Source organism: Rhodobacter capsulatus, from assembly GCF_005144475.1.
Classification (GTDB): Bacteria; Pseudomonadota; Alphaproteobacteria; order Rhodobacterales; family Rhodobacteraceae; genus Rhodobacter; species Rhodobacter capsulatus_C.
Genome location: NZ_SWJZ01000027.1, coordinates 1 through 50,201 on the forward strand (window position 1 = coordinate 1; position 50,201 = coordinate 50,201).

The window sequence follows — 50,201 nt, forward strand, 5'->3', positions numbered from 1 at the left end:
CCCCCCGCCCGGATCAAGGCCTCACAGCTCGCCGTCGCGGCGCCGGTCCTCCTGCATCTCGAACCACATCGCGTTCAGAACCCCGAACATCACCGCCACCGGCAGACCCAGAAGCCAGGCGAAATACCACATGTTGTGTCCCCCTCAGTAGGCGTTCGGATTGCGGGCGATGTCGTCGGGGCGCACCTTGCCCCAGAGCACCTTGTAGACCCAGGACGTGTAGGCCAGGATGATCGGCAAAAAGATCACCGTCGAGACCAGCATGATGAACAGCGTCATCTGCGAGGACGAGCTGTCCCAGACCGTCAGCGAGGCCGAGGGATTGAGCGACGAGGGCAGGATGAAGGGGAACATGCTCAGCCCCACCGTCGAGATCACGCCGAAGATGCCGACCATCGAGGCCGTCACCGCCCAGCCGCTCCAGAGCCGCATCAGCACCACCGCCCCGCCAAGGCCCAGCACCGCCAGCGCGGGCGCAATCGCGATCCAGGGCCGGGTCTGATAGGCGTCGATCCACGAGCCGCCGCGCACCACCTCGGACAGAAGCGGGTTCGACGGGCCGAAATGATCGGGCTCGGTCACGAACTGATAGGCCGGGATGCCGAAAGCCAGCCAGACCCCCGCCAGGGCGAAGGTGACGATGGTCAAGACCCCCGCCCAGCTGCCGATCCGCCGCGCCCGCGCCTGCACCGCCCCCTCGGTCTTCAGCACCAGCCAGGCCGCGCCATGGGCGATGTGCATCGCCAGCGACACCACGCCGACAAAAAGCGCAAAGGGGTTCAACAGGCCCAGAAGTTTCGAGAGAGGATTGCCCGGGTAGATCGGCAGCAGCGTGTCATCGAGCGTGAAAGGCACGCCCTGCAGCACATTGCCCACCGCGACGCCGAAGATCAGCGCGGGCACCGCGCCGCCGACCACCAGCGCCCAGTCCCAGCGCGTGCGCCAGACATGGCTTTCGCGCTTGTTGCGATACTTGAACCCCACGGGTCGCAGGATCAGCGCCGCCAGAACCAGGAACATCGCCAGATAGAAGCCCGAGAAACTGACCGCATAAAGCGGCGGCCAGGCGGCAAAGATCGCCCCGCCGCCAAGGATCAGCCAGACCTGGTTGCCCTCCCAGACCGGGCCGATGGTGTTGATGACGACCCGCCGCTCGGCGTCGGACTTCGCGACGAAGGGGTTCAGCGCCGCCACCCCCATGTCGAAGCCATCCGTCGCGGCAAGCCCGATCAGAAGCACGCCCAGAAGCACCCACCAGATCACGCGCAGGATTTCATAGCTCAAAAGTTCATGCAGGATCATGGTCTTACTCCGCAGGATTGGCAACGGGACGACGCTTGGCGGCCCAGGCTTCGACCACCTCGATGTCATGCGTCGGCCCCTTGCGGATCGCCGCCAGCATCAGCTTGATCTCGATCACCAGAAGCACGGTGTAAAGCGTCACGAAGCCCGCCAGCGTCAGCACCACATCCCAGATCGACAGGTTCGACACCGAGAGCGCGGTGGGCAGCAAGCCATCCACCGTCCAGGGCTGACGGCCGAATTCGGCGACGAACCAGCCGGTTTCGGCGGCAATCCACGGCACCGGGATCGCGAAAACCGCGGTGCGCAAGACCCAGGTCGGGAAACGCCCGCCGCGGAAGTTCGAGGTGAAGAACATGTAGCCGATCAAGGCCAGCATGAAGAACCCGGACGCCACCATGATCCGGAAGCTCCAGAACAGCGGCGCCACCTGCGGCACCGTCTTCCACGCCGCTTCGCTGATCTGCGCATCGGTGGCCAGTTTCGGATCCTCGACCACCGTCGTCAGCAGCATCGCATAGCCGAGATCGGCCGAATGCGCCTCGAAGGTCGCCTTGACCTCGGGGGACACATTGCCCTTCGCGGCGCGGATCTGCAGCAGCGCGTCATAGGCGATCACACCCGAACGGATCCGCCCCTCGGCCTGCGCCACCAGCTCCTTGATGCCGGGCATTTCGGTGGTCAAGGACCGCGTGCCGATCAGCCCCATCACATAGGGGATCTGGATCGCATATTTCGTCTCGCGCGCCTCCTGATCGGGGATGCCGAACAGGTTGAACGAGGCCGGGGCCTCTTCCGTCTCCCACATCCCCTCGATCGCGGCCAGTTTCATGCGCTGGTTGTGCGTGGCTTCATAGCCCGACTCGTCGCCCAGCACGATCACCGACAAGCTCGCCGCCAGACCGAAGGCCGAGGCGACGGCGATCGAACGCCGCGCCAGCTCGATGTGACGGCCGCGCAGCAGATACCAGGCCGAGACGCCGATCACGAAGATCGAGGCGGTCACATAGCCCGCCGAGACGGTATGGACGAATTTCGCCTGCGCCACCGGGTTGAACAGCACGGCGAAGAAATCGACCAGCTCCATCCGCATCGTCATCGGGTTGAAGACGGCGCCCACCGGGTTCTGCATCCAGCCGTTCGCGATCAGGATCCACAGCGCCGAAAAGTTCGAGCCGATGGCGACGCCCCAGGCCACGAACATATGCGCCCGCGCCGTCAGCTTTTCCCAGCCGAAGAACCAGATCCCGACCAGCGTGGCTTCCAGAAAGAACGCCATCAGCCCTTCGATGGCGAGCGGCGCGCCGAAGATGTCGCCGACGTAATGGCTGTAATAGGCCCAGTTCATCCCGAACTGGAATTCCATCGTGATCCCGGTCGAGACGCCCAGCACGAAGTTGATCCCGAACAGGGTACCCCAGAATTTCGTCATCTGCCGCCAGATCGGGCGGCCGGTCATCACATAGACCGTCTCCATCGTGGCGACGAGGATCGACAGACCCAGTGTCAGCGGCACGAACAGGAAGTGATACATCGCTGTCGAGGCAAATTGCAGCCGTGACAGCTCGACTAATCCGAACTCCATCGTTCTCTCCAAGGTGGTTCGCCCCGCAGCGTCCCTTGCGGGGATGTTGGTTCAGCTATGGCCAAACCCGGCGCCGACCACCCCTGCGCGGCCTGTCGCAGAGGGACAAATTGTCACAGCAACATCCCGACACGGCGGCAGACCGGGGTCTCGGTCGGCGCCACCTTGGCAGCCGAACACTTGCAGTTCAATGAATATGTTTACTTCGGATGCGGAATTTCCGGCTCAGCGCCGGGTGATCCGCATCACCAGCTCCTCGCGCAAAAGGCCCTCGTCCTCGCCGCTGTCGCGGGCAAGGCGCTTGAGCCCGAAATGCACCCGGGCGATGTCCTGATAATAGCTGGTGAAAGCATAGTTCACCGCCGCCCCCGCCACCGCGCCCAGAACCGGCACCGCCTGGGTGGCCAGCTTCTGCCCCAGAACCGCGGCCAGCCGCGGCGCCACCTTGGCGATCAGGCTGTTCAGCCCCGGCCCGGTGATCGTCAGCCGCGCCGCCAGAAAGCCCATGTCGGCGCCGTCATCGCGCGCCAAGGGCCCCGCGGCGGCGAAGACGCGCAGACATTCGAGCCGCACCTCCTCGCTGTCGGGGTCGAAACCATGTTCGGCGGCAATGCCCTGAATCGCGCGCAACAGCATCGTCACGGTAAAGGGCAGTTCGGCCAGCGCCCCGGGCAGACCGCCGACGCCGCCCGCCGCCCCCATCGCCGTCGTCAGCGCGGTGTTGATCCAGTCGGGCCGGTCCGCCACCACCTCGCGCGAGCGGGTGGCGACGTCGAAAGCGGTTTGCAGCGCCCGTTCGGTGGCGCCTTCCAGCCGGTCGCGGACCGGGGCGGCCAGCTTGCCCAGAAGCGTCTCGGCGCCGGTGCCAACCAGCGTGATCACCTGCATCATCGGCCCCGAGGCGGCGCGGTGCCGCCGCGCCAACAGGTCGAGTTCCGCCGTCAGGCGCTTGTCGGTGACCGGATACAGGATTTCAGGTTGCATGGCTCCCCCTTGGCTTGCCCGAATATGGGAAGGCCGGGCGGGGCGCGAAAGATCAGGGCAGGAACTTTTCCACCGGGCCGCGCACGCCCGCCCAGGCGCCGGGGATCAGCTCCAGCGCCAGAACCCGGTCGGGGTTGGTCGGCGGCGGCATCTCCACCCCCGCGATCTTTTCAAAACCGAAGCGATTGTAATAAGGCGCATCGCCCACCAGCAGCACCCGTTCCCAGCCCAGACGCCGCGCCTCGGCCAGGCTTTCATGCATCAAAAGACCGCCCAGCCCCTCGCCCTGCCGCGTCGGGTGCACGGCGACCGGCCCCAGAAGCAGCACGCGCTGCCCGCCGACCCTGACCGGCCAGTAGCGGATCACCGCCGCCAGAACGCCATCTTCGCGCAGCACAAGACACAGGGGGGCGACCTTTTCGACGCCATCGCGCAGCCGGTAAGACGAGAGCGCAGTGCGGCCCGGGGCGAAGCACAGGTCATAAAGTGCCTCGACCTCCCACCAGTCGGCTTCGGTCTCTTCCTCGAGCTGATACATGCCCCGACCCTTTGCGATTCGCCCTCGAAACGCGCCTAACACGCGGTTATGTCAGGTTCAAATCAAAGGAGCCGCGCATGTTCTACCGCCCCGACAAGGGTCACGACCTGCCCCATGATCCGTTCCACGCCATCGTCGCGCCGCGCCCCATCGGCTGGATCTCGACGCGCGGCCAGATGGGGGACAATCTGGCGCCCTATTCGTTCTTCACCGCCGTTTCGGCCAGCCCCGCGCAGGTGGTCTTCGCCTCGACCGCGACGAAGCCCGACCGTGGCGATACGAAAGATACGGTGACGCAGATCCGCGAAAGCGGGGTGTTTTGCGTGAACCTTGTCACCTCGGCACTGGCGGCGCAGATGAACGCGACCTCGGCGATGCTGGCGGCGGGCGAGGATGAATTTCTGGCGGCCGGGCTGGAAAAGGCCGGGTGCGAGATGATCGATTGTGCGCGCGTGGCGGCGGCGCCTGCGGCGCTCGAATGCCGTCTGGTGCAGATCGTGCCGCTGCTGGGGCAAAGCAACTTTCTGGTGCATGGCGCGGTGGTCGGCGTGCATATCCGCCCCGATTGCCTGCGGGATGGCCGTTACCTGCCGCCCGACCGGCTGAGCCGTCTGGGCTACATGGATTACGCGACGGTGACCGAGACCTTCGAGATGGCGCGGCCCTGAGGCGTCGGTCTGGCCGAGGCCATCGCCGAGGCCCCGCGGAACAGCGGTCCCGTGACCGCCGGGGCGCCAAAGCGTCCCGGCCAGCGCCCGCCCCGCCCATGGCGGGCGCTTCTCGCCCGCCGGGGCTGGGCGCTGGCCTCTGTTCCGCTTGGGGCAGACGGTCTTGGCACGACCCGGGCGCAACGGGCGGGGAAAGGCGATGCCTTTCCTGTTCCGCCCGAACCGACCGTCGGCCGGATCAGCCCCCCGCCATCCGTCGCTTGCCCGTTTCGATCGCCTGCTCGAACAGCGCCATGTAGCGCGGCGCGACCTGATCGAGATGATAGGCCCGGCCGCGCTCTGCCGCCGCCGCGCCCAGCCGCGCGCGCAGGGCCGGATCGGTCGCCAGCCGCTCGATCGCGGCAATCCATTGATCATCCTCGCCGTTCTCGCCCACCGGCAGAAGCACGCCGTTCACCCCGTCCTCGATCATCTCGGGGGCAAAGGTGGCGTTCGAGGCGATGACCGGCTTGCCGCGGGCCAGGATCTCCATCAGCCCCCAGTTCCCCACCCCGAAGCGCAGCGGGTAAAGGAACAGATCGACCTGCGCCAAAGCCTCGACGAAAGTGTCATAGGGCAGCTTGCCCGGGAACAGGATGCGCTCGCCCCCGGCCGGATAGGTCCGCACCAGATATTCGGCGAAACTCGCCCCCTTGCGGAAATTGCGGTCGATCCATTGCTGTTCGTAGCCGTAGGTGGTGGCCTTGGGATCGCCGATCGCGGCGAAGCGGATGCCCAGCCGATCCGCCGTGCCCTCGCGCACCAGCCGGTCGACCAGCCGCACGAAGATGTCGAAGCCTTTGCAGTTCGACAGATCGCGGGCGGAAAAGCCGATGGTGAAGGGGCCCGGCGGCGCGGGCGGCAGCGGCTTGATCTCGAAGCCCTCGAACTGCACCGCGACGCGGGGCTGCAATTCGAGCGGCAGCAGGCTGCGCGCATGCGCCGAGGGCATGATCGTCAGATCGGATTTCAGGATCTGGTGAAAGCTCAGCATCTCCATGTTGCGGTCGGCCAGCCGCTGGCTTTGGTCGGGCGGATAGCGCCTGTCCCAGCCATGCGCGGCATAGCTTGGAAACTCGACATAGGAGGCGATGGCGGCGTCGATCTCGTCGAAAAGAAAGAGCGGCGCCCCCCACATGCCATGGGCGAAGACCAGATCGATGCGGGTCTTGCGGCGCAGCTCGGTCAGCGCCGCAAGCACGCCGCGCGAAATCCGCGCCGAGCGTTCCGTCTTGTCGGAATAGTAATAGCCCTGCGGGCCGGTGATCTGGCCTTCGGGGGCAAAGGGCAGAAGCCGTTTGTATTTTTCGCCATGGGTCCGCAGATGACCCCTGGAGGTCAGATACCAGGTTTCGGCCAGACCGGCCGTGTGCAGATATTCGGCAAGGCCGTTGAACTGGCCCGGGGTGACGGCGGAAACAAAGACGATCACGGGTTTCATGGCCGCAGGTTAGGCGCGCGGAAATGCCCGTGCAAGCGGGGCTCTGCCCCGCACCCCGGGATATTTCGGGCAAGATGAAAGCTCAGCGTTTGAGCCGCCTTGCCCCCGCCAGCAGCGTGTAGACCCCCGAGGCGACGACGAGCGCCGCGCCCGCCAGCGTCGCACCATCAAGGCTTTCGCCGAAGACAAGAATGCCGAGGCCCAGCGCGAAGATCAGCCTAGTGTAGCGGAAGGGGGTGACGACGGCGACCTCGCCCGTCCGCATCGCCTTGGTCAACGCCCAATAGGCGGTGACGCCGAACAGGACCGCGCCAAGCACCGGCAACAGGTTTGCGGGGGCGGGCAGCACCGCGCCGCCGGTGACGGCAAGGATGATCGCGCCCGCCGGAATGAGCGCGGCAAAACCGTAAAGCCCAAGCTGGAAATTCGTCAGCACCTTCGGCGCGGCGCGGGTGGCCAGATCGCGTCCGGCAAAGCCCAGCAGGCCAAGCACGGTCCAGAGCGCCGCCGGGACGAAACCGTCCAGCCCCGGCCGCAAGATCACCAGCACACCGAGAAAGCCGATCCCCACCGCCGCCCAGCGCGCCGCCCCCACCCGTTCGCGAAAAATCAGCGCCGCCCCCGCGACGACGACAAGCGGCGTCGCCTGCAAGATCGCCGAGGCGTTCGACAGGGGCGTCAGCGCGATGCCGAGCGTGTAGCCCAGCCGCCCGGTGATCTCGAACCCGGCCTTGATGCCCATCAGCCGACTGGCCACCGCCGGATGCCAGAGGCTTTGCCCCGAAGCCAGCGCCAGCGCCGCAAAGCAGATCATGCCGCCCAGCCCGAACAGCATCAGCACCTCGCCCACCGGAAGTCCCCGTGCCGCCTGTTTGACGAACATGTCTTCCAGCGCGAAGAGCGCCATGGCCAGCGTCATCAGCCCCGCGCCGCGGAGGTTCTCGGCGCCCAGTTCGCTGCGGTGATCCATGCTCTCTCCCTGCCCCTGAAGTGTAAATATGACGCGGAGCGCCGGAGTTCTATGGTCTTTTCCGATCCGCCCCGCCCGCCTAAGCTGCGCGCGGCCGCGAAGGGCCAGGGCGAGGACTTTGGAATGACTGCAGACCGGATGATCGGGGTGATGGGGGGCTCGGGTGTCTATGACATCGACGGGCTCGAAGATGCGACATGGCAGCCGGTGGAGACCCCCTTTGGCGCGCCCTCGGACGAGATCCTGACCGGGCGACTGAATGGCGTGCGGATGGCGTTTCTGCCGCGGCACGGGCGGGGGCACCGCTTCACCCCCTCGACGGTGAATTACCGCGCCAATATCGCGGCGATGAAGATGATGGGCGTGACCGATCTGGTCGCCGTTTCGGCCGTCGGCTCGCTGAAGGAAGCCTATGCGCCCGGCGATTTCGTCATCGTCGATCAATATATCGACCGCACCTTTGCCCGGGTGAAGAGCTTTTTCGAGACCGGGCTGGTGGGCCATGTCTCGGTCGCGCATCCGGTCTGCGCGCGCCTCTCGGCCCATTGCGCCGAGGCCGCGCGGGCGACCGGCGTGACGGTGCACAAGGGCGGCACCTATGTCGCGATGGAGGGGCCGCAGTTCTCGACGCTGGCCGAAAGCCGCCTGTACCGCAGCTGGGGCGCCGATGTGATCGGCATGACCGGCATGCCCGAGGCGAAATTGGCGCGCGAGGCCGAGCTGTGCTATGCCTGCGTCGCGATGGTGACCGATTACGATTGCTGGCATCCGGACCATGACGCCGTCGATGTGGCGCAGGTGGTGGCGACGGCGATCGCCAATGCCGGCAAGGCGCGGTCGCTGGTCGCCGCCCTGCCCGCGCTGCTCAAGGGCCCGGCTGCGCCTTGCGAAAAAGGCTGCACCCATGTGCTCGATGGCGCGATCATGACCGCCCCTGCCAAACGCGACCCCGAAGTGATTGCCCGACTGATGCCCGTGATGGGCCGCGTCCTGAAAGGCTGACCGATGAAGACCGTCAAGGATTACATCCGCTCCATCGCCGATTTCCCGCATGAAGGGATCATGTTCCGCGATGTCACCACGCTCTTCGCCGATCCGCGCGGCTTCCGCATGGCGATCGACCAGCTTCTGCACCCCTGGGCGGGCGAGCAGATCGACAAGGTCGTGGGGCTCGAGGCGCGCGGCTTCATTCTGGGCGGCGCCATCGCGCACCAGCTTTCGAAGGGCTTCGTGCCGATCCGGAAAAAGGGCAAGCTGCCCGGGCAGACGATTTCGCAATCCTACAAGCTCGAATATGGCGAAGCGATCATGGAGCTGCATGACGACGCGATCCAGCCGGGCGAGAAGGTGCTGATCGTCGATGACCTGCTGGCCACCGGCGGCACCTGCGAGGCGGCGATCAAGCTGGTCGAGCGTCTGGGCGGCGAGATCGTCGGCTGTTCCTTCATCGTCGATCTGCCGGAACTGGGGGGGCGCAACCTGCTGCGCGATCTGGGCATGCAGGTGCATGTGCTGTGCGAATTCGACGGCGCGTAACGCGTCGCGACATCCCCCCGGGGCGCCCTTCGGGGCGCCTTTTCTTTTGGCCGGATCCCCCCCCAGGGGCAGAAGACCACTCCACGCGGTCAACGCGGTTAACCTTTTGACAACCCGAATCGCGCTACTCAGAGCGGGCCTGATGGTTCGGCTGCTTGCAAACACGTGAACCAAAAGTGCAGCGCCCTGCCACCCCCGGCGGGGCGCACCCCTTTCGGGGCCCGCTCAGTTGGCCACGGGCAGGATCACCCCGGGGTTGAGGATGCCGCGCGGATCCAGCGCCGTCTTGATCGCCCGCATCATCGCCATCTTCGCCGGGGCCGCGCTGCGCGCCAATTCGCCCACCTTCAGCCGCCCGATCCCGTGTTCGGCCGAGATCGAGCCGTCAAACCGCTCGACCACCAGCCGATGCACCGTGGCCATCACCTCGGAGCGGATCGGCTCGTAGTCCTCGCGCCGCCGCCCCTCGACGGGGAAGACGTTGAAATGCAGGTTGCCGTCGCCGACATGCCCGAAACAGTTGAGACGGAAATCGCCCATCCCGCGCAGACGCTCGGTCGCGGCGGTGATGAAGGCGGGAATGTCGGCCACCGGCACGGCGATGTCATGGCTGGAAATCGCGCCGATGCGGCGATTGGCCAGCGGGATCGATTCGCGCATCTGCCATAGTGCCGCCGCCTGCGCCCCCGATTGCGCCACGACCGCTTCCGTCACCAGATCGCCCGCGGCTTCGTAAAGATCGGCGAAAGCCGCTTCGACGTCCATCCCGGCGGGCAGACCGAGTTCGATCAGCACCGACCAGTCGGGATCGGCGGCAAAGGGCAGCGCGACCTCGGGGCCGACCGCGCGCAAAAACGCCAACCCCTGCCCGGAAATCAGTTCAAATGCGGAAACACAGCCCGCAAACCGCGCCTGCGCCAAGCCCAAAAGCGCCACCGCCGCCGCGGGCGAGGGCACCGCCAGCAGCGCCACCCCCTCGACCGCGGGGGGTTCGTGCAGCCGCAGGCTGGCCGCGGTGATGATCCCCAAAGACCCTTCCGAGCCGATCAGCAGATCACGCAGGTCATAACCGGTGTTGTCCTTGGCGAGCCGCTTCAGCCCGTGCCAGATCGTGCCATCGGCCAGCACGACCTCCAGCCCCAGACACAAAGCCCGCGCCGAGCCATAGCGCAACACGTTCACGCCGCCCGCATTCGTCGCCAGACAGCCGCCGATCTGCGCCGAGCCTTGCGAGGCCAGCGTCAGCGGAAAGCGCTTGCCCGCCGCCGCGGCCGCGTCCTGCACCGCCTGCAGCGTCGCCCCCGCCTCGATCACCAGCGCCTGGCCATCGACCTGTCGCACCGCCCGCATCCGCTCCAGGCTCAGAGCCACCGGCACCGGCCCCTCAGACGCCACCTGCCCGCCGACCAGCCCGGTGCCGCCGCCAAAGGGCACGACCCCTACCCGCTCGGCATGACAAAAGGCCAGAAGCGCCGAGACCTGCGCCACCGTTTCCGGCCGCGCCAGAACGCCCGCCTGCCCCCGCCAGCGCCCGCGCGGCTCTTCCAGATAGCGCGGCTCGGCCGCCCCCAGCCACAGCCCCGGCACCGCCACGGCCAGTCGTTTCACAAAAGCAGCATCCGCCGGGTTCAGCACGGCTTTCCCCTTTATCTTGCCTAAAATATCCTCCGGGGGTCCGGGGGTGGAAAACCCCCGGCTTCCTCAGCCGATATCGGTGCGCCCGCGCCGATCCGGGCGCAGGTTGGCGTAAAGCACATGGTTGCGCCAGCGCCCGTTGATCTGCAGATAGGCCTGCGCCACGCCCTCGTATTTGAAGCCGGATTTCTCCAGCACCCCGCGCGAGGCGGCGTTTTCCGGCAGGCAGGCGGCCTCGATCCGGCTCAGATCCATCGGCCCGAAGGCGTGATCGACCACCGCCGCGATCGCCTCGCGCATGAAGCCCTCCCGGGCATGGCGCGCGCCCACCCAATAGCCCAAAGTCCCCGCCTGCGCCGGGCCGCGGCGGATGTTGTCCAGCGTGATCGCGCCCAGCACCCGGCCCGACATCCGCTCGATCAGGAAGAACGGCAGCGCCGTGCCCGCCGCCTCGGCCCGGGCCGCCCAATAGACCCGGTTGGCAAAGGCCTTGCGGCCCAGATGCTCGGGCGACCACGAGGGTTCCCAGGGCGTCAGGAAATCGCGGCTTTCGGCACGCAGCGTGGCCCAGTCGCGGTAGTCGGAATGCAGGGGCAGACGGAGCGTCAGCCGCTCGGTCTCGACCTGGGGTTTCCGACGCCGCAGGAACATCAGGCCGCCAGCCTCCGCCGCATCCCGTCCAGATCGGGCGCCGTCTCGGCGGGCCCGTAAAGCGCCAGCGCCGTGCGGTCCTGCGCGATCATCCGCCCCGCATAGGAGCGCACCGCCTCGACCGTCACGCCGTCGATCAGCGTGGAGACTTCATCCAGACCCGGCACCCGGCCCCAGATCGCCAGATTGCGCGCCATCCGCTCGGCCCGGCTTGAGGGGCTTTCCAGCCCCATCAGCATCCCCGCCTTCATCTGCGCCCGGGCCCGGGCCACCTCGGCCTCGGTCATGTCCTCGGCGGCACGTTTCAGCTCGTCGATGGTCAGACCGCACAGATCCGCCACTTCCTCGCCCGAGGTGCCGGCATAGATCGTGATCATCCCGGTGTCGTCATAGGCCCCCGCCTGCGCGAAGATCGAATAGCACAAGCCGCGTTCTTCGCGGATCTTCTGGAACAGGCGCGAGGACATGCCCCCGCCCAGCGCCGTCGCATAGACCTGCGCGGTGTAAAGATCGGCATCGCGGTAGCAGGGCCCCTCGAAGGCGAGCGCGAAATGCACCTGCTCGAGGTCTTTCAGCTCCCGCCGTTCGTTGCCCGACCAGCGCGCCAGCTGCACCGCGGGCGCCCCCACCGGGCGCAGATGACCGAAAAGCGTCTCGGCCTGTTTCACGATCGCGGCGTGATCGACGGCACCCGCGGCCGAGAGGATCATCTGATCCGGCCCGTAATGCTCGCCCACGAAACGTTCGAAATCGGCGCGGCCGAAGCGCTCGATGTTGGCCGAGGGGCCAAGGATCGTGCGCCCCATCGCCTGATCGGGATAGGCGGCCTCCTGCAGCCAGTCGAAGATGATGTCGTCGGGCGTGTCGAGCGCCTGACCGATTTCCTGCAAGATCACATGGCGCTCGACCTCGATCTCGCGCGGATCGAAGACGGAATTCAGCACGATGTCGGAAATCACATCCAGCGCCAGACCGACATCGGCCTTGAGCACGCGGGCGTAATAGGCCGTCGCCTCGCGCGAGGTATAGGCGTTGATATAGCCGCCCACATCCTCGATCGCCTCGGCGATCTGCAACGCGCTGCGGGTCTTGGTGCCCTTGAAGGCCATGTGTTCCAGAAAATGCGCGATGCCGTTCTGTTCCAGCCGTTCATGGCGGCCGCCCGCCAGAACCCAGACGCCGACCGAGGCCGAGGCAAGGCCCGGCATGCGCTCGGTGACGATGCGCAGACCGTTCGGCAGCGTGGTCAGTTCGATCATGCGCGGGGCTCCTCGAGGGTCTTGGCCTTGCGGATCAGCGCTTCCAGCGCGGCCAGATCATTGGGCACCCGCGTCACCCGCTCGGTCCGTTCGAACAGATCCGCCATGCGCGGCGGCAGCGGCGGGCGGATGCCGGTGGCGGCCTCGACCGCATCGGGGAATTTCGCCGGATGCGCGGTGGCCAGCGTCACCATCGGCACCTCGGGGCGGGCATGGGCATGACCGACGCGGACACCGACCGCCGAATGCGGACACAGAAGCTCGCCCGAACGCGTCCGTTCCTCGGTGATCGTCTGCGCGGTCTCGGCCTCGGACACGCGGCCCGAGGCATAGGTCTCGCGCAGCGCTTCCAGCGCCCCTTGGCTGACGGTGAAACCGCCCTTGGTCTTCAGTTCCTCCATCAGCTGCGCGACGGCGGCGCCGTCCTTGCCATAGGCCCAGAACAAGGCGCGCTCGAAGTTCGAGGAAATCTGAATGTCCATCGACGGGCTGATCGAGGGTTTCACCCCGTCCATCCGGTATTCGCCCGTGCTCAGGCAGCGGTGCAGGATGTCGTTTTGATTCGTCGCGATCACCAGCTGCTCGATCGGCAGGCCCATGTCCCGCGCGATGAAGCCCGCGAAAATGTCGCCGAAATTGCCGGTCGGCACGGTGAAGCTGATCTTGCGGTCGGGCGCCCCAAGGCTGACCGCGGCGGTGAAATAATAGACCACCTGCGCCAGCACCCGCGCCCAGTTGATCGAGTTCACGCCCGCCAGGCCCACCTCGTCGCGGAAGGCGAAGTCGTTGAACATGTCCTTGAGCCGGTTCTGGCAATCGTCGAAGGTGCCCGAAAGGGCGAGGGCATGCACGTTGCTTTCGGGCGGCGTCGTCATCTGACGGCGCTGCACCTCCGACACCCGGCCATGCGGGAACAGGATGAAGACATCGACGTTTTCCAGCCCCTTGAAGGCCTCGATCGCCGCCGAGCCGGTGTCGCCGCTGGTCGCACCGACGATGGTGATGCGCTTGCCCGCTTTCGCCAAAGCGATCTGGAACAGCTGGCCGATGATCTGCATGGCGAAATCCTTGAACGCCAGCGTCGGGCCGTGGAACAGCTCCAGCAGGAAATGCCCCGGGGCGAGCTGCACCAGCGGCGCGCGGGCGACATGGCCGAAGCCCGCATAGGCTTTCGCGATGGCGCCTTTCAGTTCCTCCGGGGTGAAGGTGTCGCCCACGAAGGGCGCCATCACGCGGTAGGCCACCTCCTCGTAGCTTTGCCCCGCCAGTGCGGCGATCTCGGCCTTGCTCAGGCTCGGCACCGTTTCGGGGACGTAAAGTCCGCCGTCACGGGCAAGCCCGGTCAGCATGGCTTCGGCAAAGCTCAGGACCGGGGCCTGCCCCCGGGTGGAGATATAACGCATCATTCGCCCTTCGATTTCGATGCTGCGTGATACGCGAGAACGAAAACCTTGTCAGCCCCAAGCATGCAAGGCTTTGGCGCCACCCTCGCTTTTGCGCGATCACCTTTCCTTTCCCCCGGTGCGCCTATATCTGCAAGGGATCACCAAAGGAGCCGCAGATGAACCAGGACCGCTTCGCCCCGTTTGAGACGCAGATCGACGAGGGGCAGGCGCTGGCGATCCTGCGCGCGGCGACGGCGGGGGCCGATGACGGCGAGCTGTTCCTGGAACGGATGCGTTCGGAAAGTCTGGTCTTCGACGATGGCCGGGTGAAGACCGCGTCTTATGATGCGTCCGAAGGCTTCGGGCTGCGCGCCGTGCGCGGCGAGGTGACGGGCTATGCCCATGCGACCGAGATTTCGGAAGCGGCGCTGAAACGGGCGGCAGAAACCGCGCGGCTCGCCGTGGGCGATGGCGGCGGGGTGATGGCGCCGCCGCCCGCGCGCACCAACCGGCATCTTTACGCCGCCGCCGATCCGATGGCCGATGCGGCTTTCGGCGCGAAGATCGAGATCCTGCGCGAGATCGACGCCTTCACCCGCGATCTCGACCCGCGCGTGGTGCAGGTGACGGCGACGGTGGCGGCCAGCCTGCAGGAGGTGTTCATCCTGCGCCCCGAAGGCGGGATCCTGTCCGACATCCGGCCGATGGCGCGGGTGAATGTGTCGGTGATCGTCGAGGAAAACGGCCGTCGCGAAAGCGGCACGAATGGCGGCGGCGGCCGGATCGGTCTGGCGGGGCTGATCGCGCCCGGCCATTGGCAGCCCATCGCGCGCGAGGCCCTGCGGATCGCGCTGGTCAACCTTGCCGCCGAACCGGCGCCTGCGGGGGCGTTCGATGTCGTGCTCGGCCCGGGCTGGCCCGGGGTGATGCTGCATGAAGCCGTGGGCCATGGCCTTGAGGGCGATTTCAACCGCAAGAAATCCTCGGCCTTTTCGGGACGCATCGGCCAGCAGGTCGCGGCGAAGGGGGTGACGGTGCTCGATGACGGCACGCTCCCCGACCGGCGCGGCTCGATCAGCATCGATGACGAGGGCACGCCTTCGAACCGCACCGTGCTGATCGAGGACGGGATTCTGGTCGGCTACATGCAGGACCGGCAGAACGCCCGGCTGATGGGCGTCGCGCCCACCGGCAATGGCCGCCGCGAGGGGCACGCGCATCCGCCGATGCCGCGGATGACGAACACTTACATGCTGGCGGGCGAAACGGACCCCGCCGCGATCGTCGCCGATCTGAAGGACGGCATCTATGCGGTCGGCTTCGGCGGCGGGCAGGTCGACATCACCAACGGCAAGTTCGTCTTCAACTGCACCGAGGCGTACCGGGTGAAGAACGGCGTTATCGGCGCGGCGTTGCGCGGAGCGACGCTGATCGGTGACGGTCCGGCCGCGATGAAGCAGATCCGCGCCATCGGCTCGGACATGGCGCTTGATCCCGGCATCGGCAATTGCGGCAAGGCCGGGCAATGGGTGCCGGTGGGCGTGGGGCAACCGACGCTCTTGATTGGCGGGCTGACCGTAGGCGGCTCGGCCGCCTGATTCGCCGCCGCCCGGCCCTTCCTGCGCGCTGATGCACCGAAATCAGGGGCGAACCCGGAGCCATTGCGCAATTTAGACATGTTATTTGAAAATTTTCATCAACTTTGAGTTGAATTGCTGCCTTGGTAACTGTTTGTTAAGATTAATGGGGCAATTTGATCTTGCGACGAGGCGGAGGGACGGATGAAAACAAGTTTGTTTTCTTACCCCACCCCCTTCACCCCACCCACCACGGAAGAAGACGAGCTCTCGTTTCTCCGTCTCGCTCGCTCCCGTCGTGTCGGGGCCACGACCTTCCACCGATTGCTGAAAGACCATGGCAGCGCCGCCGCCGCGCTGGACGCGCTTCCGGGCATCGCCCGGGCCGCCGGATCGTCCGATTACACCCCCTGCCCGCCCGGCGTGGCCGAGGCCGAACGCGCCGCGGGCCGCCGTGCCGGGGCGCGGCTGCTGCTGCCCGGTCATGCGGGCTATCCCGCCGATCTGCTGGATTTTTCCGATGCGCCGCCAGTGCTTTGGGCGCTGGGCCGGGTCGATCTGCTGGATCGCCCGCGGGTGGCGGTCATCGGCGCCCGCAATGCCTCGTCGCTGGGGCAACGCATGGCGCGCAAACTGGCCGAAGAGATGGGCCGGGCGGGATTCGCCGTTGTCTCGGGTCTGGCGCGTGGCATCGATGCCGCGGCGCATGAAGCCGCCCTGCCCAGCGGCACGATCGCGGTGATGGCGGGGGGCATCGACGTGATCTATCCGCCCGAGAATCGCGATCTGGCCGGGCGCATCGCCACCGCGGGGCTGCTTCTGGCCGAGCTGCCCCCCGGCACCGAACCGCAGGCGCGGCATTTTCCGCAGCGCAACCGGATCATCGCGGCGCTGGCCCGCGCGACGCTGGTGGTCGAGGCCGCCGCGCGCTCGGGCAGCCTTTTGACGGCGCGGATGGCGCTCGATTACGGGCGCGAGGTGATGGCGGTGCCCGGTCATCCGATGGATGCCCGCGCCGCGGGCTGCAACATGCTGATCCGCGACGGCGCGGTGCTGATCCGTGGCGCCGAGGACGTGCTGGAGGCGCTGGGCCTTGCCGCCGCGCCGCCCCCGAAGCCCGCGGAACCGGCCCCCGCCCCGCCCGTCCCGAAAGCCGCCGCGACGGGGCTGCGCGCAAGGCTTTTGGCGCTGCTCGGCCCGACGCCCACGCCCGAAGATGCGGTGATCCGCGATCTGGGCATCGACGCCGCCAGCCTGTCACGCGAACTGCTCGGCCTTGAAATCGAGGGCGAAATCACCCGTCATCCGGGCGGGCTGCTCAGCCGCGGCTGATCCCGGGCGCGGGCTTACTGGCCGCCACAAGCCTCGGGGATCACATCGCGAAATTCCGCGCAGATCGGTTCCCAGGAATACCAGACATCGGTGGCGCCGACCGCATGATGCACCGCCACCCATTGCCGCCCGGATTTCACCCAAAGCGCCTCGACGTGATCGCCCCCCTCGGCCAGCTCCGGGTCAAGCTCCTCGCGCAGCACCATCGGCGTCCGCGCCATGTCGATCCGCCCGCCGCCCGGGCGCTGCGGCACCAGCGTGGCGAAGGCGTGATCGCCCTTCACCCGCATCTCGGTCACCACGAATTCGATGGGCGCGCCCAGCTGCCACTCCACCATCGGGCGCAGCGCATCGAGCAGATCCCCCCGCAGTTGCGAGCCCCGCTGCGGCGTCTGCCAGTCGCCCGCCACCGCGGCCCCCGCCCAAAAAACCAACCCCAGAACGGCAATTCCCCGCATCTTTCCCCCTTTCGGCCCGCGCAGGCTGCGACGGAAGCCGGATTGACATTTGCCCCAAACCCCCCGCATGGTCCGCCGCTGAACCGGTTTGCGAGAGTGATCGAGAGGAAGTCATGGCCGTCGTCGTTGTCGAATCCCCCGCCAAGGCCAAGACGATCAACAAGTATCTCGGCTCCGACTATACCGTGCTGGCCTCGTTCGGTCACGTCCGCGACCTGCCCGCGAAAGATGGATCCGTCGATCCCGACGCCGATTTCGAGATGAAATGGGAAGTCGCGGCGGACAGCAAGAAACATATCCGCGCCATCACCGAAGCCTTGGCGAATGACGACGAACTGATCCTGGCCACCGACCCCGATCGCGAGGGCGAGGCGATTTCGTGGCACCTGCAGCAGGCGCTCGCCTCGAAGCTGAAAAAGAAAAAGGTCAGCCGCGTCACTTTCAACGCGATCACCAAATCGGCGATCACCGAGGCGATGAAAGCCCCGCGCGAGGTCGATCAGGCGCTCGTCGATGCTTATCTCGCCCGTCGGGCGCTGGATTATCTGGTGGGGTTCAACCTGTCCCCCGTTCTGTGGCGCAAGCTGCCGGGCGCGAAATCCGCCGGTCGGGTGCAGTCGGTCTGCCTGCGGCTGATCGTCGAGCGCGAGATGGAGATCGAGGCGTTCCGCGCCCGCGAATACTGGACGGTGACGGCAGAGCTGACCACGCCGCGCGGCCAGACCTTCACCGCGCGGCTGACCGTTCTGGGGGCCAAGAAGCTCGACAAGTTCGACCTGACGACCGCGACCGATGCGGAACTGGCGGTGCAGGCCGTCACCTCGCGCGATCTGGTGGTGAAATCGGTCGAGGCGAAACCGGCTTCGCGCAACCCCTATCCGCCCTTCATGACCTCGACCCTGCAGCAGGAGGCCTCGCGCAAGTTCGGCATGGGCGCCAAGGCCTGCATGTCGGCGGCGCAACGGCTTTATGAGGCCGGTCACATCACCTACATGCGGACCGACGGGATCGACATGGCCCCCGAGGCGGTGATGGCCGCGCGCGACGAGATCAAGCGCCGCTTTGGCGACAAATACGTGCCCTCCTCGCCGCGGATGTATAAAAACAAGGCGAAGAACGCGCAGGAAGCGCATGAATGCATTCGCCCCACCGACATGGGCCAGAGCCCCGACAAGCTGAAGCTCGCCGATGATCAGGGCAAGCTTTACGACCTGATCTGGAAGCGCACCTTGGCCAGCCAGATGTCGGCCGCGGTGATGGAACGGACCACGGTCGATGTCGGGTCGCAGGACGATCAGGTCGAGCTGCGCGCCACCGGGCAAGTGGTGACCTTTGACGGCTTCCTGAAGATCTACGATCAGGGCCGCGACGATGACGAGGGCGACGATGGCGCCCGGCTGCCGCAGATCATGGCGGGCGAGCCCGCGCAGAAAGGGGCGATCACCCCCGAGCAGCATTTCACCCAGCCGCCGCCGCGCTACACCGAGGCGACGCTGGTGAAGCGGATGGAGGAGCTCGGCATCGGGCGGCCCTCCACCTATGCCTCGATCCTGACGACGATCGTCGATCGCGGCTATGTGCGCAAGGACAAGAACCGGCTGATCCCCGAAGACACCGGGCGGCTGGTGACGGCCTTCCTGTCGAACTACTTCCGCCGCTATGTCGAATATGATTTCACCGCCGATCTGGAAACGGAACTGGATGACATTTCCGCGGGCGACCGTCCCTACAAGGACGTTCTGGCCCGGTTCTGGCGCGATTTCTCGGCCGCCCTGGGCGAGACCGCGGATCTGCGCATCGGCGAAGTGCTCGACAAGATCGACGAGGTTCTGGGCCCGCATCTTTACCCGGTGCGTGCCGATGGCTCCGACCCGCGGTCGTGCCCGGTGTGTTCGGCCGGTCGGCTGCATCTGAAGACCGCGCGGTCTGGCGGGGCCTTCATCGGCTGCGGCAATTACCCGGACTGCCGCTACACGCGACCGCTTTCCGCCCCTGCGGACGGCGAGGCGGGCGTTCTGGATGGCAAGGTGCTGGGCGAGGATGAAGGCGCGCAGATCACGCTGCGCGTCGGCCGCTTCGGCCCCTATGTGCAAAAGGGCGAGGCCACGGAGGACGCGCCGAAACCGCCGCGCGCCAGCCTGCCGAAGGGCTGGTCGCCCGAAAGCATCGATCTGGACCGCGCGTTGCAGCTTTTGAACCTGCCGCGGCCGATCGGCACCCATCCCGAAGATGGCGCGCTGGTCGAGGCCGGCATCGGCCGCTTCGGCCCCTATGTGAAGCACAATTCGACTTACGCGAACCTGCCCGATGTCGAGGAGGTCTTCACCATCGGCATGAACCGCGCGGTCGAGGTTCTGGCGCAAAAGGCGGCGCGCGGCGCGGGCCGGGGCGCGGCGGCGGCGCAACCGCTGAAGGATCTGGGCGAGCATCCCGCGGGGGGCGTGGTGCAGGTGATGCCCGGCCGCTACGGGCCCTATGTGAAATGGGGCAAGGTCAATGCGACGCTGCCCAAAGACCTTGCGCCCGAGGCGATGACGCTGGAAGAGGCCTTGCCGCTGCTCGAAGCCAAGGCGGGCAAGGGCGGCAAGAAGGCCGCGCCGAAAAAGGCCGCCAAACCCGCGGCCGAGAAGAAACCGGCGGCGAAGAAGGCCACGACCAAGGCCCCCGCCGCCAAGACGACGGCCGCCAAGACCCCAGCCGCGAAGAAGGCCGCGCCGAAAAAGGCCGCCAAGGCGGCCCCCGAAGGCGACGTCGTCGAGGACTGAGCCCTCGCCGCGACGCGGCAATTGACACCGTGCCGCGGCCTTGCGAAGCTTTCGCAAGGTAACGGGAGGGTTTCATGAACAAGATCTACGGCTCGGCGCGGGAGGCCCTTGACGGGCTTCTCTCCGACGGGATGATGCTGGCGGCGGGAGGCTTTGGCCTGTGCGGCATCCCCGAGATGCTGATCGATGCGCTGGTCGAAAGCGGCATCAAGGACATCACCATCGCCTCGAACAACTGCGGCGTGGACGGCTTCGGTCTGGGCAAGCTGCTCGACACGCGGCAGATCCGGAAGATGATCTCCTCCTATGTCGGCGAGAATGCGGAATTCATGCGCCAATATCTCTCGGGCGAGCTGGAGCTGGAATTCAACCCGCAGGGCACGCTGGCGGAACGGATGCGGGCGGGCGGCTGCGGCATTCCCGGCTTCTACACGAAAACCGGCGTCGGCACCGTCGTTGCCGAGGGCAAGGAACACAAGGAGTTCGACGGCGAGACTTACATCCTGGAACGCGCCATCATCGCCGATGTGTCGCTGGTCAAGGCGTGGAAGGCCGATCCCTCGGGCAATGCGGTGTTCCGGAAAACCGCGCGCAACTTCAACCCGCCCGCCGCGATGTGCGGCAAGATCTGCGTGATGGAGGTCGAGGAAATCGTGCCCTTGGGCGCGCTGGACCCCGACCATATCCACCTGCCCGGGATCTATGTGCATCGGCTGATCCAAGGCCAACACGAGAAGCGGATCGAACAGCGCACCACGCGCAAACGCGACGTTGCGCAGGCGGAAGTGGGAACCGGTTCCGCCGCCCGCGCGACCGCGCATGAAAAACGGGAGGCCTGAGCCATGTGGGATCGCAACCAGATGGCGGCGCGGGCCGCCAAGGAACTGAAAGACGGGACCTATGTGAACCTTGGCATCGGGATTCCGACCTTGGTGCCGAACTTCATCCCGCCGGGCGTCAGTGTCACGCTGCAATCGGAAAACGGCATGCTCGGCATGGGGCCGTTTCCCTATGAGGGCGAGGAAGACCCCGATCTGATCAACGCGGGCAAGCAGACGATCACCGAATTGCCGCAGACCGCCTATTTCGACTCTGCGACAAGCTTCGGGATGATCCGCGGCGGCAAGATCGCCATGGCGATCCTCGGCGCGATGGAAGTGTCGGAAACCGGCGATCTGGCGAACTGGATGATCCCCGGCAAGCTCGTCAAGGGCATGGGCGGCGCCATGGACCTTGTGGCCGGGGTGAAGCGCGTCGTCGTGGTGATGGATCACACCAACAAGGCCGGGGAATCGAAGGTGCTGCACGCCTGCACCCTGCCCTTGACGGGCAAGGCGGTGGTGAACCGGATCATCTCGAACCTCGGCGTGCTCGATGTCGTGCCGGGGGGGCTGAAGATCGTCGAACTGGCCGACGGCGTGACCGAGGCGGAGCTGCGCGCCGCCACCGAAGCGACGATCGTCGATTGAGTGTCAAGGCAGGGCCCCGCCTGCGGCGGGGCTTTGCGCCTGCGGCGCGAAGGGCGTATTTGGGCCAAGAAGAAACATGGGCTTCTTCTTGGTGAAACTACGCCGGGGTGAGCGGCAAAGCCGCGAGGGGCAGCGCCCCTTTCTTTTGGGGAAAGATGGTTCGCGAATGCGTAACAGCGTCATCTTGCCGCCCAAGTTGACCCGTAGATCACCGGGCATGATGAACCAGGGTCCCGACATGCTTGCCCCCAGTCCTGCGCGCCCCGGGCGCGAACAGGCCCTGATGTTCGGCCTGATCGCCCTTGTCGGGCTCGGGCTCTGGAGCCTTGGCACCGCCACCGGCTGGGCCGAGATCGGCGCGCAGCTCGTCCGGCTGCAGCCCTGGCAGGTGGCGATCCTGTTGGCGCTCTCGGCGGGGAATTACCTGCTGCGCGGCCTGCGCTGGCACGGGCTGGCGCGACGGCTGGGCCTGCCGACCGGGTTTGCGCAGAACCTGCGCCATTATCTGGGCGGCTTCGCGATGTCCGTCACGCCCGGACGTCTGGGGGAACTCGTGCGGATGCGCTGGCTGAAGCGCGAGACCGGCTGGGCGATCGAGCGCACGGCGCCGCTGGCGGTGATGGACCGGACCGGCGATCTGGCGGCGATGGCGCTTTTGCTGGCGCTCGGACTGGGGCTGGCCCGGGGCGACATTGCCGGGGCGGCGCCGCTGGTCCTGCTCGCCCTGACCGCCCCCCTCATCGCCACCCGGCCGCGGCTGCTGGCCGCCTGTGTCACCCGGCTCTACCGCGCGCTTGGCCGCTTCCCGCGCCTTTTCGCCCGCGCCCGCGGGGCCGCGCGGCTGCTGGCGCGTTTCTGCCACGGGCCGACGCTGGCGCTGCTGCTCGGGCTCGGCTTTCTGGGCTGGCTGGCCGAGGGCTATGCCTTTCATCTGCTTTTGGGCTTCATGGGCGCCGAGATCGGGCTTTGGAAGGCCGTTTCGATCTTCGTCTTTGCGACGCTGGCGGGCGGGCTGACCGGCGCCCCCGGGGGCCTTGGCGGCGCCGAGGCGGCAATGGTCGCGCTGCTCTCGCTGGAGGGCGTGCCGCTGGAAATTTCGGTTCCGGCGACGGCGGTGATCCGGCTCACCACGCTCTGGTTCGCCATCGCCATCGGGCTGGCCGTCTTCCCCGTCGCCGAACGCGCCGCGGTCCGGGCGGCGGCATAGGGGGCGGCGATGTCCTTCAAACACAAAGATTATGCCGGGTGGGGGCGGGCGCTGCGGGCCTCGGGCGCGGTGGCAAGACCCGACCGCGCCAGCGCCCTTGCCGCGCTGCCCGCCGCCCCCGCCTTCGGCATGCGCCGCTCTTACGGCGATGCCGCGCTGAACCATGGCGGGCGCGCCATCGACATGAGCGGGCTGGACCGCTTCCTGTCCTTCGAGACCGAAACCGGGATCCTCGAGCTGGAAGCCGGGGTCCGCATCGGCGATGTGGCCGAGGCCTTCGCGCCGCGCGGGTTTCTGCCCGCGGTGCTGCCGGGCACCGGCTTTGCCACGATCGGCGGCTGCATCGCGCAGGATGTGCATGGCAAGAACCACCACCACGCGGGCAGCTTCGGCACCCATGTCGCGGACATCACGCTCTGGCAGGACGGCCGTCTTGTCACGGTGCGGCCGGGCACGCCGCTGTTTCGCGCCACCGTCGGCGGGCTGGGGCAAACCGGCACGATCCTGCGCGCCAAGCTGCGGCTGGCGCCCTGCACCGGCACGGTGATGCTGGTGACCGAGCGGCGCGCGCGCGATTGGGACCATCACCTGAGCCTGCTTGACGGCGCGGCCGCGACCTATTCGGTGGGCTGGATCGACGCGACGGCCACCGGCGCGCGGCTCGGGCGCGGGATCGTCGAGGAAGGCGAGATCGCCCGCGGTCTGGCGAAACAGCGCGCCAGACCGGCGCGGGTGCCGCTCGATGCGCCGCAGCGCGCGCTGTCGGCGCCCATCGTGCGCGCCTTCAACGCGGCTTACTACGCCCGGGTGCCCGCCGCCGGGCGCACGGTGCTGCGGCCGCTGGCGGATTTCTTCTTTCCGCTCGACAAGATCCTCGACTGGAACCGGCTTTACGGCAAACACGGCTTCCATCAGTTCCAATGCGTCGTGCCGCTTGGCGCGACGGAGGCCCTGCGCAAGATGCTTGAACGCATCGCGACGTCGGGGCTGGCCTCGCCCCTTGCCGTGCTGAAGCGGATGGGGCCGGGCCGGGCCGGGTATCTGTCCTTCCCGATGGAGGGCTATACCCTGGCTGTCGATTTCCCGAACCGGGCGGCGGCGCGCGATCTGATCCGCGCCCTCGAGGAAGACACCGCCGCAGCCGGCGGGCGGCTTTATTTCGCCAAGGATGCCCTGGCCGAGGGCGCCCGCATCCGCGCCATGTATCCCGAATTGCCCGCCTGGCAGGAGGAGGTGGCGAAAGCCGATCCCGCCCGGGCCTATGAGACCGACCTGGTGCGTCGGCTGAAGCTGAGGAACGCCTGAGATGCAACACCGGATCATGCAAAACTGGATCATTCTGGGGGCCGGATCGGAAATGGCGCGCCCCTTCCTGCGCCGCCTTGCAGGCGAGGGCGCGACGCTGCATCTGGCCGGTCGCAACCTGGCCGAGCTGGAAACGCTGGCGCAGGATCTGCGGCTTCGGGGCGCGGCGGCGGCCGAGGTTCTGGCCTTCGATGCCCGCGATGCGTCGGGCTATCCGGCACTGGTGGCGCGGCTGGCGGGATGCGAGGGCGTGCTGAACGCGGCCTCTTTCGTCGGATCGATGCCGGATCAAACCGCCATCGACGCCGATCCGGGGCTGATCGCCGGGGTCATCGCCGACAATTTCACCGGGCCCGCCACTTTCCTGAGCCTGCTGGCCCCGGTTCTGGAAGCGCGCGGCACCGGGGTCGTCGTCGGCGTCGGCTCGGTCGCGGGCGACCGGGGGCGGCTTGGCAACTATGTTTACGGCGCGGCGAAGGCGGGGTTTGCGACCTATCTGTCGGGGCTGCGCAACCGGCTGGGCCGCCGCGGCGTGCATGTGATGACGGTGAAGCCCGGCCCCGTCGAGACCCGGATGACCGCGGGGATGAAGCTGCCCTTCATGACGACGCCCGAGGCCGTCGCCGAGGACATCCTGCAGGGCATCGCCAAACGGCGCAACGTGATCTACACGGCGAAGATCTGGGCCGGGGTGATGCGGGTGATCCGCGCCATCCCCGAGCCGATCTTCAAGAAACTCTCGCTCTGATCAGCCGAATTTCGGCATGCGCCCCGCCATGTTCGCCGCGATCACCTCCATCTGGTCGGGCTTGCCGATCAGCGCGATCTGTTCGCGGCTTTCCAGCGCCAGCACCTCGGCCGCGGGCGCGGCACAGGCGGCGCTGACCAGCCGCTTCGCCGCCCGAATGGCACTGGGCGAGCGCCCGGCGATCGCCCGGGCCAGATCCAGCGCCCGGACCAGCGGATCCTCGGCGATTTCGGTGACAAGCCCCAGCCGCAGGGCTTCATCCGCCGAGATTTCCTCGGCCGTGTAGGTCATCCGCCGCAGCACGTCGGCGCGCAGAAGTTCCGGCAGGGTCACCATGCCGCCCATGTCGGGGATCAGGCCCCATTTCATCTCCATCACCGCAAGCCTTGTGCCGGGCGCGGCAATGCGGATGTCGGCCCCGGCGGCCAGCTGCAGCCCGGCGCCGAAGGCGACGCCCTGCAGCGCGGCGATCACCGGCACCGGCAGCGCCCGCCAGCACAGCGAAAACTGCTGGAACCGGTTCGCGTCGCCATGGCTGCGCGGCGCGATCAGCGCCTCGGGGTCGCCGATCGCCAGCGCCGCGAAATTCGCCACGTCCAGCCCGGCGCAAAAGGCCCGGCCCTCGCCGCGCAGCACCACCGCGCGCAGGCCCGGCTCGGCGGCCAATTGTTCGGCCACGGCAATCACCGCGTCGATCATCGGAAAATCGACGGCATTCATCTTCTCGGGGCGGTTCAGCGTCACCACCGCCACGCCCTCGACCCGTTGCAACGTCACCCGGTCCATCGCATCCCTCCCGCTTCGGCCTGCCGTTTGCGCCATCAAACCATATCCCGCGCCGCCGCGCCCGCATGACGCTGCGAAACGGGCCTTTACGCAGGGCGCCAAAGCCCCTAGCCATGGCGCATGACCCAAACGCGCTTCACCCCGCTTGTCGCCGGCCTGCCCGCCACCGTCCCCTTCGTCGGGCCCGAAACGCAGGAGCGCCTGCGCGGCCGCCCGTTCAAGGCACGGCTTGGCGCGAATGAGAACGGCTTCGGGCCTAGCCCCCGCGCGATTGCCGCGATGGCGGCGGCGGCGGGCGAGGCCTGGATGTATGGCGATCCGGAAAACCACGATCTGAAGGCGGCTCTGGCCCGCGCGCACGGCTGCGGGCCGGAAAACGTCGTCGTCGGCGAGGGGATCGACGGGCTTCTGGGCTCTCTGTGCCGGATGGTTCTGGCGCCGGGCGATGCCGTCGTGACTTCGGACGGGGCCTATCCGACGTTCAATTTCCATGTTGCGGGCTTTGGCGGCGTTTTGCACAAGGCGCCCTACCGCGACGACGCCGAAGACCCCGCGGCGCTTTTGGCGCTGGCGCAGCAGGTCCGGCCGAAACTGCTTTACATCGCCAATCCGGACAATCCGATGGCCAGCCATCACCCGGGCACGGTGATCGCCGCGATGCTCGACCATCTGCCCGAGGGCACGCTGATGGTGCTCGATGAGGCCTATGTCGAACTGGCCCCCGAGGGCACGGCGGCGCCGATTGCCGCAGAGGATCCGCGGGTGATCCGGTTGCGCACCTTTTCCAAGGCGCATGGGCTGGCGGGGGCGCGGGTGGGCTATGCGCTGGGCGCCGCGCCGCTGATCGCCGCCTTCGACAAGATCCGCAACCATTTCGGCATGAGCCGGATTTCACAGGCGGGCGCCTTGGCGGCGCTCTCGGACACCACCTGGCAGGCCTACATGCGCCGTCTGGTGGCCGCCTCGCGCGATCGGATTGCCGCCATCGCGGCGGAAAACGGTCTGACCGCCCTGCCCTCGGCGACGAATTTCGTCGCCATCGACTGCGGCAGCGACGGGGCCTTTGCCCGCGCCGTGCTGGAGGAACTGACCGCCGCCGACATCTTCGTGCGCAAGCCCGCCGTGCCGCCGCAGGACCGCTGCATCCGCATCTCCTGCGGGCCCGAGCCCGAGATGGCGGCGCTGGCCGAAGCCCTGCCCGGCGCCCTGGACCGGGCCAGAGAACGGGCCGAAACACAGGGCCGTTAACGCTCACGCAAATGCGCGCAGCCTTGAATTGCGCGCGGCCGACTTGTGGGGCAGGCTGGGCCATATCCCCTCAGGAGGCCCATGACCATGCACCGAACCCCCCGTTTTCTGATCGTCACCGCGCTTGGCCTTGCGCTGGCGCTGCCGCCGGCCGTCTCTGCCCATGCCGAGGGCGCGATGGAGGGCCATTCCGGCCATGCGATGAGCGCCACCGCCGATGCCGCCCCCTCGACCACCGCTTACATCGACGCCAATGCGAAGATGCATGAGGCGATGGCGATCGATTTCACCGGCGATGCCGATGTCGATTTCGTGCGCGGCATGATCGGCCACCATCAGGGCGCCATCGACATGGCGAAGATCGTGCTGGAAAACGGCGCCGATCCCGAGGTGCGCAAGCTGGCGCAAAACGTGATCGCGGCGCAGACCGCCGAGATCGACTGGATGCGGAAATGGCTGGACGCCCACGCGCCGAAGTAAGGCTCAGCCCGCGGCGATGACGGCGGCGGCGGCCTGAATCCCGCCGCTGCCATGCGGGATGGCAAGCGCCTGCAGCCCGGCCTCCATCACCGCCAGAGCGCCGAGCGTCATATGGGCGTTCACATGGCCCATATGGGCGACGCGCAGGAAATCCCCGGCTTCCGGCGTGCCGGGCGCCGCCATGCCAAGACCGATGCCCAGCGTGACGCCCGCCTGCGTCTCGCACCAGGCGCGCAGCCGTTCCGCGCCGCCCTGCCCGATCCGCGCCGCCGTCACCGCGCCCGAGCGATGCGCCGCCACCGGCACGTTCAACGCGATGTCACCGCCCTGCCCCCAGGCCTCGAAAGCCGCGGCGACGCTGCGGGACAGCGTGCGATGCCGCGCCCAGACCTGCGGCAGGCCTTCCTCGTCCAGGATCATCTGCAGCGATTCCGCCAGGCCAAAGAGGTGATGCGTCGGCGCCGTGCCGCCGAAGTGCTGCCAGTATTCCTGCGCGAAGATCCGCGCCGTCCAGTCCCAATAGGGCGTGACCAGATCGGCGCCCTTGCAGGCCGCCACCGCCTTGTCGGAGACCCAGACGAGGCCAAGGCCCGGCGGCACCATCAGCCCCTTCTGGCTGGCCGCGACCATCACATCGACGCCCCAGTCGTCAAAGCGGAATGCGTCACAGCCAAGCGAGGCGATGCAATCCACCGCCAGCAGCGCCGGATGGCCCGCGGCGTCGATCGCCGCCCGCACCGCCGCCACGTCGTTCAGCACCGAGGACGCGGTATCGACATGGGTCAGCAGCACGACCTTGATCTTGCGCGCGGTATCGGCGCGCAGCGCTGCCTCGACCCGGGCCGGATCGACCGGCGCCTTGATGCCGAAATCGAGCGTCTCGACCGTGACGCCCAGCGCGCGGGCATGCTGCGCCCAGCCCAGACCGAACCGCCCGGTGATCAGCGACAGCGCGGTGTCGCCGCGCGAAAACAGGTTCGAGATCGCCGCTTCCCAGGCGCCATGGCCATTCGCCAGATAGACCGCCACATGGCCCGAACTTTGCGCCACACGGCGCAGATCGGTCATCACCCGCGCGGTCAGCTCGATCAGATCGCCCTCGTAGATGTTCGGCGCGGCGCGGTGCATGGCGTTCAGCACCCGGTCGGGCATCACCGAGGGGCCGGGAATGGCAAGGTAGGAACGTCCCTGGGCAAGGCGCATGCGGTCTCTCCGGTTGATCCGACAGCGGTAACGAAGCGCCCCGGGCCGGTCAACGGCCGGGCTTGTACCCGTCACAAGACCGGCCGCAGCTTGTGACGCCCCGGCTTTCACGGTATCGAACCGCCATGCCACAGGCAAAGATCGAGGACCGCGTGACCAGTTCTTCCCCCTCCGCCCCCTCCTCGCCGCGCATCTTCGCGCGGATCTGGCGCGACTATCTGCGGCAGCAATGGCCGCTGATGGCGGTCGCAATGCTGCTTTTAATGCTGGAAGGATCGACGCTGGGCCTGCTCAGCTGGATGATCGAGCCGCTCTTCGACCGGGTTTTCGCGCAGGGCCAGACCGGCGCGGTGGTCTGGGTGGGGTCTGCGATCTTCGGGCTGTTCCTGATCCGGGCGATCACCTCGGTCGCGTCGAAAACGCTTTTGACGACGGTGGCGCAGGCCTCCTCGACGGCGATGCAGATCGACATCGTGCGCCATATCCTGCGGCTGGACCAAAGCTTCTTCCAGGCCAATCCGCCCGGCGCGCTGATCGACCGGGTGCAGGGCGACACCCAGGCGGTGCAGGGCGTCTGGAGCGTCTTCGTCTCGGGGGCGGGACGGGATGCGGTCTCGCTGGTGTCGCTTTTCGTCGTGGCGCTGTCGATCGACTGGCGCTGGACGCTGGCCGCGCTGATCGGGGCGCCGCTGCTGATCGCGCCGACCGCGATGGCGCAGCGCTACATCCGCCGCAAGACCCGGCAGATGCGCGACGAATCCGGCCAGCGCGCGACGCGGCTGGACGAGGTGTTCCACGGCATCGCCGCGGTGAAGCTTTACCAGATGGAGGAATACCAGCTGGGCCGGTTCACCGGGCTGGTGCACCGGATCCGCCGCGCCCTGGTGAAGATGAGCTTCTCGCAATCGATCGTGCCCGCGCTGATCGACGTGATGACCGGGCTTGGCTTCTTCGCCGTGCTGCTGATGGCCGCGCCCGAGATCACCACGGGCGAACGCACGGTGGGCGAGTTCATGTCCTTCTTCACCGCGATGACCCTGACCTTTCAGCCGCTGCGCCGGCTGGGCGGGCTGGCGGGCACCTGGCAATCGGCCCGCGCCAGCCTCGAGCGGCTTTACGAGGTGCTCGACATCGCGCCGGGCGTGCTGGCCCCCGCCAGCCCCGCCGCACGGCCCGCGACGACGCTGATCCGCTTCGATCAGGTCTGCCTCTCCTATGGGCAAAAGCCGGTCCTGCGCGGGCTGACCTTCACCGCGGAAGCGGGCAAGACCACCGCGCTCGTCGGCCCCTCGGGCGCGGGCAAATCGAGCGTCTTCAACCTGCTGACCCGTCTGGTCGAGGCGCAATCGGGGGCGATCACTTTGGGCGGCGTGCCGATCACCGCGCTGGATCCGGCGGTGCTGCGCGGGCTTTTCGCGATGGTGACGCAGGATGCGGCGCTGTTCGACGAGACGATCCGGGAAAACATCCTGCTGGGCCGGACCGATGTCGCGCCCGAGGTGCTGGCCCGCGCGATCGAGGTGGCGCATGTGCGCGAATTCGTCGAGGCGATGCCCGAGGGGCTGGAGACCCCCGCCGGGCCGCGCGGATCGGCGCTTTCGGGCGGGCAGCGCCAGCGCGTCGCCATCGCCCGCGCGGTGCTGCGCGATGCGCCGATCCTGCTTCTGGACGAGGCGACCTCGGCGCTCGACACCGCCTCCGAGGCGAAGGTGGCCGAGGCGCTGACGACGCTGTCGCAGGGCCGCACGACGCTGGTGATCGCGCACAGGCTGTCCACCGTGCGCCATGCCGACAAGATCGTGGTGATCGTCGAGGGGCAGGTGGTCGAGGAGGGCACGCACGAGGATCTGCTGGCCCGCGGCGGCGCCTATGCCACCCTGTGCCGGATGCAGCTTGTGGAATGAGCCCGCCGCCCCATAATGGGGAAAAAGGGGGGCGCCATGCGCAAGATCTTCGACATCACCGGCCAGGACCGCGAGCATTTCCTGCAAGGCCTTGTCTCCAATGACGTGCGACGGCTGGCCGAGGGGCCGCTTTACGCCGCGCTGCTGACGCCGCAGGGCAAATATCTGGCGGATTTCTTCCTGATCGCACGGGGCGACACGATCCTGCTCGACATCGAGGAGACGATCGCCGCGGCGACAGTGGCGCGGTTGAACATGTATCGGCTGCGCGCCGATGTGGCGATCGCGCCCTCGGCGCTCTCGGTCTTTTGCGGCACCGGCCCCGCGCCCGAGGGGGCGATGGCCGATCCGCGTCATCCGGCGCTGGGCTGGCGGCTTTACGGCGCGCAGGCGGGCGAGGACGGCAGCGACTGGGACGCGCTGCGCGTCGCGCATCTGATCCCCGCCACCGGCATCGAGCTGACGCCCGAGACCTATATCCTGGAAGCCGGGTTCGAGCGGCTCAACGGCGTCGATTTCCGCAAGGGCTGCTATGTCGGGCAGGAGGTCACGGCGCGGATGAAGCACAAGACCGAGCTGCGCAAGGGTCTGGTGCAGCTGGCGATTTCGGGCACGGCGCCGGTGGGCACGGCGATCGAGGCGGGCGGCAAGGCCGTGGGCACGCTTTTCACGCAATCGGGCGGCAAGGCGCTGGCGCAGCTGCGGCTGGACGCGCTGGAGGGGCCGATGACGGCCGGTGAAGCCAGGCTTCGGGCCGCGGAGGCGATCACAAAGGCGTGAGCGTCGCGCCCCATTTGCGGCACGCCCAAAGGACAGGCGACGACGCGCGTCCGAAGCGCAAAAACGCGGCGCCGCGATATCGCCCTTGTTTTGCACGCTGCAGACTTGAACGCAACGGTTTGGTAACCATATATGCGCCGGTGTTGCCGTTAACGGCACCTAAATACGGGGGCTGTTGCGGCAAGCCATGCACCCGACGCATGTCAGGCATGCCTTACAGGGCATATCGAATCGGTGGGCAGGGGGCCTAGATGGCCGCCACGCCAGCAAACGCAAGAGCAATAACAAAGGACGGAATAATGCGCGATTTCGTTGACGGCTCCGCATTCAACTATGAGCAAGGTCAGAGGGCGCGCAAGCTGTTTGCCGCAGTGGTTCTGGCGGCTCTGGACGATGCGATTGCCGATGACAAGAAATACGGCAACGGCCCCGAGCAGATCGCCCGCTGGGCGCGCTCGCGCGATGGACGCGAGGTCTTGTCCTGCGCCGGGATCGACCCGAACGAGCGTGTGGTCAAAGGGCTGATGGAATTCGTCTCGAAAGGGGTGCGGACCTCTGTGGCGCTCTCGCGCGAGGAAAGCGAACGGCGGATCGCGGCAGAGGAGGCGGAGGCGGCCTGACGGCCCCCGCCCTGCCCGGCACATCAAAAAACGGCGCGCCCGAGGCGCGCCGTTTCATTTTCGCTCTGCCGTTCCGGCCATGTCGTTTCCGGCGCCGTCAGGCGGCACGGAAGAAAGCGGGGCCCGCAGCCCCGCCCCCGACGCCCGGAAGGTTCGGATCAGTCGTAATCCTGCCCCAAGAGCGCGCGCTGGATCTCGCGGCGCACCAGCTTGCGGACATTCTGGGTGATCCGCTCGCCCAGGCTGCCGCGCAGCTCTTCGCGCACGAGCTGGGCCACCATGTCGCGCAGAACCGCCTCGTCGATCAGCCCGTCCTCATACGAAGGCACCAGGTCTTCGGCGTAAAGCCCCGAGGCCTCGTCGAGATCCTGCGCCAGCTCTTCGCGCAGGTCTTCGTAGCTCGATCGCATCGTGGCGGCGGTCTGCACGGTTTCCTCGGCCTCCGAGACGGCCAGACGCCGCGGCGGGGTCCGACGCGCCAGATTGAGCGTCGCCTCGGCCCAGTCCATGCCGACCCCCGGCTCTTCGGCGCCGGTCTCGGCCTGCCGCTCGGGATCGGTCATCTCGGCCTGCAGTTCCGCCGCATGATCCTGTTGCGCAAGGATTTCCGCCTCGGCGGCCGCTTCGACCGCCTCTTCGGCGGCATCGGCAGTCCAGGCCTCGGCGCTGTCCGCAACCGGATCGGTCGCGGGCTCTGCCGGGGTGGCGATCTCCTCGGCCAGCGCGGCGGCGTCCTCGGCCAGCGGGTCCGAAAGCGCTTCGGGCGCGGGCGTCTCGATCGCCTGACGCACCTCGGCTTCGAACGCGTCGGGAAGCTCGGCCGGGGGCGCCTCGGCCTCCAGCGCAAAGGGATGGCCGGTGTCCGGTTCGAAGTCGAACCCGCTTTCGGCCACCGCCGCCTCAAGCTCGGCAATCGTGCTTTCCAGCCGCGACAGCTCGTCGCCCAGATCGATCGTCGTCTCGGTCCCCGGATCGGCGGCTTCATCAGCCAGCGCCGCATCCCCCTCGCCCGCGGCATCGATCGCGCTCGAGGCATCGTCCAGCACGACCCCGGTTTCGGCCAGAGCCGCCTCGGCCTCGGCCAGCAGCACTTCGGCTTCGGTCATCGGACGCACGGCAGGCACGACGGCAAAGGGCCGGATCTCGGAGGGCGACACCGCCGCGGAAGGTTGCAGCAGGAACGGCGCCGTCGCATCGAACGCCGGGCCGGGATCGGCCTCGGCGGGCGCAAGCCAGGCCGCGGTTTCCTCGGCAAGCGCGGGCTCCTCGACGGCGGGAGGGGCGACAAATTCAAGGATCTCGGCCGCGACCGGCTCCGGTTCGGGGGCGGGCTCCGCCATCCGCTCGGCAAGCGCCATCGCCGCGGCGACGGCGTCGTCTTCGGCCGCAACCTCGGCTGCGACGCCGTCTTCGACCTCGTCTTCGGCTGCGGCCCCGTCTTCGGTTTCAGCTCCGTCCTCGACCTCGCCGATTCTCAGCGCCGGGGTCAGCACCAGACATTCCGCCTCGGCCGGTTCCGGCGCGGGCGTCATTTCCGGCGCGGGCGTCACCGCCTGAGCGGGCGCCGCGGCGGGCACGGGCTGCGGCGCCGGCATCGGACGCAGGGCCCCGGCATCGCGCGAGACCAGACGACGGATCGACGACAGGACGTCTTCAATTTCGATTTTCGTTTCGGGTTCGGACATCATGCTCCCAATCCTGCTCTCTGGCCGACACAAGGTCCGGCTGTTTGAATTAAGCAGAATTCCTCCTCCCGTGGACGTCGTCCGAGGGAAGCCGGGTCACACCCAGTCACAGCCACACGGTGCACAAGAACTCAGTTCTTGCCGATGGCGCGCAAGACACGATCAAGAGCCTTGCCCTGATCGCTGAGAGGCGCGTTCTGCACCGCATTATAGTAGGCTGCGGGGTCGTAGGTGGGGATCCCGAGCTTGAGGTTTTCTACCGTCAAGAGTCCCATAGCGGACAAAAGTTGATAATATGCTACCTGCAACGAGGCTTCCGCCGTAATCCGCGAAGCTTTTGCATCCAGCAGGTCCTGTTCGGAGTTCAGCACGTCAAGCGTCGTGCGCGCGCCCAGCGTCGCCTCTTCCTTCACGCCCTGATAGGCCAGATCGGCGGCCTGAATCTGCTGGTCATAGGCGTTGATCTGCGCCCGGTAGACATCGATGGCGGCAAAGGCATTGGCGACGGCCTGCGCCACCTCCACCCCCGACTGGCTCAGCCCGGCCCGGGCCTTGTCGCGGTTGGCGACGGCCTTGCGATGCGCCGAGGCGATCGACCCGCCGGAATAGATCGGCTGCCCGATCGAGAGCGTCAGGGTGGATTTGCGGCCCGTGTCCTGCGGATCCGCCAACTGGGCCTCTCCGGTCACCGTCGGCAGATGCTGCGCCCGCGCCAGTTCCACGCCCAGATCGGCCGCCGACACCAGATGCTGGGCCTGCTTGATGACCGGGTGCAACCGCAGCGCCGTCGCATTCGCCTCGGCTGTCGTCTTCGGCAGCTTCGGCGCTTTCGGCAGGGTCGACAAGCGTTCGGGATAATGCCCGATCACCGCCTTGTAGGCCTCCCGCGCGGCCTTGTATTCGCCCTGCGCCGCCGCCAGTGCGGCCCGGGCCCCGGCCAGAGAGGCCTCGGCCTGCGACACGTCGGTCCGGGTCACCTCGCCCACGTCGAAGCGATCCTGCGCCGCCTTGAGCTGTTCGGAAATCACCCGCACCGAATTTTCGGTGATCGACACCTGCTCGGCCGAGGCCTTGGCATCGGCATAGGCCTTGACCGCCGAGAGCAGCACGTCCTGTTCGGTCGACAGCAGCGCGGCACGCGTGGCCAGAACGGTTTCCTTCTGGATATCCACGGTCAGGCGGTTGCGGCCGAAGTCGAACAGCGTCCAGTCCAGGGTCAGCGCCATCGTCGCCGACAGATCGGTCCAATGGCCGTCGCAAATCGTGCTGGGCCAGCTTGTCGGCATGTTGCAGCGGCTGCGGGAAAACTCGGCTCCCCATTTCGCCACCGGACGCAGCGCCGCCACGGCCGTCGCCACATCCTCGTCGGCCGCCCGCAGCGTGGCGCGGTTCTGGTCCAGCAGATGCGAGACCTTGTAGGCCGAGACCAGCGCGTCAGCCAGCGTCTCGGCCGAGGCGGAAAGCGACCCGGCCAGAAGGCCAAGCCCGGCGACGGTGGCCAGAAGAAGGGGTTTGAACTGTCTGCGCGTCATGCCTCGCATCCTCTTGCTGCACCGCTGCCCGGCGGCTGTCCCGCCGTTTCACGGCGATAACATTCATTTCCGGCGATAGGAGCCCAATTCGGGGACAAAGGCAATCAGAGGACGAATTCTTTTGCGCAGGTGAAACCCGGAAGCACCGGTGCCGCAGCATTGAACGCGTCGCGCCAGGCCACCACACCATCGATCTTGCGGCCGATCCGCACCGTGCCCAGCTGCCCCTGCATGAAGATCGCGGCGATCCGGCCGCCGTCGCGCAGCTGCGCCTCGATCGCGGCGGGCACCTGCTCGACACCGCCCTCGATCACGATCACGTCATAGGGGCCCTCGTCGGCAACACCCGCGCTCAGCGGCGCTTCCACCACGAGGACATTGTCGATGTCATGCACCGACAGATGCGCCTCGGCCGAGGCGGCCAGCGCACCATCCTCCAGCGCGACGACGGCCAGTGCCATCCGCGCGAGGACGGCGGAGGAATAGCCCATGCCCGCCCCGATATCGAGCACCCGGTCGCCCGGCTGAACATCGAGCGCATCGAGGATCTTGGCGAAATTGCGCGGCTCGAGCAGCCAGCGGCCCTGACCGAGGTCGAGGTTTTCGCCGACATAGGCGGCCTCGCGGCGGGCCTCGGGCACATAGGCCTCGCGGGGCACGGCCAGCATCGCTTCGATGATCGGGAATTTCGTCACGTCATTGGGGCGAACCTGGGTGTCGACCATCATGGTGCGGCGGGCGGCGAAATCCTGCATGGGGGAACTCTTCCGTCTGAGCGTTGCGTTGCGCGGTTTTGCCACAGAAGTCGCAAGGGAGCAACGGTCGGCGGCGGGCTGCGGATGGTTTTGCATACCATGGTGCACGGAACAAGCGGCAAAGTCGGCGCAAGACCCCTTGCACGGCGGGCGCTGATTGGGTAGGTGAATGTCACCTCACGGCGGCGGGTTGGCGGAGAGGTTACGCAGCGGATTGCAAATCCGTGAAGACCGGTTCGATTCCGGTACCCGCCTCCAGGCACCTGGCCGATTCGGCGGAAGCGCTCTCAACACAGATCTCAACATTCCTGTTTTCGCCCAGTTCCGTTCTGCGGGGCGGGATCGCGGCAAATCGCGTCGCTGAGCGAGGGCAGATGTTCTCGAAATTCCCCCCGGAAGAAATCAAGCGCCGCCGCCGCGCGTCCATCGAGGCAATGCGAGATCGCGAGCGAGAGGAGTTCGAGGCCCGCTACCAGGAGCACTGCGACCGCACCTACTGGACCCGCGGGCAGTGCTGCGCCGGGTGCGATCCCTGGCACAGCCGCGGCGGCGACACCGGCCGGTGCGCAGGCGCTGGGATCGTGTCACGCAAGGATATGATGCGATCGATGGGGTTGCAGTGGTCGAGCCACATCGCCGAACCGGGCTTCCCGTTCACCGGCAAGCGCGAGGCTTTTCCGTTTCATTTCAGCACCCGACCATAGCGCACCCCGTCTCCGGGTTCTGCCGCGGGTCGATCTCCGATCGCCCTGCCCGGTCACACCAGCCCCTCATCCTCGATGTTCAGCACCACGCCGCAATGCTTGCAGTGCACCGCATCGGCGTCATGCAGCAAAAGTCCGCAGCTGGGGCATTTGTGACGCACCTTCAGCGGCCGGAACAGCACCTGCGCCAGCCGCAGGAACAGCGTCACGCCGACGATCATCACCACCACCGAGATCATCCGCCCCGAAGTGCCCTGCAGCGTCACATCGCCGAACCCCGTCGTCGTCAGCGTCGTCACGGTGAAATACAGCGCATCGGCATAATTGCCGATCTGCGGATTGCGCCCGGCCTGCGTCGCATGGATCAGCCCGGTCATCACGAACAGGAAGACCGCCAGGTTGACCGCCGCCAGAATCACCTCTTCATGCTTGCGAAACAGCCGGAAATCCTGCCGCAACCGCCCCAGCATCTGATAGGCATGCAGCAGCCGCACCGTCCGCAGCACCCGCAGGAACCCAAGTTCCGCCCCCAGCAGCGGCGCCAGGAAAGACAGCATCGCCACCACATCGGCCCAGGTCGCCAGCCGCCGCCAAAACGCGGCCTTGCGCTCCTCGACCGCGAAGCGCGCGACGAAATCCAGCACGATCACCGCCCCGATCGCCACATCCGCCACCAGAATCCACGGCGCCATCGGCAGGAACGAGCTCACGATCACAAACAGGATCGTCGCCAGATCGAAGGCCAGCAGCGCATAGCGGAACCGATGCGCCCGTTTCGAGCGCCCGTGATACAGGTTGCGCAACTCTTTCAGCATCCGTCCCTCCCGCAGGGGTCTGTGGCGGCGGCCTGTGGCGGCTCACCCCTTCCCCAAAGGCCCCGTTTCCCCTATCTAGCCACAAACTTCCCTTTCCCAAGGTGCGCGCAATGGCTTCCTATCAATATGTCTACCACATGGATGGCGTCTCGAAGACCTATCCCGGTGGCAAGAAATGCTTCGAGAACATCCGCCTGAACTTCCTTCCGGGCGTCAAGATCGGGGTCGTCGGCGTCAACGGCGCCGGGAAATCGACGCTTTTGCGCATCATGGCGGGCATCGACAAGGATTTTCAGGGCGAGGCCTGGGCCGCCAAGGGCGCCAAGGTCGGCTATCTCTCGCAGGAACCGCAGCTCGACGAGCAGCTCTCGGTGCGCGAAAACGTCATGCTGGGCGTCGCGGAAAAGACCGCCAAGATCGCGCGCTACAATGATCTGGCGATGAACTACTCCGACGAGACCGCCGACGAGATGGCCCGCCTGCAAGACGAGATCGACGCCGAGAACCTCTGGGATCTCGACAGCCAGGTCGATATCGCGCTGGAAGCCCTGCGCTGCCCGCCCGACGACGCGAATGTGGCGACGCTTTCGGGGGGCGAGCGCCGCCGCGTGGCGTTGTGCAAGCTGCTGCTGGAAGCGCCCGACATGCTGCTTCTGGACGAACCGACCAACCACCTTGACGCCGAAACCATCGCCTGGCTGCAAAAGCACCTGATCGACTACAAGGGCACGATCCTCTGCGTCACCCACGACCGCTATTTCCTCGACGACATCACCTCCTGGATCCTGGAACTCGAACGCGGCCGCGGCATCCCCTACGAGGGCAACTATTCCGCCTGGCTGGAACAGAAGGCCAAGCGGCTGGAACAGGAAGCCCGCGAGGACAAGGCCAAGCAGAAGGTCATGGAGAAGGAGCTTGAATGGATCCGCGCCGGCGCCAAGGCCCGGCAGGCGAAATCCAAGGCCCGGATCGCGGCTTACGACAAGATGGCCGAGGAAGGCGTCAAGGAACGCGTCGGCAAGGCGCAGATCATCATTCCGAACGGGCCCCGTCTGGGCGGCAAGGTGATCGAGGTCGAGGGCCTGAAGAAGCACATGGGCGACAAGCTCCTGATCGAGAACCTCAGCTTCTCGCTGCCGCCGGGCGGCATCTTGGGGGTGATCGGTCCGAACGGCGCCGGGAAATCGACGCTGATCAAGATGATCATCGGTCAGGAAGCGCCCGACGAGGGCACGATCATCGTCGGCGACACGGTGAAGCTGGCCTATGTCGATCAGTCGCGCGACGCGCTTGATGCCGAGAAGAACGTCTGGGAGGAAATCTCGGGCGGGGCGGAGCTGATCCAGCTGGGCGATGCGACGGTGGCCAGCCGCAGCTATGTCGGCGCCTTCAACTTCAAGGGCGCGGACCAGCAGAAGAAAGTGGGCCAGCTCTCGGGCGGGGAACGCAACCGCGTGCACATGGCGAAGCTGCTGAAATCGGGCGGCAACGTGCTGCTGCTTGACGAACCGACGAACGATCTGGACGTGGAAACCCTGCAGGCGCTGGAAGCGGCGATCGAGGATTTCGCGGGCTGCGCGGTGATCATCTCGCACGACCGCTTCTTCCTGGACCGGCTCTGCACGCATATCCTGTCGTTCGAGGGCGACGCCCATGTGGAATTCTTCGAGGGCAACTTCGAGGATTACGAAAACGACAAGATCCGCCGTCTGGGCCCGGACGCGGTCGAGCCGAAGCGGGTGAAATACAAGAAGTTCACAAGGTAAGGGCTTGGACGAGTATTTCGTCTACATAGACGAGGCGGGCGACGAGGGCTTCGGCAAGCTCCGCTCATCAAACTCCGGGGGGCAATCGAAATGGTTGCTCCTCGGGGCCGCGATCGTTTCGAAGGAAAATGATCGGCGCCTGCCAAAGTGGCGCGATGAGATCATGGCGATGTTCCCGCAAAAAGGCCGCCGCGATCTGCACTTCAAGAACCTGAAGCACGAGCAGAAGGTGGCGGCATGTCGACACTTGTCTGATAAGCCGGTCGGTGCATGCGTGGTCTGCTCCGACAAGACGACGATCCCGGACCTGAGCCCGGAGGCATTGGCGGTCTACAAATCGAAGGGCCACCTCTACAATTATCTGGTTCGGCTCCTGCTTGAACGCGTTTCCTTGGCCTGCGCCGTCCGCAGCGAAAGAGCCGGGAAGAACTGCAAGATTCATGTGACGTTCTCGAAACGGGGTGGCACGGACTACGGGGTGATGCGGGACTACCTGTTCCTAATGCGCGACGGCCGCGAAAGGCTGCCGCCAACGAGGTCCATTCGTTGGGATGCCTTGAACCCGGAAGACATCAAGGTCGAGGACCACGCAAACCGTGCGGGCCTTCAGATCGCGGACCTGATCACCAGCGCGACCTATGCCGGGCTCGAACGCAACCCATATGGCGATACAGAGCCACGCTATGCGGCATTGCTGTCCAGACGATACCTCAGGATGCCCGGCATCAAGGGAACCGGCATCACGATCATTCCAAAGGCCTCATTGGCAAAAGCCGAGGCGGGATCTTTATTCGATGTGTTAGGGTGAAGTGCGGGCCCCCGGATCCTGTGTCACGCCGCTTGGGACGCTGCCGCCAGATGGCAACTCGGATACGTTCCGGCGCTTGCCCGCAAGACCAATATAGTTCGCCAAAAGCGAACTTTCAATGAATCGTTGGCCCGATGACCCTCACCCGCATCCACACCACCCTCCCCGACGCCGCCACCGCGAAAACCCTCGCGGCAGCGCTCCTGCAGGCCCGCCTTGTCGCCTGCGCCCATATCGCGCCGCCGGGTCTTTCGCTTTACACGTGGAACGGCGCGGCCGAGGAAAGCCCCGAGGTCATGCTCTGGCTCAAGACCACGCCCGAGCGCGCGGCCGAGGCCGTTGCGGAGCTTGCGCGGCGGCATCCCTATGACTGCCCGATGATCCTGACCGATACGGTCGAAGCCAATCCCGCCTATGTCGCCTGGGTGGCGGAACAGGTGGCATAAGGGCCGCTGGCCCTTCGCCTGCACTTCGGGCGTTCGATGCTCAGATCGATTCCCCGGAACGATTTGACCCCGCCGAAGGGCGGGGTCGCTGGCCCTCGCAGGCGTGCTCGGGCGTTCGAACCTGAAATCGCTCCACCGGAGCGATTTCGCGGCGGTTTCACCGCCGCCGGTTCTCACTCATCCATCTTCAGCGCCGCGATGAACGCCGATTGCGGGATCTCCACCTTCCCGAACTGGCGCATCTTCTTCTTCCCGGCTTTCTGCTTCTCCAGCAGCTTCTTCTTCCGCGTCGCGTCGCCGCCGTAGCATTTCGCCGTCACGTCCTTGCGCATCGCCGACAGCGTCTCGCGCGCGATCACCCGGCCGCCGATCGCCGCCTGAATCGGGATCTTGAACATGTGCCGCGGGATCAGATCCTTCAGCTTCTCCACCATCGCCCGGCCCCGCCCCTCGGCGCGGTCGCGGTGCACCATGATCGACAGCGCATCCACCGGCTCGTCATTCACCAGGATCGACATCTTGACCAGGAAATCCTCGCGGTATTCGGCCAGCTGATAGTCGAAGCTCGCATAGCCCTTGGTCACCGATTTCAGCCGGTCGTAGAAGTCGAAGACCACTTCCGACAGCGGCAGGTCATAGACCACCATCGCCCGCGAGCCCGCATAGGTCAGATCCATCTGGATGCCGCGGCGGTCCTGACACAGCTTCAGCACGTCGCCCAGATACTCGTCCGGAACCATGATCGTCGCCTTGATCCGCGGCTCCTCGATATGATCGACATAGGTCAGGTCGGGCAGGTCGGCGGGGTTGTGCAGATCGCGGACCTCGCCGTCCTTCATGTAAAGCTTGAACACGACCGAGGGCGCGGTGGTGATCAGATCCAGGTCATATTCGCGTTCCAGCCGGTCGCGCACCACTTCCAGATGCAACAGCCCGAGGAAGCCGCAGCGGAACCCGAACCCCAGCGCGGCCGAGGTTTCCATCTCATAGGTGAAGCTCGCGTCGTTCAGCGCCAGTTTCTCGATCGCGTCGCGCAGCGGCTCGAAGTCGTTCGCATCGACCGGGAAAAGGCCGCAGAACACCACCGGCTGCGCCGGTTTGAAGCCCGGCAGGGCGGCGTCGCAGGGTTTGCGTTCATGGGTGATCGTGTCGCCGACGCGGGTGTCGCGGACCTGCTTGATCGAGGCGGTCAGCACGCCGATCTCGCCCGGCCCAAGCTCGGCGATATCGACCATCTGCGGCTTCAGCACGGCGAGCTTGTCGATCCGGTAGCTGGCGCCGGTCTGCATCATCTTGATCTGGTCGCCCTTGCGCACGACGCCATCCATGACGCGGATCATCACGACGACGCCCAGATAGGGGTCATACCAGCTGTCCACCAGCATGGCTTTCAAGGGCGCATCGACGTCGCCCACCGGCGCGGGAAGGCGGTGCACGATCGCTTCCAGCACGTCGGGAATGCCAAGGCCGGTCTTGGCCGAAATCGGAATCGCCTCGGACGCGTCGATGCCGATCACATCCTCGATGTTCTTCTTCACCGCATCCGGGTCGGCGGCGGGCAGGTCGATCTTGTTCAGCACCGGCACGATGTCATGCCCCGCGTCGATCGCCTGATAGACGTTCGCCAGCGTCTGCGCCTCGACGCCCTGCGAGGCGTCGACGACCAGCAAAGACCCTTCCACGGCGCGCATCGAGCGGCTGACCTCATAGGCGAAGTCGACGTGGCCGGGGGTGTCGATCAGGTTCAGGATGTAGGTCCGCCCATCCTTCGCCGGATAGTCGATCCGCACGGTGTTCGCCTTGATGGTGATGCCGCGCTCGCGCTCGATATCCATGCTGTCGAGCATCTGCTCTTTCATGTCGCGCGCGGCCACCGTGCCCGTCAACTGGATCAGACGGTCAGCCAGCGTGGATTTGCCGTGGTCGATATGCGCCACGATGGAGAAGTTCCGGATGTGATCGAGCTTTTTCATGGGCGCGCAGATAGCAGCAAATCAAGGGTGCGGGAAGGGGGATTGCGGCGGGCAGGCAGGCCCGGGCGCCGCGGCGATGACGGTGACAAGACCGCGATGGCGATTCCGTTGACGCAACCATGGGGCGAGTGGTAGCGTTATCGGGCCGGAAAACCGGCGCCTTTGCGGACAATCACCTTGCAGACGATCACACGGACAATCTCATCAAGGGAGGAGTAGAGAATGCCGAGACCCGATTGCCCTGCCGTGACGCAACCTGTCGAGACCGGAGGCTGAGGCGGATCATGAACACGCAGACCACTTTGAAAGGGCCGCTCACGATCACCTCGCTGACCACCCGCAGCGTCGGGCTGGTCTCCTTCATCCGGCTCAAGGGCCATCTGCCCGATGCGGGCTGGACCGTGACCGGCGAGGCGGCGCTGACCACCTCGGGGGTGCTGATGTCGCTGCGCACCCGCCAGCGCCCCGGGGTATTCCCCGAAGCCGCGCAGCCGCTGGTGCTGGAATATGCGCTTGGCCAGCTGCGCCCGGGCGAGCGCGCCTATCGCGTCACCTGTGACGGCGCCCTGCTGGCCGAGGGCCGGCTGATGTTCTGAACCGGGCTGCGGGCGGCACATGCAATCGCGGTTGACGCCGCCCGCGGATCGCGCCAGATCATGCAGGATGAAGCGCGGAGGCCCCCGATGATCCTGTCCGTTCCCAACATGACCTGCGGCCATTGCAAGGCCAGCGTCGAAGCCGCCATCACCGAAGTGGGCGGCAAGGCGCTTGTCAGCCTCGAAGACCGCGAGGTCGAGGTGAACGGTCTGCCCGAGGAAACCGTCCTCGCCGCGCTCAAGGCCGCGGGCTTCGACGCCGAAGTCATCGCCTGACCCGATCGCCTGACCCAGATTTCGGCGGAACTCCGCCCCTTGCCGCCAGATCTGGCGGCATTTGCGCATGATCGGCGGAAAGCCGCCGAAACTATTGTGCCGACTTGTCGAATCCCCTAAAAGGCACGTCAAATCGACGGGATCTGGGCGTGAACCCGACCCGCAACCGAAGAGCAGAGCATGATGAAATATCTTCTTTCCGCCGCCTTGGTTCTTGCGGGAACCACGGCTTTTGCCGGCCCCATCGACACCGCCTGTCAGCGCGCCGGACGCACCGCCGATCCGGCGCTGTGCGGCTGCATCCAGCAGGTCGCCGACCAGACCCTGTCGCGGTCGGACCAGCGCCGGGCGGCGAAATTCTTCGAAGACCCGGATCAGGCCCAGGAAACCCGCGTCTCCGACCGCGCCGCGGATGAGGATTTCTGGCTGCGCTACAAGGACTTCGCCCAGACCGCCGAAGCTTACTGCGCGCGCTGAAGCCGCGCCAGCAACGCCCTTGCGCCTGCCTCGATGATGTCGAGGCAGCCGTCGAAGTCGCGGGTATAATAGGGGTCGGGCACTTCCGACACGCCGCGCTCGCCTTGCAGGAACATCTCCAGCCGCGCCGTCGCATCGACGGGCCGCAGCGCCTGCGCATCGCGGTAATTCTGCCGGTCCATCGCCAGAATCAGATCGAAGTCGCGGAAATCCGCAGGCTTCAGCTGCCGTGCCCGCAGCGCGCTCAGGTCATGGCCGCGGGGATGGGCCGCCGCCTGCATCGGGCCATAGGGCGGCTCTCCGACATGCCAGGCACCGGTTCCGGCGCTGTCGAGCGTGACCGGCACCCCGGCCTGTGCGGCCAGCGTGCGAAAGACCCCCTCGGCGGCGGGGGAGCGACAGATATTGCCAAGGCAGAGAAACAGGATACGCATGGGGGCGCTTTACCAAGGGGAAACGCCGATGGCCAGAATCGTGATTCTCACAGGTGCGGGAATTTCCGCCGAAAGCGGCCTGCGCACCTTCCGCGCCAGCGACGGTCTGTGGGAAGACCACCGCATCGAGGATGTGGCAACGCCCGAAGGGTTTGCCCGCGATCCGGCCTTGGTGCACAGGTTCTACAACCAGCGCCGCGCGGCGGCGGCGGCAGCCCTGCCGAATGCGGCGCATCACGCCTTGGCGCGACTTGAAGCCGCAGGGGCGCATCAGGTGCTGGTGGTGACGCAGAATGTCGACGACCTGCACGAGCGGGCGGGGACGCGACAGCTGATTCACATGCACGGCACGCTGACCGGCGCGCTCTGCGCCGCCTGCGATCACCGCTGGCCCGCCCCCGCCGAGATGCAGCAGACCCACGCCTGCCCCGCCTGCGGCAGGCCCGCGACCCGGCCCGACATCGTCTGGTTCGGCGAGATGCCCTACCGGATGGAGGAGATCTGGGCGGCGCTGCGGGCGGCCGATCTTTTCGTCTCGATCGGCACCTCGGGGAATGTCTATCCGGCGGCCGGATTCGTCGCCGATGCCCGGCATGCCGGGGTGGCGACGCTGGAACTGAACCTCGAGCCCTCGCAGGGGACGCGGATGTTCGACGAGGCCCGGCACGGCCCGGCGACACAGGTGGTTCCGGCCTGGGTGGATCAGATGCTTTCCGCATGAATCGCTTGACGCGGGGTGGCTTTGCCCTTATGCCCCGCGAACAGATTTCCGGGCACCGCGCGCAGCGGGTCCCGCAGTATTGAAAGTGGGCCGCGTCGCCCGAGGAAACGAAGGAACAACGCCATGTCGCGCGTCTGCGAACTGACCGGCAAAGGCCCGATGTCGGGCAACAACATCAGCCACGCGAACAACAAGACGCGTCGCCGCTTTCTGCCGAACCTGAACGAAGTCACCCTGATCTCGGACGTGCTGGGTCAATCGTTCCAGCTGCGCGTCTCGGCCGCCGGCCTGCGCACCGTCGATCACCGCGGTGGTCTGGATGCTTTCCTTGCGAAAGCCTCGGATGACGAACTTTCGGCCAATGCGCTGAAAATCAAGAAAGCCATCGCCAAGGCGCAAGCCGCCGCGTAATCGGCCGCTGCGTAATCGGCTGATCCATCGGATCCGAAAACCCCGCCTCTGGCGGGGTTTTTTCATCTCAACCGCGCAGCTCTGCCAGCATCTCGGCCGCCGCCACCGCGGGCGCCGTCTCTCCGCCCGCCACGGCGCTGCCCAAAGCCTGCATCCGCGCCCGAATCACCGGGTCGGCCACCAGCCGCGCCAGAAGCCCCTCGCGCACTTCGGTCTCGAACCAGTGCCGCGCCTGCTCGGCCCGGCGGCGCTCGAAATGCCCGTGTTCCCGACGCCATTCGGCAAGCCGCTGCATGTCTTCCCAGGCGGATTTCAGCCCTTCCTCGGCCAGGGCCGAGACCGCCACCGCCTTCGGAAAGCCCTCGGGATCCTGCGGACGACGCCGCAGCAGCCGCAAGGCGCCCGCGTAATCCGCCATCGTGCGCAAGGCCGCCGGTTTCAGATCGCCATCGGCCTTGTTGACCAGAATGATGTCGGCCATTTCCATGATGCCGCGCTTGACGCCCTGCAGCTCATCGCCGCCCGCAGGCGCCATCAGCAGGATGAACAGATCGGTCATCTCGGCCACCAGCGTTTCCGACTGCCCGACACCCACCGTCTCGATCAGCACCACGTCGAACCCCGCCGCCTCGCACAGGCTGACCGCCTCGCGGGTGCGCCGGGCGACGCCGCCCAGCTGCGCTTGCGACGGCGAGGGCCGGATGAAGGCCGCCGGTTCCCGCGACAGCCGCTCCATCCGGGTCTTGTCGCCCAGGATCGAGCCGCCCGAGCGCGCCGAGGACGGATCGACCGCCAGCACCGCGACGCGCAGGCCAAGCCCGACCAGCATCATCCCGAAGCTTTCGATGAAGGTCGATTTGCCCACCCCGGGCGTGCCCGAAAGCCCGATCCGCAGCGCCTGCCGCCCGGTGCCCAGCAGGTCCAGCAGCGCCGTCGCCTGCGCCCGGTGATCGGCGCGGCCCGATTCCACCAGCGTGATCGCCCGGGCCAGCGCCCGGCGTTCCCCGGCCAGGATGCGGGGGGCAAGATCGGCGGCAGTATCAGGGGAAAAGGTCATGGCGGGCCTGTGCGAAACGGTGCCGATCGAACGAAATCGTCAACCGGCGTGAAACGGTTTCGGTTTCATGCCCTCAACGGGCGGTGTATGTCCAGTCCGAAGGCATCCGCAGAGCAGGCCCATGACAGCAGTCCCGACCCTTTCCGTTTTCGTCACCGGCCTTGCGCTGGCCCTGGCCCAGCCCGTGCTGGCCGATCAAAGCGACCGCATCGTCTTCGACATCGTGCTCAAGGGGCTGAAGGCCGGAGAGCTGGCGATCGACGGCAAGATCTCGGGCGGGGCCTATGCCGCCAATGGCGTCGTCAAGACGACCGGCCTTGCGGGCATGATCAAGAAGATCCGCTACGACGCCACCGCGAGCGGAAGCTTTTCGAAATCCCGCTTCACCCCGCGCGCGGTCGAGGTCGCATCGCAGCGCGGCGATGACCGGGCGAAGAACACGATGATCTACAAGAACGGCACCCCCGCCTCGGTCAGCCACGAGCCGCCGCGGGTGCCGCGCCCGACCGATGTCGATCCGGCGCAGCAAAGCGGCACGATCGATCCGCTGACCGCGCTTTACGCCGTGCTGCGCGATGTCGACCGCGACGAGGCCTGCCAGCTGAACGTGACGATGTTCGACGGCGTGCGGCGGTCACAGGTGGCGCTGTCGGCACCGCAGGCCAAGGGCGAGGGCGTCGTCTGCAGTGGCGAATACCGTCGCATCGCCGGGTTCAAGGAAAAGGAAATGGCGGAAAAGACCCGCTTTCCCTTCACCCTCACCTATGCGCCGACCGGCGACGGCTCGCGGCTGCGGGTGGTCGACATCGCCACCGACACGATCATCGGCCAAGGCCGCCTGACCCGGCAGTGACGGCCGCGCTTCCCATTGACGACGTGCTGCCCGACCTGTGCGACGCCCTGCGCCGCGCCGGGCGGGCGGTGCTGATGGCGCCGCCGGGCGCGGGCAAGACCACCCGCGTTCCGCTGGCGCTGCTCGACCTTGTGCCCGGGCGCATCCTGATGCTGGAGCCGCGCCGTCTGGCCGCCCGCGCCGCCGCGGAACGGATGGCGGAAACCCTGGGCGAGACGGTGGGGCAGCGCGTCGGCTACCGCATCCGCGGCGAGGCGAAGCTCTCGAAAGCGACCCGGATCGAGGTGGTGACCGAGGGGATCCTGACCCGGATGATCCAGTCCGACCCGGAATTGACCGGCATCGGCTGCGTGATCTTCGACGAATTCCACGAACGCTCGTTGAATGCCGATCTGGGCCTCGCGCTGGTCTGGGAAGCGCGCACGGCATTGCGCCCGGATCTGAGCCTCGTCGTGATGTCGGCGACGCTGGATGCCGAGCCGGTCGCCGCGCTGCTCGACGACGCGCCGATCCTGCGGTCCGAGGGCCGCGCCTTTCCGGTCGAAACCCGCTGGCTCGGCCGCCCGCTCGCAGCGGGGATGCGGCTGGAACCCGCCGTGGCCGGGCTGGTCGAGCAGGCCGTGGCGGAAACCGCGGGCGGCGTCCTTGTCTTCCTGCCCGGCGAGGCCGAGATCCGTCGCACCGAATCGCTGCTGCGCGACCGGCTGCCCGCGGGGGTGCAGCTGCGCCCGCTTTTTGGCGCGATGGATTTTGCCGCGCAACGCGCCGCGATTGCGCCCTGCGAGAACGGTCGCAAGGTGGTGCTGGCCACGTCGATCGCGGAAACCTCGCTGACGATTCAGGACATCCGCGTTGTCGTCGATGCCGGCCGCGCCCGGCGGCTGCGCTTCGATCCCGCCTCGGGGATGGCGCGGCTGGTGACCGAGCGCGTCTCGCGCGCCGAGGCCGAGCAACGCCGCGGCCGGGCGGGCCGCGTGGCCGAGGGCATCTGTTACCGGCTCTGGACCAGGGGCGAGGAAGGCGCGCTGCCCGGCTTCGCGCCGCCCGAAATGGCGGTGGCCGATCTGGCGGGCCTGGCGCTGGACCTTGCGCAATGGGGCAGCGACGGCGCGGACCTTGCCTTTCTGACCCCGCCGCCGGGCCCGGCTCTGGCCGAGGCGCGGGCGCTGCTCGAAAGCCTCGGCGCGCTTAAGGGCGGCCGGATCACCCCGCATGGCAAGGCGCTGGCCGCCCTGCCGCTGCACCCCCGCCTTGCCCATATGCTGGTGACGGCCGGGCCCGAGGCCGCGCCCCTTGCCGCGCTTTTGGAAGAACGCGACCCGATCCGCGGCGCCTCGGCCGATCTGACCCTGCGCCTTTCGGCCATCGCCAACCCGGGCCGGTTTGAGACCGACCACCCCGGCCAGCTGCACCGCGGCACGATCGAGCGCATCCGTCTGGAAGCCAAGCGCCTTGCCCGGATGGTCACGCCGGTCGCGGAGGTCTATTCCCCGGCCGAGCGGCTGGCGCTGGCCTACCCCGACCGGATCGGGCTGCGCCGCAAGGGCGATGCCGCGCGCTATGTGCTCTCGGGCGGCAAGGGCGCGGTGGTGGACGAGACCGACGGTCTGGGCAAGCACCGGCTCGTCGTCGCCTCGGATCTGGACGGCGACCCGCGCGAAGCCCGGGTGCGGCAGGGGCTTACGCTCGCCGATGCCGAGCTGCGCCGCCTTTACGGCGACCGCATTGCCTGGGTCGATCGTTGCGAATGGAGCAAGCGCGAGGGCCGCGTGGTGGCCCGTCGGCAGGAACGTTTCGGCGCGCTCGTGCTCGAAGACCGGCACTGGCCCGAGGCCCCGCCCGAGGCGATGGCGCGCGGCGCGCTGGACGGGCTGCGCCAGATCGGTCTGGTGCTGACGCCCGGCGCCGCCCGCTTCCGCGCCCGGGTGAACATCCTGCGCGCCGATGGCGTCGATCTGCCCGACCTGTCGGATGCCGCGCTTCTGGAGGGCGACATGCTGCTGCCCTGGCTCAGGAAAGCCCGCACCGAATCCGATCTGCGCCCTCTCGATCTGACCGAGGCTTTGCGGGCACAGCTTGACTGGGGCCAGATGGCGGAGCTGGACAGGCTCGTGCCCGGGCATTTCGAAACGCCGCTCGGGCGGCGCGTGCCGATCGACTATGGCGCCGAGGTGCCGACGATCGAGGTGAAGCTGCCCGAGATGTATGGGGTGACCACCCATCCAAGCGTCGGGCCGAAGCGGCACCCGTTGCGGATCGAGCTTCTGTCGCCCGGCGGCACGCCGATTCAGGTGACGATGGACCTGCCCGGCTTCTGGGACGGCTCTTACGCCGAGGTCCGCAAGGAGATGCGCGGCCGCTATCCGCGCCACCCCTGGCCGGAAAACCCGCGCGAGGCCGACCCGACAACGCGGGCGAAACCGCGCGGCACCTAAAGGCTGGCGATCACCTCGGGGCTGCTCGACAGCGTGGCGAAATCGGCGCCCAGCAGGCCGAAAGTAACCCGGGCGATCTCCTCGGCCGAAAGCCCCATGCCCGGCAGATCGAAGCCGAGACAGGCATCGCGCGGCAAGATCACCGCAAAGCCCAGGTCCGCCGCCGCCCGCACGGCCGAGGTGACGCAAAAGCCCAGCACCGCGCCCACGATGATCAGCCGGTCGATCCCATGGTCGCGCAGATGCGCCGCCAGATCGGTCGAGGCAAAGGCCGAAGAGGTGGATTTGACAAAGACCGCCTCGCCGGGCCAGGCCGCGTCACAGGGCATCGGCTGCGCGCCGGGGGCATCCGGGTGCAAGGGCGAGGCCGGATCGGCGTCGTGATGGCGCACATGCACGACGGCCACGCCCTTCGCCCGGCAAGCCGCCACCAAAGCCGCAATTGCCGCCCCGGCATCACGGTTCACCGCGGCGCGGCCTGCATCAAGCCGCGCCTGCATCTCTCTTTGCATGTCGATGATCAGAAGCGCGGTCTTGCCCATCGCAATTCCTTTTATCTTGCGACAAATATCCCGGGGGTCC

General features: G+C 67.1%; 49 protein-coding genes and 1 tRNA gene. 28 read left to right on the forward strand and 22 right to left on the reverse strand.

The genetic code is table 11. The features are described 5' to 3' along the window. Window positions 1–21: 21 nt before the first annotated feature. The 5 genes from cydX to FBT96_RS08405 form a co-directional block, all read right to left on the reverse strand. Window positions 22–132 carry a cytochrome bd-I oxidase subunit CydX gene (gene cydX, locus FBT96_RS08385; protein WP_065118417.1) on the reverse strand — a complete coding sequence of 37 codons (111 nt, stop codon included), beginning with the start codon at window positions 130–132 and terminating at the stop codon, window positions 22–24. Window positions 133–144: 12 nt separating this feature from the next. Further along, window positions 145–1,302 (reverse strand): cytochrome d ubiquinol oxidase subunit II, encoded by a 1,158-nt coding sequence (gene cydB, locus FBT96_RS08390; RefSeq protein WP_136905857.1) that lies wholly within the window; start codon window positions 1,300–1,302, stop codon window positions 145–147. 4 nt (window positions 1,303–1,306) lie between these two features. Then, window positions 1,307–2,887 carry a cytochrome ubiquinol oxidase subunit I gene (locus tag FBT96_RS08395; protein WP_136905858.1) on the reverse strand — a complete coding sequence of 527 codons (1,581 nt, stop codon included), beginning with the start codon at window positions 2,885–2,887 and terminating at the stop codon, window positions 1,307–1,309. A 225-nt stretch (window positions 2,888–3,112) separates the two neighbouring features. Beyond that, complete coding sequence (locus FBT96_RS08400; RefSeq protein ID WP_136905859.1) at window positions 3,113–3,871, reverse strand: EcsC family protein; 759 nt, start codon at window positions 3,869–3,871, stop codon at window positions 3,113–3,115. Window positions 3,872–3,923: 52 nt separating this feature from the next. After that, window positions 3,924–4,409, reverse strand: coding sequence for a GNAT family N-acetyltransferase (locus tag FBT96_RS08405; protein ID WP_136905860.1), 486 nt, complete (start codon window positions 4,407–4,409; stop codon window positions 3,924–3,926). Between the two features lie 77 nt (window positions 4,410–4,486). On the opposite strand from FBT96_RS08405, the gene FBT96_RS08410 reads away from it, so the two are divergent. Beyond that, window positions 4,487–5,077, forward strand: coding sequence for a flavin reductase family protein (locus FBT96_RS08410; protein WP_136905861.1), 591 nt, complete (start codon window positions 4,487–4,489; stop codon window positions 5,075–5,077). A 238-nt stretch (window positions 5,078–5,315) separates the two neighbouring features. Here the strand turns inward: FBT96_RS08410 and FBT96_RS08415 are convergent, their stop codons facing one another. Further along, window positions 5,316–6,557 (reverse strand): glycosyltransferase, encoded by a 1,242-nt coding sequence (locus FBT96_RS08415; RefSeq protein WP_136905862.1) that lies wholly within the window; start codon window positions 6,555–6,557, stop codon window positions 5,316–5,318. Between the two features lie 82 nt (window positions 6,558–6,639). Beyond that, complete coding sequence (locus tag FBT96_RS08420; RefSeq protein ID WP_136905863.1) at window positions 6,640–7,527, reverse strand: DMT family transporter; 888 nt, start codon at window positions 7,525–7,527, stop codon at window positions 6,640–6,642. Window positions 7,528–7,650: 123 nt separating this feature from the next. On the opposite strand from FBT96_RS08420, the gene FBT96_RS08425 reads away from it, so the two are divergent. Together FBT96_RS08425 and FBT96_RS08430 are read left to right on the forward strand one after the other, a co-directional pair. Then, window positions 7,651–8,529: an S-methyl-5'-thioadenosine phosphorylase gene (locus FBT96_RS08425; protein ID WP_136905864.1), complete on the forward strand. Its 879-nt coding sequence runs from the start codon at window positions 7,651–7,653 to the stop codon at window positions 8,527–8,529. A 3-nt stretch (window positions 8,530–8,532) separates the two neighbouring features. Then, window positions 8,533–9,063, forward strand: a complete 531-nt coding sequence (locus FBT96_RS08430) for an adenine phosphoribosyltransferase (protein WP_136905865.1) — start codon at window positions 8,533–8,535, stop codon at window positions 9,061–9,063. A 225-nt stretch (window positions 9,064–9,288) separates the two neighbouring features. Here FBT96_RS08430 and FBT96_RS08435 read toward each other — a convergent pair whose 3' ends face one another. The 4 genes from FBT96_RS08435 to thrC all read right to left on the reverse strand — a co-directional run bounded on the left by FBT96_RS08435 (window position 9,289) and on the right by thrC (window position 14,011). Beyond that, window positions 9,289–10,698: an FAD-binding oxidoreductase gene (locus FBT96_RS08435; RefSeq protein WP_136905866.1), complete on the reverse strand. Its 1,410-nt coding sequence runs from the start codon at window positions 10,696–10,698 to the stop codon at window positions 9,289–9,291. A gap of 66 nt (window positions 10,699–10,764) precedes the next feature. Continuing rightward, window positions 10,765–11,349: a GNAT family N-acetyltransferase gene (locus FBT96_RS08440; RefSeq protein WP_136905867.1), complete on the reverse strand. Its 585-nt coding sequence runs from the start codon at window positions 11,347–11,349 to the stop codon at window positions 10,765–10,767. Continuing rightward, entirely contained in the window at window positions 11,349–12,608 is a 1,260-nt protein-coding gene (locus FBT96_RS08445) for a M16 family metallopeptidase (RefSeq protein WP_136905868.1), read from the reverse strand. Before FBT96_RS08445 ends, FBT96_RS08440 begins: the two co-directional genes overlap by 1 nt. Further along, a complete protein-coding gene (gene thrC / locus FBT96_RS08450; protein WP_136905901.1) occupies window positions 12,605–14,011 on the reverse strand; it encodes a threonine synthase in 1,407 nt (468 codons plus the stop codon). Before thrC ends, FBT96_RS08445 begins: the two co-directional genes overlap by 4 nt. A 158-nt stretch (window positions 14,012–14,169) precedes the next feature. Between thrC and tldD the strand changes: the two genes are divergently transcribed. Together tldD and dprA are read left to right on the forward strand one after the other, a co-directional pair. Beyond that, window positions 14,170–15,591: a metalloprotease TldD gene (tldD, locus tag FBT96_RS08455; RefSeq protein ID WP_136905869.1), complete on the forward strand. Its 1,422-nt coding sequence runs from the start codon at window positions 14,170–14,172 to the stop codon at window positions 15,589–15,591. A 183-nt stretch (window positions 15,592–15,774) separates the two neighbouring features. Further along, window positions 15,775–16,902: a DNA-processing protein DprA gene (gene dprA, locus FBT96_RS08460; protein ID WP_136905870.1), complete on the forward strand. Its 1,128-nt coding sequence runs from the start codon at window positions 15,775–15,777 to the stop codon at window positions 16,900–16,902. 14 nt (window positions 16,903–16,916) lie between these two features. On the opposite strand, the gene FBT96_RS08465 is transcribed toward dprA, so the two are convergent. Next, a complete protein-coding gene (locus FBT96_RS08465) occupies window positions 16,917–17,360 on the reverse strand; it encodes a hypothetical protein (RefSeq protein ID WP_136905871.1) in 444 nt (147 codons plus the stop codon). Window positions 17,361–17,473: 113 nt separating this feature from the next. Between FBT96_RS08465 and topA the strand changes: the two genes are divergently transcribed. The 6 genes from topA to FBT96_RS08495 all read left to right on the forward strand — a co-directional run bounded on the left by topA (window position 17,474) and on the right by FBT96_RS08495 (window position 24,854). Beyond that, window positions 17,474–20,125, forward strand: a complete 2,652-nt coding sequence (gene topA / locus FBT96_RS08470) for a type I DNA topoisomerase (RefSeq protein WP_136905872.1) — start codon at window positions 17,474–17,476, stop codon at window positions 20,123–20,125. A 74-nt stretch (window positions 20,126–20,199) separates the two neighbouring features. After that, window positions 20,200–20,964 carry a CoA transferase subunit A gene (locus FBT96_RS08475; protein ID WP_136905873.1) on the forward strand — a complete coding sequence of 255 codons (765 nt, stop codon included), beginning with the start codon at window positions 20,200–20,202 and terminating at the stop codon, window positions 20,962–20,964. Window positions 20,965–20,967: 3 nt separating this feature from the next. Continuing rightward, the gene (locus FBT96_RS08480; protein ID WP_136905874.1) at window positions 20,968–21,594 is read left to right on the forward strand and encodes a 3-oxoacid CoA-transferase subunit B; all 627 of its coding nucleotides are present in this window, start codon (window positions 20,968–20,970) and stop codon (window positions 21,592–21,594) included. A 238-nt stretch (window positions 21,595–21,832) separates the two neighbouring features. Next, window positions 21,833–22,801 carry a lysylphosphatidylglycerol synthase transmembrane domain-containing protein gene (locus FBT96_RS08485; RefSeq protein WP_249306391.1) on the forward strand — a complete coding sequence of 323 codons (969 nt, stop codon included), beginning with the start codon at window positions 21,833–21,835 and terminating at the stop codon, window positions 22,799–22,801. A 9-nt stretch (window positions 22,802–22,810) separates the two neighbouring features. Then, on the forward strand, window positions 22,811–24,106 hold the full coding sequence (locus FBT96_RS08490) for an FAD-binding oxidoreductase (protein ID WP_136905876.1): 1,296 nt from the start codon (window positions 22,811–22,813) through the stop codon (window positions 24,104–24,106). Between the two features lies 1 nt (window position 24,107). Beyond that, the gene (locus FBT96_RS08495) at window positions 24,108–24,854 is read left to right on the forward strand and encodes an SDR family oxidoreductase (RefSeq protein ID WP_249306393.1); all 747 of its coding nucleotides are present in this window, start codon (window positions 24,108–24,110) and stop codon (window positions 24,852–24,854) included. Here FBT96_RS08495 and FBT96_RS08500 read toward each other — a convergent pair whose 3' ends face one another. After that, window positions 24,855–25,640 (reverse strand): crotonase/enoyl-CoA hydratase family protein, encoded by a 786-nt coding sequence (locus FBT96_RS08500; RefSeq protein WP_136905877.1) that lies wholly within the window; start codon window positions 25,638–25,640, stop codon window positions 24,855–24,857. A gap of 120 nt (window positions 25,641–25,760) precedes the next feature. Here FBT96_RS08500 and FBT96_RS08505 point away from each other — a divergent pair, with 120 nt between their 5' ends. Together FBT96_RS08505 and copM are read left to right on the forward strand one after the other, a co-directional pair. Beyond that, window positions 25,761–26,888, forward strand: a complete 1,128-nt coding sequence (locus tag FBT96_RS08505) for a pyridoxal phosphate-dependent aminotransferase (protein WP_136905878.1) — start codon at window positions 25,761–25,763, stop codon at window positions 26,886–26,888. An 81-nt stretch (window positions 26,889–26,969) separates the two neighbouring features. After that, the gene (gene copM / locus FBT96_RS08510) at window positions 26,970–27,368 is read left to right on the forward strand and encodes a CopM family metallochaperone (protein WP_136905879.1); all 399 of its coding nucleotides are present in this window, start codon (window positions 26,970–26,972) and stop codon (window positions 27,366–27,368) included. A gap of 3 nt (window positions 27,369–27,371) precedes the next feature. Here copM and FBT96_RS08515 read toward each other — a convergent pair whose 3' ends face one another. Beyond that, the gene (locus FBT96_RS08515; protein ID WP_136905880.1) at window positions 27,372–28,571 is read right to left on the reverse strand and encodes a pyridoxal-phosphate-dependent aminotransferase family protein; all 1,200 of its coding nucleotides are present in this window, start codon (window positions 28,569–28,571) and stop codon (window positions 27,372–27,374) included. 125 nt (window positions 28,572–28,696) lie between these two features. Between FBT96_RS08515 and FBT96_RS08520 the strand changes: the two genes are divergently transcribed. The 3 genes from FBT96_RS08520 to FBT96_RS08530 all read left to right on the forward strand — a co-directional run bounded on the left by FBT96_RS08520 (window position 28,697) and on the right by FBT96_RS08530 (window position 31,875). Beyond that, the gene (locus FBT96_RS08520) at window positions 28,697–30,475 is read left to right on the forward strand and encodes an ABC transporter ATP-binding protein (RefSeq protein WP_136905881.1); all 1,779 of its coding nucleotides are present in this window, start codon (window positions 28,697–28,699) and stop codon (window positions 30,473–30,475) included. A gap of 36 nt (window positions 30,476–30,511) precedes the next feature. Further along, window positions 30,512–31,255: a CAF17-like 4Fe-4S cluster assembly/insertion protein YgfZ gene (gene ygfZ, locus FBT96_RS08525; protein WP_136905882.1), complete on the forward strand. Its 744-nt coding sequence runs from the start codon at window positions 30,512–30,514 to the stop codon at window positions 31,253–31,255. Window positions 31,256–31,554: 299 nt separating this feature from the next. Next, on the forward strand, window positions 31,555–31,875 hold the full coding sequence (locus FBT96_RS08530; RefSeq protein ID WP_013068809.1) for a DUF6280 family protein: 321 nt from the start codon (window positions 31,555–31,557) through the stop codon (window positions 31,873–31,875). A gap of 158 nt (window positions 31,876–32,033) precedes the next feature. On the opposite strand, the gene FBT96_RS08535 is transcribed toward FBT96_RS08530, so the two are convergent. The 3 genes from FBT96_RS08535 to FBT96_RS08545 all read right to left on the reverse strand — a co-directional run bounded on the left by FBT96_RS08535 (window position 32,034) and on the right by FBT96_RS08545 (window position 35,847). Then, window positions 32,034–33,563, reverse strand: coding sequence for a hypothetical protein (locus FBT96_RS08535; protein ID WP_136905883.1), 1,530 nt, complete (start codon window positions 33,561–33,563; stop codon window positions 32,034–32,036). 128 nt (window positions 33,564–33,691) lie between these two features. Continuing rightward, window positions 33,692–35,092: a TolC family outer membrane protein gene (locus tag FBT96_RS08540; RefSeq protein ID WP_136905884.1), complete on the reverse strand. Its 1,401-nt coding sequence runs from the start codon at window positions 35,090–35,092 to the stop codon at window positions 33,692–33,694. 104 nt (window positions 35,093–35,196) lie between these two features. Further along, window positions 35,197–35,847, reverse strand: a complete 651-nt coding sequence (locus tag FBT96_RS08545; RefSeq protein ID WP_136905885.1) for a protein-L-isoaspartate O-methyltransferase family protein — start codon at window positions 35,845–35,847, stop codon at window positions 35,197–35,199. Window positions 35,848–36,031: 184 nt separating this feature from the next. Here FBT96_RS08545 and FBT96_RS08550 point away from each other — a divergent pair. Beyond that, window positions 36,032–36,105, forward strand: a tRNA-Cys gene (locus FBT96_RS08550). After that, entirely contained in the window at window positions 36,072–36,551 is a 480-nt protein-coding gene (locus FBT96_RS08555) for a hypothetical protein (protein ID WP_136905886.1), read from the forward strand. Before FBT96_RS08550 ends, FBT96_RS08555 begins: the two co-directional genes overlap by 34 nt. A gap of 53 nt (window positions 36,552–36,604) precedes the next feature. Here FBT96_RS08555 and FBT96_RS08560 read toward each other — a convergent pair whose 3' ends face one another. After that, window positions 36,605–37,366, reverse strand: a complete 762-nt coding sequence (locus tag FBT96_RS08560) for an ion channel (protein ID WP_136905887.1) — start codon at window positions 37,364–37,366, stop codon at window positions 36,605–36,607. Between the two features lie 110 nt (window positions 37,367–37,476). Between FBT96_RS08560 and ettA the strand changes: the two genes are divergently transcribed. The 3 genes from ettA to cutA all read left to right on the forward strand — a co-directional run bounded on the left by ettA (window position 37,477) and on the right by cutA (window position 40,386). Then, a complete protein-coding gene (gene ettA / locus FBT96_RS08565) occupies window positions 37,477–39,132 on the forward strand; it encodes an energy-dependent translational throttle protein EttA (RefSeq protein ID WP_136905888.1) in 1,656 nt (551 codons plus the stop codon). A 4-nt stretch (window positions 39,133–39,136) separates the two neighbouring features. Further along, window positions 39,137–39,940 carry a DUF3800 domain-containing protein gene (locus FBT96_RS08570; RefSeq protein WP_136905889.1) on the forward strand — a complete coding sequence of 268 codons (804 nt, stop codon included), beginning with the start codon at window positions 39,137–39,139 and terminating at the stop codon, window positions 39,938–39,940. Window positions 39,941–40,074: 134 nt separating this feature from the next. Beyond that, window positions 40,075–40,386 carry a divalent-cation tolerance protein CutA gene (gene cutA, locus FBT96_RS08575; protein ID WP_136905890.1) on the forward strand — a complete coding sequence of 104 codons (312 nt, stop codon included), beginning with the start codon at window positions 40,075–40,077 and terminating at the stop codon, window positions 40,384–40,386. Window positions 40,387–40,559: 173 nt separating this feature from the next. Here the strand turns inward: cutA and lepA are convergent, their stop codons facing one another. Next, window positions 40,560–42,359 (reverse strand): translation elongation factor 4, encoded by a 1,800-nt coding sequence (gene lepA, locus FBT96_RS08580; protein ID WP_136905891.1) that lies wholly within the window; start codon window positions 42,357–42,359, stop codon window positions 40,560–40,562. 284 nt (window positions 42,360–42,643) lie between these two features. On the opposite strand from lepA, the gene FBT96_RS08585 reads away from it, so the two are divergent. From FBT96_RS08585 to FBT96_RS08595, 3 genes are all read left to right on the forward strand, one after another. Continuing rightward, window positions 42,644–42,955 carry a hypothetical protein gene (locus FBT96_RS08585; RefSeq protein WP_136905892.1) on the forward strand — a complete coding sequence of 104 codons (312 nt, stop codon included), beginning with the start codon at window positions 42,644–42,646 and terminating at the stop codon, window positions 42,953–42,955. Window positions 42,956–43,042: 87 nt separating this feature from the next. Then, window positions 43,043–43,231, forward strand: a complete 189-nt coding sequence (gene copZ, locus FBT96_RS08590) for a copper chaperone CopZ (protein WP_169583322.1) — start codon at window positions 43,043–43,045, stop codon at window positions 43,229–43,231. 180 nt (window positions 43,232–43,411) lie between these two features. Continuing rightward, the gene (locus FBT96_RS08595; protein ID WP_136905894.1) at window positions 43,412–43,708 is read left to right on the forward strand and encodes a hypothetical protein; all 297 of its coding nucleotides are present in this window, start codon (window positions 43,412–43,414) and stop codon (window positions 43,706–43,708) included. Here the strand turns inward: FBT96_RS08595 and FBT96_RS08600 are convergent. Then, on the reverse strand, window positions 43,693–44,142 hold the full coding sequence (locus tag FBT96_RS08600; protein ID WP_136905895.1) for a low molecular weight protein-tyrosine-phosphatase: 450 nt from the start codon (window positions 44,140–44,142) through the stop codon (window positions 43,693–43,695). The genes FBT96_RS08595 and FBT96_RS08600 overlap by 16 nt on opposite strands. Window positions 44,143–44,170: 28 nt before the next feature. Between FBT96_RS08600 and FBT96_RS08605 the strand changes: the two genes are divergently transcribed. Further along, window positions 44,171–44,863, forward strand: coding sequence for an NAD-dependent deacylase (locus FBT96_RS08605; protein WP_136905896.1), 693 nt, complete (start codon window positions 44,171–44,173; stop codon window positions 44,861–44,863). Between the two features lie 123 nt (window positions 44,864–44,986). Next, window positions 44,987–45,274, forward strand: a complete 288-nt coding sequence (rpmB, locus tag FBT96_RS08610; RefSeq protein WP_013068826.1) for a 50S ribosomal protein L28 — start codon at window positions 44,987–44,989, stop codon at window positions 45,272–45,274. Window positions 45,275–45,341: 67 nt separating this feature from the next. Here the strand turns inward: rpmB and meaB are convergent, their stop codons facing one another. Further along, the gene (meaB, locus tag FBT96_RS08615) at window positions 45,342–46,331 is read right to left on the reverse strand and encodes a methylmalonyl Co-A mutase-associated GTPase MeaB (protein WP_136905897.1); all 990 of its coding nucleotides are present in this window, start codon (window positions 46,329–46,331) and stop codon (window positions 45,342–45,344) included. Window positions 46,332–46,452: 121 nt separating this feature from the next. Between meaB and FBT96_RS08620 the strand changes: the two genes are divergently transcribed. Continuing rightward, window positions 46,453–47,184: a DUF3108 domain-containing protein gene (locus tag FBT96_RS08620; protein ID WP_136905898.1), complete on the forward strand. Its 732-nt coding sequence runs from the start codon at window positions 46,453–46,455 to the stop codon at window positions 47,182–47,184. Continuing rightward, window positions 47,181–49,619, forward strand: coding sequence for an ATP-dependent helicase HrpB (gene hrpB, locus FBT96_RS08625; RefSeq protein WP_136905899.1), 2,439 nt, complete (start codon window positions 47,181–47,183; stop codon window positions 49,617–49,619). The genes FBT96_RS08620 and hrpB overlap by 4 nt, the downstream gene beginning before the upstream one ends. Here hrpB and FBT96_RS08630 read toward each other — a convergent pair. Beyond that, window positions 49,616–50,201, reverse strand: a 586-nt coding sequence (locus tag FBT96_RS08630; protein WP_346655935.1) for an isochorismatase family protein, incomplete at its 5' end; no start/stop codon positions are given. The genes hrpB and FBT96_RS08630 overlap by 4 nt on opposite strands.

Coding starts and splice junctions, on each gene's coding strand:
- tldD (WP_136905869.1), top strand. CDS start 14,170: ATGAACCAGGACCGCTTCGCCCCGTTTGAGACGCAGATCGACGAGGGG.
- FBT96_RS08485 (WP_249306391.1), top strand. CDS start 21,833: ATGCTTGCCCCCAGTCCTGCGCGCCCCGGGCGCGAACAGGCCCTGATG.
- FBT96_RS08600 (WP_136905895.1), bottom strand. CDS start 44,142: ATGCGTATCCTGTTTCTCTGCCTTGGCAATATCTGTCGCTCCCCCGCC.
- copM (WP_136905879.1), top strand. CDS start 26,970: ATGACCATGCACCGAACCCCCCGTTTTCTGATCGTCACCGCGCTTGGC.
- FBT96_RS08430 (WP_136905865.1), top strand. CDS start 8,533: ATGAAGACCGTCAAGGATTACATCCGCTCCATCGCCGATTTCCCGCAT.
- cydB (WP_136905857.1), bottom strand. CDS start 1,302: ATGATCCTGCATGAACTTTTGAGCTATGAAATCCTGCGCGTGATCTGG.
- FBT96_RS08425 (WP_136905864.1), top strand. CDS start 7,651: ATGACTGCAGACCGGATGATCGGGGTGATGGGGGGCTCGGGTGTCTAT.
- FBT96_RS08500 (WP_136905877.1), bottom strand. CDS start 25,640: ATGGACCGGGTGACGTTGCAACGGGTCGAGGGCGTGGCGGTGGTGACG.
- cydX (WP_065118417.1), bottom strand. CDS start 132: ATGTGGTATTTCGCCTGGCTTCTGGGTCTGCCGGTGGCGGTGATGTTC.
- FBT96_RS08535 (WP_136905883.1), bottom strand. CDS start 33,563: ATGATGTCCGAACCCGAAACGAAAATCGAAATTGAAGACGTCCTGTCG.
- FBT96_RS08420 (WP_136905863.1), bottom strand. CDS start 7,527: ATGGATCACCGCAGCGAACTGGGCGCCGAGAACCTCCGCGGCGCGGGG.
- lepA (WP_136905891.1), bottom strand. CDS start 42,359: ATGAAAAAGCTCGATCACATCCGGAACTTCTCCATCGTGGCGCATATC.
- meaB (WP_136905897.1), bottom strand. CDS start 46,331: ATGACCTTTTCCCCTGATACTGCCGCCGATCTTGCCCCCCGCATCCTG.
- FBT96_RS08410 (WP_136905861.1), top strand. CDS start 4,487: ATGTTCTACCGCCCCGACAAGGGTCACGACCTGCCCCATGATCCGTTC.
- FBT96_RS08620 (WP_136905898.1), top strand. CDS start 46,453: ATGACAGCAGTCCCGACCCTTTCCGTTTTCGTCACCGGCCTTGCGCTG.
- FBT96_RS08560 (WP_136905887.1), bottom strand. CDS start 37,366: ATGCTGAAAGAGTTGCGCAACCTGTATCACGGGCGCTCGAAACGGGCG.
- FBT96_RS08585 (WP_136905892.1), top strand. CDS start 42,644: ATGAACACGCAGACCACTTTGAAAGGGCCGCTCACGATCACCTCGCTG.
- FBT96_RS08400 (WP_136905859.1), bottom strand. CDS start 3,871: ATGCAACCTGAAATCCTGTATCCGGTCACCGACAAGCGCCTGACGGCG.
- rpmB (WP_013068826.1), top strand. CDS start 44,987: ATGTCGCGCGTCTGCGAACTGACCGGCAAAGGCCCGATGTCGGGCAAC.
- FBT96_RS08445 (WP_136905868.1), bottom strand. CDS start 12,608: ATGATCGAACTGACCACGCTGCCGAACGGTCTGCGCATCGTCACCGAG.
- FBT96_RS08515 (WP_136905880.1), bottom strand. CDS start 28,571: ATGCGCCTTGCCCAGGGACGTTCCTACCTTGCCATTCCCGGCCCCTCG.
- FBT96_RS08440 (WP_136905867.1), bottom strand. CDS start 11,349: ATGTTCCTGCGGCGTCGGAAACCCCAGGTCGAGACCGAGCGGCTGACG.
- thrC (WP_136905901.1), bottom strand. CDS start 14,011: ATGCGTTATATCTCCACCCGGGGGCAGGCCCCGGTCCTGAGCTTTGCC.
- cutA (WP_136905890.1), top strand. CDS start 40,075: ATGACCCTCACCCGCATCCACACCACCCTCCCCGACGCCGCCACCGCG.
- dprA (WP_136905870.1), top strand. CDS start 15,775: ATGAAAACAAGTTTGTTTTCTTACCCCACCCCCTTCACCCCACCCACC.
- FBT96_RS08495 (WP_249306393.1), top strand. CDS start 24,108: ATGCAACACCGGATCATGCAAAACTGGATCATTCTGGGGGCCGGATCG.
- FBT96_RS08605 (WP_136905896.1), top strand. CDS start 44,171: ATGGCCAGAATCGTGATTCTCACAGGTGCGGGAATTTCCGCCGAAAGC.
- FBT96_RS08545 (WP_136905885.1), bottom strand. CDS start 35,847: ATGCAGGATTTCGCCGCCCGCCGCACCATGATGGTCGACACCCAGGTT.
- FBT96_RS08475 (WP_136905873.1), top strand. CDS start 20,200: ATGAACAAGATCTACGGCTCGGCGCGGGAGGCCCTTGACGGGCTTCTC.
- topA (WP_136905872.1), top strand. CDS start 17,474: ATGGCCGTCGTCGTTGTCGAATCCCCCGCCAAGGCCAAGACGATCAAC.
- FBT96_RS08540 (WP_136905884.1), bottom strand. CDS start 35,092: ATGACGCGCAGACAGTTCAAACCCCTTCTTCTGGCCACCGTCGCCGGG.
- FBT96_RS08395 (WP_136905858.1), bottom strand. CDS start 2,887: ATGGAGTTCGGATTAGTCGAGCTGTCACGGCTGCAATTTGCCTCGACA.
- FBT96_RS08520 (WP_136905881.1), top strand. CDS start 28,697: ATGCCACAGGCAAAGATCGAGGACCGCGTGACCAGTTCTTCCCCCTCC.
- FBT96_RS08505 (WP_136905878.1), top strand. CDS start 25,761: ATGACCCAAACGCGCTTCACCCCGCTTGTCGCCGGCCTGCCCGCCACC.
- ettA (WP_136905888.1), top strand. CDS start 37,477: ATGGCTTCCTATCAATATGTCTACCACATGGATGGCGTCTCGAAGACC.
- FBT96_RS08530 (WP_013068809.1), top strand. CDS start 31,555: ATGCGCGATTTCGTTGACGGCTCCGCATTCAACTATGAGCAAGGTCAG.
- FBT96_RS08415 (WP_136905862.1), bottom strand. CDS start 6,557: ATGAAACCCGTGATCGTCTTTGTTTCCGCCGTCACCCCGGGCCAGTTC.
- FBT96_RS08595 (WP_136905894.1), top strand. CDS start 43,412: ATGATGAAATATCTTCTTTCCGCCGCCTTGGTTCTTGCGGGAACCACG.
- FBT96_RS08490 (WP_136905876.1), top strand. CDS start 22,811: ATGTCCTTCAAACACAAAGATTATGCCGGGTGGGGGCGGGCGCTGCGG.
- copZ (WP_169583322.1), top strand. CDS start 43,043: ATGATCCTGTCCGTTCCCAACATGACCTGCGGCCATTGCAAGGCCAGC.
- FBT96_RS08465 (WP_136905871.1), bottom strand. CDS start 17,360: ATGCGGGGAATTGCCGTTCTGGGGTTGGTTTTTTGGGCGGGGGCCGCG.
- ygfZ (WP_136905882.1), top strand. CDS start 30,512: ATGCGCAAGATCTTCGACATCACCGGCCAGGACCGCGAGCATTTCCTG.
- FBT96_RS08480 (WP_136905874.1), top strand. CDS start 20,968: ATGTGGGATCGCAACCAGATGGCGGCGCGGGCCGCCAAGGAACTGAAA.
- FBT96_RS08405 (WP_136905860.1), bottom strand. CDS start 4,409: ATGTATCAGCTCGAGGAAGAGACCGAAGCCGACTGGTGGGAGGTCGAG.